Origin of the sequence: Flavobacterium sp. 2, assembly GCF_049949195.1 — a bacterium.
Lineage (GTDB): Bacteria > Bacteroidota > Bacteroidia > Flavobacteriales > Flavobacteriaceae > Flavobacterium.
Genome location: NZ_CP188206.1, coordinates 4,671,387 through 4,729,057 on the forward strand (window position 1 = coordinate 4,671,387; position 57,671 = coordinate 4,729,057).

A 57,671-nucleotide genomic window follows, 5' to 3' on the forward strand; every position below is an offset into this window, starting at 1 on the left:
GCCGAAAACACAAAAGCGTTCGCTTTACAATGTTCAGGAACAACTTGCCCTAATGCATTGCCGGCAATTACTTGGAATACACCATCGAATACTACTATATACCAAAATTCTTTCCAGGTTGTGCCAATTTCGGTTACAGCTGTTGATAGTGACGGATCAGTTTCAGGTGTTAGTATTACAATAAATGGAGGTACATTTAACATGACAGCAGGTACAAATAATACTTACACGTATAATTTTACGCCATCTGCTTATCAGGATTATCCAGTTGTAATCAAAGCAACCGATAATCAATCTGGTGTAACTACATTAAACAATACAATTAAAATTGCTCAAGTAGGCACTAATAGATTCCTTCCGCTTCCATCTAAAATTATTTTAGGATACGCACATTCTTGGGAAAATACTTCAGCGCCATTTTTATATTTTTCTCAAATGGTAGGAAAGAAGTTTAACGTAGTTGATTATTCTTTCGTAGAAACCGTTAATCGTGATGGTTATACACCAGTATTAACTACAAATGACACTAGATATTTGACCAATGGTGTTTTCGATAAGCAATTGTTGAAGAATGATATAAAATCCTTAAGAGATAGCGGCGTTCCTGTTATTGTTTCTATTGGAGGTCAAAATGGTCATGTTGTTTTAGACAATGTAACGCAAAAAAACATTTTTGTTAATGGTCTAAAAGCCATTATTGATGAGTATCAATTTGATGGAGTTGATTTGGATTTTGAAGGCGGATCAATGAATTTTAATGCAGGAGGTTTAAGAGATATTTCTTATGCGGGTATTTCTGCTTATCCAAGATTAAAAAACATAGTAGATGCCTGCAAAGAATTAAAAGCTTACTATGGCCCTGGATTTTTATTAACAGCCGCTCCGGAAACACAATATGTACAAGGAGGATATTCTACTTATACGGATACTTTTGGTTCTTTCTTGCCAATCATTCAAAACTTGCGTAATGAATTGGATTTGTTAGCAGTACAATTGTATAACACAGGAGGAGAAAACGGATTAGATGGTCAATATTATGGTACAGCTAAGAAAGCAAACATGGTAACAGCCTTAACGGATATGGTGATAAAAGGCTATAACATTGGTACAACAGGAATGCATTTTGATGGTTTACCGGCCTCAAAAGTTCTTATTGCATTACCAGCTTGTCCAAGTGCAGCAGGTAGCGGTTATTTAACACCGGCAGAAGGAATTAGTGCTATGAATTATTTAAGAACCGGAACTACTTTTTCAGGAAGAACATATACTATGCAGCCAGGTGGACCATATCCTTCTTTAAGAGGTTTAATGACTTGGTCTGTAAACTGGGATGCCTCTTCTTGTGGTAATTCATCTGAATTATCTAATGCTTACGCCGCTTATTTTGCCTCGCAATCGGCAGCAAAAACATTAGTGCTTGAAGATATTTCTCCAAAAAACGATGAAACAATAGCCTATTTTAGAAATGATGCCTTACTAGTTTCAAATGATAATGAAGATATTGCACAAGTTGATGTTTTCAATGTTTATGGACAAAATTTAGTAAGTAAGAGAAACGCTCTGAATAATAAGGAAGTACTGCTTCAGAATCATAATTTTTCATCTAAACAAGTATTTTTAGTGATAGTGACAGACAAAGCAGGAAACAAAAAAACACTCAAAGTAATGAATTTTTTAAACTAGAGTAAAGAATTGAAAATTTCGAAATAAAAAATTGGGACGGTTAAAATTGAGTTTGGTTATTTATTTTTTAATCTAATTTTTATTTCAAACAAATGCGATGAATTAAGGAGATTTGTTATTTGGTTTTCTCCTTGACAAGCGCATTATGAACCTGGCAAATCTCTATTGCCAGGTTTTTTTATGTCTAAATTTAAACACAATATTGTCATCTCGACGAAGGAGAGATCACAAATACCAGACGACACTTTTGTGTCCCCAGTGAAAACCTTTTGCTTTCATTGCAGTTAAAAAGAAATCAGTATTTTTGACCTTAGAATTATCGCATAAAACTTCATGAAAAAATCATTCACTATTATAATTATATTTTTATTTTTCACTTCAAGCTTCAGCCAAAACAAACTTGGAAATCCAGAAGTTGATCCCATTCAAATTCAAAAAACTTTTAGCGATTGGTCAGTTTATCAGAGTAAAAAAATAATGCTTTCAAGAGATTTTACAGCTTTGGATTTTTCTTCAAAAGAAATCTCAAAAGAAACTTTTCTGGACCAGTTGGCAAACGGAAATTTTATTCCAATCCGATTAAAATCAGAAGCTAATGAATATGTCTATAAACTATTCAAAATCCTGCCAAAAACCGATACAAGCATAAAAGCAACAATTAACCAAATTGGTTTTGATGCTTATAAAAACTTCAAAATGGAAGGTACTGCTTTTCCAAAATTTTCATTTAAAGATTTAAACGGAAATTTGGTTACGAATGAATCCATGAAAGGAAAAATCATCGTAATAAAATGTTGGTATATTCACTGCACACCTTGTATCAGAGAGTTTCCACAAGTCAACAAATTAGTAGAAGATTACAAAGACCGAAAAGACATTGTTTTTATAAGTTTAGCCGAAGATTCTCCAGAACAATTAAAAACATTTTTGGCAAGAAAACCACTTTCATATTCCGTAATTCCAGACATGAAGGAATATATGAATGAAGCTTTACACTTGAATTCATTTCCAACTCATTTTATTATAAACGAAGAAGGAATGATTTCGAAAGTTCTGCCGAATTTTGAAAGTCTGGAAGTTGCGTTGGCTAAGGAAAGTAAGCTTTAGATGAATTTAAGAAACAGTTTGTCATTTCGACTGAAGGGAGAAATCTCACAAGAAACTCTACAAAGTATATCTTCAATCTTTGTCGATCAACTAGTGTGATTTCTCCCTTCAGTCGAAATGACAAGATTGGGTATAATTATCAACCTAAAAACAAAACTTAGCGTCTTTGCTACCGATAGCTATCGGGACTGCGAGAAAAATACTCGTGTGCATAAAAAACCTTAGCGCCTTAGTATCTTTGCAACTTAGAACCTTTTTCACTACTTTTGCACCAAATTAATTAAAAAGACATTCATGTTAACAGTCAATAATTTATCAGTTCAATTTGGCAAACGAATTTTGTTTGACGAAGTAAATACCACATTCACTCACGGAAATATTTACGGCGTTATTGGAGCCAACGGTGCTGGAAAATCTACATTTCTTAAAATTATCTCAGGCGATATGGACCCAACTTCGGGACATATTCATTTAGAGCCAGGAAAACGTATGTCGGTTTTAAACCAAAATCACAACATGTTCGATGAGCATACAGTTTTGGAAACCGTTTTAATGGGAAATAAAGTTCTGTACGCTGTTAAAAAAGAAATGGATGAACTTTATTTAGATTATAATGATAAAAATGCAGACAGAATAGGGGAGCTTCAGGTTCAATTCGAAGAAATGAACGGATGGAACGCCGATTCAGATGCTGCTGCGATGTTGTCTAACTTAGGAATTTCAGAAGCAGATCATTATACTTTAATGGCAGATATGGAAGGGAAAATGAAAGTTCGTGTGCTTTTGGCGCAGGCGCTTTTCGGAAATCCTGATGTATTGATTATGGATGAGCCTACCAACGATTTGGATTTCGAGACAATCGCTTGGTTAGAAAACTTCTTAGCAAACTATGAAAATACTGTAATCGTTGTATCTCACGACCGTCACTTTTTAGATGCGGTTTGTACACATATTTCTGATATTGATTTCGGAAAAATCAATCACTATTCAGGAAATTATACGTTCTGGTACGAGTCTAGCCAATTAGCGGCAAAACAACGTGCACAACAAAACAAAAAAGCAGAAGAGAAGAAACAAGAGCTTGAAGAATTTATTCGTCGTTTTAGTGCAAACGTGGCGAAATCGAAACAAGCAACTTCTCGTAAAAAAATGATTTCGAAATTGAATATTTCTGAAATCAAACCTTCAAGCCGTCGTTATCCTGCAATTATTTTTGATCAGGATCGTGAAGCTGGAGATCAGATTTTGAATGTTGAAAATCTTTCTGCTTCTGTAGATGGTGAAGTTCTATTTAAAGACGTTGATTTGAATATGGCAAAAGGCGATAAAATCGTTCTTTTTTCTAAAGATTCACGTGCAACAACAGCTTTCTACGAAATCTTAAACGGTGAACAAAAAGCAGATTCAGGATCTTTTGATTGGGGAATTACAACAAACCAAGCGTATCTTCCTGCTGAAAACCACGATTTCTTCGAAAATGATTTGACTTTAGTTGATTGGTTACGTCAATATGCTAAAACAGAAGAAGAGCGTGATGAGGTATTTATTAGAGGTTTCTTAGGGAAAATGATTTTCTCTGGAGAAGAAGCTTTAAAAACATCTAGAGTTTTATCTGGAGGAGAAAAAGTACGTTGTATGTTGTCTAGAATGATGATGGAACGTGCTAACGTTTTAATGTTAGACGAACCAACAAACCACTTAGATTTGGAGTCTATTACAGCTTTCAATAACTCATTGAAAAACTTTAAAGGTTCTGTAATTTTCACAACGCATGACCACGAGTTCGCGCAAACTGTTGGTAACAGAATCGTAGAATTGACACCAAACGGAGTAATCGACCGTTACATGACATTTGATGAATATCTTGATGATGAAAAGATTCAGGAACAAAGAAAAAAGATGTACAATCTTTAATAAAAACAAAAATCCCGTTATGAGAATAACGGGATTTTTTTATGTCTTATTTACTGCCGAACATTTTTGCGAAAATCCAGATAATAATCGCAACAACAAAAATTACGATAAATATCCCGAATCCCATTCCGGCTTTAAAAATGTCTCCAATAACTTCACAGCTTGTAAATGAAAACAGTATTACAAATACCATTAACAATCTTAGTATTTTATTTTGCATGACTTCTGATGTTTTAAATTGATATTTAAAATTACTTCAGGAAGCTGGAAAATGTGTTATAGAATTTTTGGGAAATGTTTTAGGATTTGGAGATAATTTTTGAATTGACTATTCTTTTTTCTTCGCAATTATTATAGTATGAATTTCTATATTTTCAGCTTTTGGATAATTTACATTGAATAGTTTAATTACGTCAAAATGATGTTTTAAAAGTTGATTGCTGATATCTTCTAAAGAATGATAATAAAAATAAGTACGATCTCCAGTGCTTCCAGAAATAAAACCAGATTCGGAAGGTTTTCCCTGAACAAAACTTAAATATAAAATTCCATCGTTTAAAAGTATTCTTTCCGAGTCATTTATTAGTTTAGAACAATCTTTTTCGGATAAATAAGGCAAGCAAAAGCCACACATAATGGCATCAAATTTTTGATTTACCGTGCTAAGTTCTCTTGTATCCATTACTTCAAAGTTGGCAGAAGGATTATTTGCTTTTGCCAATTCAATCATTTTTGGAGCAATGTCAATACCTGTAATTTTTAGATTAGGATTTTTGGATAATAAATATTTTGTAATGTTTCCTGGCCCGCAACCAATTTCAAATATGTTTACTTGTTCTTTTTTTAGAATGTTACAAAAGAAATCGTACGTCTCATCGTACAAGCTTAAATTCATAAACTTATCTTCATAGAGATTGGCAATTTTATTCCACGTTTCAAAAGTTTCTTGGTATTTATCCATTAGATTTTAGTTGTATTCTACTGTTGTCGCTACGAAGTCGGGAGACTTCGCAGAGCGGGGAATGTTTTTTGTTTTTTTATAAACTGTTGGAGCATAGTTTTGGCTTTCGAAATCAATATGATATTTTGAAAATCACTCATAAATTATTTAGTTCAAATGTATATATTTGATATCAATTTTTCATTAATTTAATATTTATGGGAATATTAACGGTTTTATTTGGAACTACTGTTATTACTGCAATTGCGGCCATTTTTGCTATAACTTCAAATTTTCTTAATATTAGAGATAGGTTTAAAAAGTGGAAAACAGAAAGGAAAGATAAGAAAAAAAAGAAATTTTCTGGGAATAATCCTAATTTTGATTTCTCCCTAAATTATATTACAGATCCTCAACCTAGGAAATGTATTTTGCATATAAGACTTTTAAATGTTTCTAAAGAAATAAAATTTATAAATTCTTTAAACTATCATTTCGAGGATATTAATAATCCTGAAAAATTTGAGCCTGTTCATTTAATTATTAATGCAGAAAAATGGCCAAAGCGTTTAGAACATGGAGAATCTTTTTATGTTTCTTCAGATTTTTCTATGACTTTGCCAAACGTGGCTTTCCAATATTGGAAAAAAGGATTTGTTGTATACTGTACTTGTAATAGTTCTGTGGGAGAATCTCTACGTTCGAATTCTGTTGATTTTGATAAGCTTATGGAATTTATGGAGCCGATTAATGAAAATTATAAAAATCTTGCAGTATTGCTTTCCAATAAAACAGGTGGAGTATTAAGAGATATTGAAATTTCACTTTGGGAGCTTCAAATATTTAAAAGATTAACAGTGCATATTGCAAAGCAGTTACAAATTAATAATATTCCAATTGTTGAACATCTAGTTTTAGTTCATAATTTAACAACAGAAAAAAATCTGTGGTATAAAGATTTAGAACAAAGAAAAATTCAACCAGAAATTATTGAAAATTTCTTAAGATCTTTAATTTAAAATTATATATTAGTTGTGTTTATATAATTTGACTATTTTTCTTAATATTGTGTTTTTATATAAAAGTTTAAAGAAACTCAATTAATAAAATAAATTTAACGATAACGGAGTGGAGTCCAACGAACAAGTAGTTTCATTAGAAACGATGGTTCTGCGGGCTCCCGTTGTTATTTGTAATATCTTTTTTTATTTTTTATAAATTTTAAATAATATTTAAAAAGATGTTGTTCAAGAATTTTTTTGCTACGAGGATTTAGTTTGTGTAGATAAATACTTCTACGTCTAACAGTTTTATATCTTGGATCAAAATGATCAATTAAGGCAGAAATAATAACTCCAAATCTCAATACTGATTGTCTTTGTTCTTTGTCCCTTACATTTAATAATTTTTGTTCAAGTAATAAAATCCATTTAGATAAAGGGCTATTTTCTGTATCTAATGCTTCTAAAAAATCTTTAAGAGTCATAACTCTAAATTTTTGATCTTTATTTATTATTAGACATTCGCCAATCACTCGCTGTATTGATCTATCTAAAAGTCTATATTTTCGTGATTCTATTGTTTCAATGAATCTTAATAATTGATTTCCTTTTTTATTTTTGGATAAATCAATATATTGGCTTTCTAATCTTAAATATTCTAGTTGTGCCCAAAATTGTGCAAAGAGATAAAAAACATATTTTTGATTATGAATAGGATCACTGGAGTTTGAGTTTCGTAAATTTATGAAGGTTGAAAAATCTTCTTTCGATAAGGATTCTATTTTTCCATATAACTCACTTGCGGACTTTAGAATAGGATCTAAATTTTTGTAAAATAAATTTTTAGCATCAATTTTTGATTTAAAATATTGTTTTATATCGGGGTAAAAGAATTTAAATCCCTCCCATAAAAATGTTCCTGTAATTGCTCCAGTAATAACAGTAATTATTAAATCTAAATTTTCGTTCATATTTTCCTTGGTCTAAAGATAGAATGCTAAAGTATAAATTTTTACTATTATAAAAACTTAGAGTAATTCACAATTATGAGGAAATCAAATTGTTCTTTTATTTAAAAACAAAAGGTATCTAATTCTAATAAAAAATATTTCCAACCCCAACACCCCAACAAATAAAATCAGATTCCGTATATTTGCGCAACCAAACATTACAATCACTTATGAGTCAAAAAGTATTACTTAATTCGAAAGAAGTTACTATCATACTCCATCGTTTGGCTTGTCAGTTAATCGAAAAACATCTTGATTTCTCTGAAACTATTTTAGTTGGAATTCAGCCAAGAGGCGTTTTTTTAGCTGAACGTTTAAAACAAATATTAGAAAACGAATACAAGGTTCCTGAAATTTCTTTAGGATATCTGGACATCACTTTTTTTAGAGATGATTTCCGTCGTACTGATAAACCGCTTGAAGCCAATAAAACCCAAATTAATTTTATAGTCGAAGACAAAAAAGTTATTTTTATAGATGACGTTTTGTTTACAGGAAGAAGCATTCGTTCTGCCTTAACGGCAATTCAATCTTTCGGAAGACCTTCAGAAATTGAATTATTGGTTTTAATAGACAGACGTTTCAGCCGTCATTTACCAATTCAACCTGATTATAGAGGCCGTCAGGTAGATGCTATTAATGGTGAAAAAGTAATTGTAAGCTGGAAAGAAAATGATGGTGAAGATGTTGTTCACCTAGTGACAAATTAGTTTAATCGGTTAACCGGTTAATTGTTTAATCGGAAAAACCTAAAGATTAAACGATTAAAGAAATTAAAAAAAGTTAAACCGTTAAATCGGTTAACTGTTTAATCGCAAAGCAAACGATTAAACGATTAAACAAATAAACAATTAAACAGAAAGATGAAAGAATTAAGCGTAAATCATTTATTAGGAATTAAATATATCAACGAGAATGATATTAACCTGATTTTTGAAACGGCAGATCATTTTAAAGAAGTCATTAACCGACCAATTAAAAAAGTTCCTTCATTACGAGATATTACTATTGCCAATATTTTCTTCGAAAATAGTACCAGAACCAAACTCTCTTTTGAACTAGCGCAGAAACGTTTGTCTGCTGATGTAATCAGTTTTTCTGCAGCTCAGTCATCGGTTAAAAAAGGAGAGACCTTGATTGATACTGTAAACAATATCCTTTCGATGAAAGTGGATATGGTTGTAATGCGCCACTCTAATCCCGGAGCGGCTTATTTTTTATCTAAAAATGTCAAAGCCAGTATCGTAAACGCCGGAGACGGAGCCCACGAACATCCAACTCAAGCTTTATTGGACAGTTATTCTATCAGAGAAAAACTAGGCGATGTTGCCGGAAAAAAAGTAGTTATTGTAGGTGATATTCTGCATTCAAGAGTTGCCTTATCCAATATATATGCTTTGAAAATGCAAGGCGCTGAAGTTAAAGTTTGCGGGCCAAAAACATTGATTCCTAGATATATCGAATCACTTGGTGTTACGGTTGAACCAAATTTAAGAAAAGCATTAGAATGGTGCGATGTTGCTAATATGCTTCGCGTACAAAACGAACGTATGGATGTGAATTTCTTCCCGTCGACACGTGAGTACGCACAACAATACGGAGTGGATAAACCGCTTTTGGATTCTCTTGGAAAAGAAATCGTAATCATGCACCCGGGACCAATCAACAGAGGAGTAGAGATTACTTCTGAAGTTGCCGATTCTGATCATTCAGTGATTTTGAATCAGGTGGAAAATGGTGTTGCGATTAGAATGGCCGTTATTTATTTATTGGCTTCTAAGATTCAGCAATAATTTTATTTTTGTTTCAAGTTTAATGTTTCAAGTTGTTGAAATGTAAATATTGGATCGCTTAGCGTAACAAACTTGAAACCTGAAACTTGAAACTGAAAAAAACTTAGTAAATTAGCGTAATAAAATATAAGCCCCACTAATTATAAAATGAAAGTAGATCAAAAAGGACATACCGTTACAATTAAGGATACACAAGGAGATGTAAATTCTTTCTTGGAAAAAGTGACGCAACAAATTAAGACTTTTGAAAAACATAATATTATAATCGATCTTTCATCTGATACTGCTCTGACTGAAAATGATTTGAAGCTTTTTTTACCGCTTTCAAAACAACAGAAAAAAGCCAAAAAATCATTTGTAATTGTGGCTTCAGACCTTGATTTTAACGCTATTTCAGATAAATTGGTTGTGGTTCCGTCACTTTTGGAAGCACACGATATTATCGAAATGGAAGAAATCGAAAGAGATTTGGGATTTTAAAAATAAGGTTTAATTGTTTATTCGTTTAACTGTTTAATCGTTTTGATTTGATTTTAGCCGATTAAACGATTTACCAATTAAACAAATAAGCAAATTGAAACTAACAATACTTGGCTGTTATGCAGCTACTCCGAGAACAATAACCAACCCAACTGCGCAGGTTTTAGAAATTAAAAACCGCTTGTTTTTGATTGACTGCGGAGAAGGAACTCAGGTTCAGCTCAGGAAAAACAAGATTAAATTCTCAAAAATTAATCACATTTTTATTTCTCATCTTCATGGGGATCATTTGTTTGGATTGATCGGAACTATTTCGACTTTTTCTCTTTTAGGAAGAGCAACCGATTTGCATATTTACGGACCAAAAGGAATTAAAGAGCTTATCCTGCTTCAATTAAAACTGACGGAATCATGGACAACTTACAATTTGTTTTTCCACGAATTAGAATCGAAAGAAAGTGAAGTTATTTTTGAAGATAAGAAAGTTATAGTAAAGACAATTCCGCTGAAACATCGTGTTTATACTAATGGTTATCTTTTTCAGGAAAAACCGGATGAAAGAAAACTGAATGTTGAAGCTGTTCAGAACTATGATATCCACGTTGCTTATTATCAGAAAATAAAAAATGGTGGAGATATTACATTGGATAACGGAACTGTAATTGAAAATGAAAAACTGACTTTTGACCCGGCACCAACCAAAAGTTATGCTTTTTGTTCGGACACTGTTTATCACGAAGCCATAATCCCGATTATTGAAAATGTAGATGTTTTGTATCATGAGTCTACCTTTTTGGAGTCAGAAGCGGCTTTGGCACAAAAAACATTGCATTCAACAGCGAAAGAAGCAGCGCGAATTGCTTTAAAAGCGAATGTAAAACAATTGATTTTAGGTCATTATTCGACACGATATGATGGTTTGGAACGTTTTAAAGCAGAAGCGGAGGAAGTTTTCTCAAATGTGCTTTTGGCAGATGATGGCCAGAGTTTTGAGTTTTAAATAAGTCTTAAGGTCATAAGTCGAAAGTCCTAAAGTCAGCTTCAATAAGAATCTAAGAAGTCTAATGTCTAAGAAGTCTAAAAATCTAAAAAAAATGAACGATTTAAGTAATTATAGAAGATCTTACGAAAAGAGCGAATTACTGGAAACTAATATTCCGGAAGATCCGATTAATCTTTTTAATCGCTGGTTTCATGAAGTGGAAGATTTTGGTGGAAGCGGAGAAGTGAATGCGATGACGGTTTCAACAATTGGATTGGATGGTTTCCCGAAATCGCGTGTTGTTTTATTGAAAAAATTCTCTGAAGAAGGATTTATATTTTATACCAATTATAATTCTGAAAAAGGAAAAGCGATTGAAGCAAACCCAAATGTTTGCCTGTCTTTTTTTTGGCAGGAGATGGAGCGTCAGGTGATAATAAAAGGAATTGCGCAAAAGACTTCTGAAAATATTTCAGATGGTTATTTTGATTCTCGTCCGGATGGAAGTAAGCTGGGAGCAATAGTTTCAAATCAAAGCGAAGTTATTCCGTCGAGAACTTTTTTAGAAGAAAACCTGAAAAAACTGGAAGCAGAATTTGAAGGAAAAGAGATTCCGAGACCTGAAAATTGGGGTGGTTATTTAGTAACTCCCTTACAAGTAGAATTTTGGCAAGGAAGACCAAATAGACTTCACGACAGAATTCGTTATACAAGCCAATCTGATTTTTCATGGAAGATTGAGCGGTTATCGTCTTAATTGTAAGAAAATTATATGTTAAATTAAAATTTTAATGTATTTCATCGATTATTTTTGTAGTTTACCGACAATTTGAATACGTTTGACGTAAGAAAAGTGAAACAATTTATTCAAATATAAAAATTTAAAGGATTTGCCCCAACATTTACTTTAAGCATTAAACTACTGTATGATTATGAAGAAGATAATGCGCATCATGACGTTCATTGCAATACTTTTTGCAATGAACGCATGTTCTGCCGACACTGCCGAGGGAACCGAAAACAGTACTTCAACTGAAATTCTGATTACGAACTACACGTACAATGATTCAGAATTAGAAACCTTGAAATTGATTAACGATTACCGTGTGAGTATTGGTCTAAATGCTTTAGAACCAATCAATCATATTTCAGCTAAATGTGAAGAACACAACAAATATATGATCGAAAAAAATGTTGTTGATCATAATGATTTTGTGGCTCGTTCTGAAAATCTTGAAAAAGTGCTTGGTGCAAAAAAAGTAGGTGAGAATGTCGCGTACAATTACAAAACTTCGGAAGCTGTTGTGAAAGCTTGGCTAGAAAGTCCAGGACATAAGGAAAATATTGAAGGTAATTTTACTCATTTTGGTATAGCAATAACTGTCGATGCTAAAACTGGTAAAAAATATTATACTAACATTTTTGTTAGATTATAAGCTTGATTGAAAACTGGTTGGTTTTTAGTGATCGTTGCAGGTTTTTTTTAAGCTGTGACGATTTTTTTTTTGAAAAAAAAGCTGCCCATTTTAGGCAGCTTTTTTTCTTCCAATTATGATAATCTAATTAACTAAAGTGCTGTAATTATAAATTCGCTTCGTCTGTTCATTTGATGTTCTTCTTCTGTACAAGGAACGCCATCAGAACATTTGTTTACAAGCTGAGTTTCACCATATCCTTTTCCGGTTAAACGATCGGATTTTATACCATTTTTAATTAACCATTGAATAGTGGATTTTGCTCTTCGGTCAGATAAACCTTCATTGTATTGATGCGATGCACGGCTATCGGTGTGTGAACGAATATCCAATTTCATAGCTGGATAGTCGTTTAACACGGCCAGAATTTTTTCTAAATCCAATGCAGCTTCAGGTCGAATGTTTGATTTGTCTAAATCGAAGTAAATCATTTTGATACCAAAACATTTTCCTAAATCATCACCAACCGTTACACGACACATGCGTTTGGTTAAAGCAATTGGCAAGTCGGTTTTTCCACTTACTTTATCAATAGTTACACTAACTTCTTTGGTTTCATAATCTTGTTTTTCGGCACGTACATTATATGTTTTTTTACAATCGACTGGAAGTTTATACAATCCTGTATCGTCTGCCGTTGTAGTAGCTTTGATTACTTGATTTTCGTATAAAGTTACTTTTGCGCCTGGCAAAATTTCATTTGTAGCAATATCCGTTATAATACCGCTCAACTCTTGAATACATTTCAGCCTTCGGGTTTCCAAAAATTTGTAAATATCATCAGAACCTAATCCGCCGTCTTTATTGGAACTGAAATAACCCAATCTGCTGACTGGATCAATAAAATAGGCAAAATCATCTTTTGGAGAATTGATATCGGCACCTAAATTCTGAATATTGCTGATTGTTCCGTCGCTGTCAATATCACCCACAAAAACATCTAATCCGCCCAGTCCGGGATGACCATCTGAAGCAAAGTAAATTTCGTTGTCATCTGTTACATACGGAAATGTTTCTTTTCCTTCAGTATTAATAGTTTTTCCTAAATTTTCAGGAGTTCCATAACTTCCATCTGCGTTGACACTCACTTTATATATATCAGACTGTCCGACAGTACCTGGCATATCAGAAGCAAAATAAAGTGTTTTTCCATCTGCACTAAGTGCTGGATGCGCGGTACTGTAATTGTCACTTGTAAAAGAAAGTGGCGCTATATTGGTCCACTGTCCTTTGCTGTCAAGTGTGGCTTTATATAATTTTACTAAAGTAATTTTATTAGCATCTTTCCCTTTTTTTCCGTCAACAAAATTGTTTCTTGTGAAGTAAGCCGTTTTTCCATCTTTTGAAAACACTGGAGTTGCTTCGTTGAATTTACTGTTTAAAGCATTTTTGAACTTGTTTACTTTACTTGCAGTATAAGTAGCCGGATCAACATCAGCATCATAAATATTGGTAAAATATTCGCCAGTCCATTTGTGTTTTCGCTGAGAAAAATTTCCAGTATCTCGCGCAGAAGCAAAGTATAATTTATTGTTGTAAACAAAGGAACCGTAATCTGAATATTTGCTGTTTATTCCGGCGTTTTCAATATTATATCGTCCCGAATTTGCTTTAATCTGTTCTAGGTAATTTACATCTTCTTTATACAGTTTTGCTCTGTTGTCGTTTGAGTTTTTGGCATCAAATTCATCTAGAATTTTATTTGCTTTTGCTGTATCTCCTATTGATTTTAACGATTGAGCATATCTGTAATAATATTCAGGTTCTATGTTCGAACTCATTGCAAACAACTCACCATACCATTTAGCAGCTCCTTCAAAATCTGAATTGAAGTAATAAGAATTTCCAAGTTTCTTGAACATTTCTTCAGATTTATATCCTTTATTTGCTACTTTTTCATACGTCTTTATTGCATCAACGTAAGCGTAATTATTGTATTTTTTATCGCCAGAATTTACTTTTGACTGCTGTGAATAACTGTCCAATGAAAAAACGCTTACAAATGTTAGGCAAAGGAAAATATAATTTTTCATAGTACTTATTTTTAGAAGAAACGAGGAGTTGTTATTTTACCATTTTTAGTAAAGAATTCATAACGCAGGAATATCTCGTGTGATCCTGAATTATAATTATTCAGGTTTGTGGTTTCATGGTCGTAACCGTAACCTAAATAAAGACCGTCAGTGATTTGGAACCCAACCATAGCACTTAATGAAGCACTCCATCTATAAGCGACACCGGCAACAAACTTGTCAAAGAACATAAAGTTCGCTGAAAGATCTACTTGAAGCGGCGCACCTTCAACCATTTTAGTAAGTACAGCTGGTTTGAATCTGATGTATTGATATTTATCAAGATCAAATACATAACCTGCCATTAAATAATAATTGATTTTGTCTTTGAAAATGGCAATATCATTATCATCGTAGCGATTTGTTTCGATGAAATTTGGGATAGAAAAACCAACATAAGCTTTATCTGAATGCCAATAAACTCCGGCTCCAACGTTAGGGGTAAATTTATTATCCAAATCCTGAAACTGTGGATCTCCTGAAATATCAGGATTCAGTTTGCTTACATCCAAATTGAATATATTGGCTGTTCCTTTGATACCAAATGAAAGTTTGAAATTTGCTGAGGTTTGTACTGTGTATGAAACATCGACAGAAATATTGTTTTCATTTGTTGGACCAATTTTATCGTTAACAAGTGAAGCTCCAATTCCGAGATTACTGTTATTTATAGGTGTATTTACCGAGAAACTGCTTGTTTCAGGCGCACCATCCAAACCAACCCATTGCGTACGGTATAATCCGAAAAGGCTTAAGGCTCCACGAGAACCTGCATAGGCAGGATTTATGTTTATTGTGTTGTACATGTATTGCGTATATTGAGCATCTTGCTGCGCGTGACCTGCAATAGTTACAAACAGAATGACGAAGTAAAATAATTTTGTTCTCATAGTAGATATTTATTATTTCAATTTTACTATTGAATTATTAATGAAATCCTCTAAAAAATCCACGATATTATACTTTCAATTCCCGGATTTTTTGTTCTCTGCTGTATCAGGCTGATATAGTTAATTATATCAGCCTTTGCAGCCTGGGTTTATTTTGAAAGATAGAGGTATCCGTCTTTTTTGTTATACTGAATTACATTATTACCGTCTAAAGATTTGTAAGTCACAATGTAGAAGTAAGTTCCTGTTGGCAATCCTTCAGATTTGTTAACAGTAGTTCTTCCTCGTGATGTTCCATCAAACGCATTCGTTGTATTGTTATAGTCAGTTGTTTCAAAGACTAATATTCCCCAACGATTATAGATCTCGACTGTATTTCCTGGGTAGCAGGTCAAGTCGCCAATTCCATCAATTACAAATACATCATTTATACCATCTCCATTTGGAGAGAAAGCATTATGTACTAATATGTTTTCACATGGTAATACTTTACAGTCATCATTGATTTCCATATTAAGTACAATGCTTCGAGGGCAGTTTTGATCAGCAATTCTGTACTCAAATGCATAGTTGCCAATTGCTAATCCAAGTGCATTTAATATACCGTCTCTCAATGCATTAGTATTATTTGTGTCAACCCAGGTTCCATTTCTAGGAGTATCTGCCGGAAGAAGAGCAAGCAAGTCAACTAAAGTTGAGTCATCATTACAAGCTGAACTGCTTACCGTTGTTACACCATTTGGAATAACTGTTATAGTAATGGTACCAGTATCACAATTATTTGGATTCAGTTTTTCACAAATCTGATAAGTATAAGTGTAAGTACCAGAAGCTGTTGCACTTCCTACAGTTAAATTACCTGCAGTATCTACAGTTATATTTGGATCAGATTTTACATCTGTGTTCTGCGGTACTAAACTGAAGTTTACCAATTGCAATGTCACAGGAAGACCATTTAGTAAATCATTACTTAGTAAATTTCCAACTACTCCAAATCGGTTACAGCCAATATTGGTATAACTATCATCATTAGCAATTATTGGAGAAGAAGAAACTGTCACGGTTACAATTGCGGTATCGCAGTTTCCAAAATCAGCATTTTCACAAATCTGATAAGTCAGCGTGTAAGTTCCTGCTGGCGTGTTTGGCGCTACAGTAATTGATCCGTCAGGATTTAATGTCAGTACTCCTTTAGGGTCTGGCGTTACTGTTGTCAAAGTAACATCACTTGGATTTACTGGTGAACCATTTAATGTATCATTTGTATAAACGTTGATTACATTTGTTCCTCCTGTTGTTCCGTTTATTGGTCCTGCAGTATCATCATTGGCAACAATTGCAAATGTTGGTCTTGCGATACAGTAAGGATCAGCTGGCGGATAATTTACAACAATCGTTTCACTTGGGTTAACTGAGATAGTAACTGTAGCTGTTGGACGAAGATTTTCAAATCCGTCTGGAGCCTGAATCCATTTATTATCCTGGAATACCCATCCTGGCCAATCGATACCATTTCCATTCTGATCTACTACAGCACCTGGCCATAATACTCTTCCGCTAAGCGGTAAGTTGGTCATCGTAGTGACTACATTATTATTGCTGTCAGCCCATGTAATAGTTACGCCGTTTACAGGTGTAAAGTTTACAGGTGTTGCAGAATAGTCAAGATACGGAACATCGTTCACACAAATTGCAGTTGCTGTAACTGTCATAACCGGAGCTTCAATTGTAATTGTTACAGTTGCTGTGTCACAATTCGAAGTTTGGTCAGCTTCACAAATTTGATATACCATTGTTAATGTTCCAGCTGGAGCATTTGGCAGAATATCAACAGAACCATCAGGATTCAATTGCAAGAATTCGTTTGGAGTTACAGTTGTTATTATAACTTCTGAAGCCGTTATCGGTTGACCTTCAAGTGTATCATTTGTTAGTACATTCAACACATTTGGTGTTGTTGTATTAACTCCAGGGAAAGGTCCGCCATTATCGTCATTTGCAACAATATCTTGGTACTCTTTACAGTTAACTCCAAAGTCAATATCTAAATGAACTAAATCTTCTGGAGTTACATTTACAACGTAGCCATCCGCACTGGTTGTTGTACAAACTGTGTGCATTTGTATTTTGCCAGTTTTAGATACCGCTTTTTTATCAGTATTTGTTGATGGCAATACTTTTACTAATCCAGTTGCTCCTAAAGCAGCTGCAACAGCGTCGAAGTTTGCATCTCTGACAAGTTTAACTTTGTATTCTCCGTAAGGATTTTCACTTTCTGGTCTGTTTCTCCAGAAACCTTGAATTCCAACAATTACCTCATCGTGATATCCGTTTGGACCATCAACAATAACATTAGCACTCTTAGCGTTTCCGAATCCACCGGCATTTAATTCGCCAGCATTTTGTGGACCAGTATAGCTTCCGTCACCGTTTAAGTCAAGCCATTCCCATTGGCTATAGTCAATAGCGCCGTTGCTGTCAGGAATGTTTTTGGTTACAACTCCATCATTATTGGCATCATACCATTCATTTTGAATTCCGTCACTATTGACGTCATACCAAACATAATCTCCTAAAACTGGAAGTTTTGATTTTCCATATAAGAAGTCATGTACTTGGAATTTACATTCTTCAAGAGTTGTAAAGAATAAGCTTGAATTTACAGGATATAATTGATATGCACTATTCAAATTAGCATCTTGAACCTGAACTAAATAACTTCCTGCAACCATGCCAGAGAATGAATATTCTCCATTAGCATTAGTGATGCGAATTAAAATTGGACCAGGTGTAGTACCTTGAGGGATCAATGTTACAGGTACATTCGCAATCGGAGTGTTAGTGTCAACATTAATTACCTGTCCAGAAACTTTCACTTTATAATTTGGTTGCGTAATGGTAACAGTTGCTGTTGCTGTACAAACTTGGCCTTCACCATTAACAGGTGCAGTTGCAGTAAGTGTATAAGTTCCAGCTGGCAAATTAGTATTTCCAACAACTTCATTATTAGCATTTGTAATTACAACCGTTGCGCCTGGACTGCTAGTTACAGCAATAGAACCATCAGTTCCGTCAAGACAGCTTACGTTTGTTGGAACTCCAGAAACTGATACTTTATTGTCAACAGTAAATGTCTGAACTAATTCGGTTTTGTTTCCTGCACAATCTGTCAATGTATAAGTTCTAGTTAATACATAAGCATTTCCGTCGCAGCCATTAGCTCCATTGTTAGAATCGCTTACAGTAACGGTTACTTTTCCGCCACAATTATCAGCTTCATCTGTAATATCATCTGGGCTACCAGTTGGAATTTCAGCAGTGCTTTGTAAGCCCGCAACATTTGCTGGAGCAGTTCCTGTTGGAGGTGTTGTATCTCTAACTGTAATGATTTGAGTAAATGAAGCTGTGTTTCCAGAACAATCACTTGTTGTCCATTTGCGTGTCAGTGTATATTCGGTTCCACATTCATTTTTAATATCGCTTTTAGTTTCAGACAATACAATTGGTAAATCACCACCGCAATTATCAGAAGCTTGAACATTAGCTGGTTCCGGAACGGCATCACATGAAACTGTAATATCAGTTGGAAGTTCACCATTAAACACTGGATTTGTAGTGTCCTGAATTGTTATTACCTGAGTGAAAGTTCCAGAAGTATTTCCACAATCATCTTTAACAGTCCAAGTATTGGTATAAGTTCCAGCATTTGAACATCCTTCAGAAGCTACAAATTGGCCGCTTACTTTTATAACATTAGAAACATCAGTATCACATGCGTCAGTTGCTGTTGGGAATAAGGCTTGCGCCGATGCCAAAGCTTCCTGATCACTGCATTCTATAGTTTTGTTTAAAGAAGCAGTTTGTGTTGTCCAAGTTGGAGCCGTTTTGTCTTCAATTGTAATTACCTGAGTGAAAGTAGCCGAAGTATTTCCGCAATCGTCTTTCACAGTCCAAGTATTAGTATAAGTTCCAGAATTAGCACATCCTTCAGAAGCCATAAACTGACCGCTTACTTTTACAATATTAGAAACATCCGTGTCGCACGCATCAGTCGCAGTTGGGAATAAGGCTTGCGCCGATGCCAAAGCTTCCTGATCACTGCATTCTATAGTTTTGTTTAAAGAAGCGATTTCAGTTTTCCAAGTTGGAGCTGTAATATCCTGAACAATTATAGTCTGACTAACTGGAAGTGAAACATTTCCACAAGCATCTTTAGCTGTCCACGTTCTTGTTTTAGTGTATGACCCTGCGCAATCTCCTGGAGTAACAGTATCTTCATAAGTTAAAGAAGAAATTGTACCATTCAAATCTGTTGCAGTTGCCTGAGCAAATACAGGTTCTGCAGGACAGTTGATTGTTGAAGTTGCTGGAAGCGGATCAATTACTGGCAAGATAGAATCTCCGTCGATAATTTCGAATGATTCGCTGTGTGTACATCCTTTAGCATCAGTGATTATTACTGTATAGCTTCCTGAAGCAAGGTTGCTTGCTGTAGCTGTAGTCTGTACAGGAATTGTATTCCAAGAGTAAGTGTATGGAGCAGTTCCGCCAGAAGCAACAACAGTAGCCGATCCAGTAGCAGCACCGCCACAACCAGGATTTATTTGTGATTTAGTCGCTGTCAATGGCGCTTGTGGCTCAGATATAATTACTTGTTCAGTATCAGTACATCCTTTTTCGTCAGTCACAGTTACAATGTAAGTTCCTGCGGTAAGATTAGTTGCTGTAGCTGAAGTCTGTACCGGAACAGTATTCCAAGAATAAGAGTAAGTTCCAGTTCCGCCAGTTGCAGAAGCTGTTGCTGAACCAGTTGCATCTCCTTTACAGTTTACATCAGTTTTAGAAGTGATAGAAGCAGTCAATGGATTAGTTGGCTCAGATATGATTACTTGTTCAGTATCTGTACAACCTTTTTCATCAGTTACAGTCACAATGTAAGTTCCTGCAATAAGATTAGTTGCTGTAGCTGAAGTCTGAATAGGATTTGTATTCCAAGAATAAGAATAAGTTCCAGTTCCACCAGTTGCAGAAGCTGTTGCTGAGCCAGTTGCATCTCCTTTACAGTTTACATCAGTTTTAGAAGTAATAGAAGCTGTCAATGGATTTGCTGGTTCAGATATGATTACTTGTTCAGTATCCGTACATCCTTTTGCATCTGTCACAGTTACTATGTAAGTTCCTGCGATAAGACCGGTTGCTGTTGCAGTATTTTGAGCCGGAACAGTATTCCAGGAATAAGAGTAAGTTCCGTTTCCACCAGTTGCAGAAGCTGTTGCAGAACCAGTTGCGTCTCCTTTACAGTTCACATCAGTTTTAGAAGTGATAGAAGCTGTCAAAGGTGCTTGTGGCTGGCCGATCACAACTGAGCATTTAGTTTTGTAGCCTAATTTGTCAGTAACGGTTACTTCGTGAGTGCCGGCAGTCAATCCGATAGCCTGAGCAGTTGTTTCGCCATTATCCCATAAGTAGGTGTACTCGCCATTTCCACCTATTGCCACTACAGTTGCTTTACCGTTGCTGTCTCCGTAGCATTTGGCTGGATCGTCCTGAGTAATGCTGCATGATAAGACATTTGGTTCAGTGATGGTTACAGTACAAGTTGTTTTACAACCTTTAGAATCCGTTACGGTTACTGAATGAAGACCTGCACTAAGTGCAAGCGCTTTTTGAGTAGTTTCGTTGTTGTCCCACAAGTAAGTATAGCCTCCGTTTCCTCCAAGCGGAGTAACAGTTGCCTCTCCGTCACTTAATCCGTTAGCAGTAACAGCTTTGTTTTGTACAACTGAGCAGCTTAAAACTGCACTTGGCTCGCCGATTGTCACTGTTTCAGTATCAGTACATCCTTTTGAATCAGTCACTATCACGATATAAGTTCCGGTAACAAGATTTGTTGCAGTAGCTCCAGTTTGTACAGGAACAGTATTCCAAGAATAAGAGTATCCTGCTGTTCCGCCAGTAGCCGAAGCTGTTGCAGAACCAGTCGCATCGCCTTTACAGCTTACGTCAGTTTTAGAGTCTATTGCGGCAACCAAAATGTTAGAAGGCTCTCCGATTGTCACTGTCTCAGTATCAGTACAACCTTTTGAATCGGTCACTGTCACGATATAAGTTCCGGCAACAAGATTTGTTGCAGTAGCTCCAGTTTGAACAGGAACAGTATTCCAAGAGTAAGAGTAGCCTGTTGTTCCGCCAGTAGCCGAAGCTGTTGCAGAGCCAGTAGCATCGCCTTTGCAGCTTACATCTGTTTTAGAATCTATTGCAGCAAGTAAAGCATTAGAAGGCTCACCGATTGTTACTGTTTCAGTATCGGTACATCCTTTAGAGTCAGTCACAGTCACGATGTAAGTTCCCGCAACAAGATTTGATGCAGTAGCTGTATTTTGGGCTGGAACAGTGTTCCAAGTATAAGAGTAAGTTCCGTTTCCTCCTGTAGCCGAAGCTGTTGCAGAACCAGTTGCGTCTCCTTTGCAGTTCACATCTGTTTTAGAGTCTATTGCAGCCGCCAAAGGTGCTTGTGGTTGACCGATTACAACTGAACATTTTGTTTTGTAGCCTAATTTGTCAGTAACGGTTACTTCGTGAGTGCCGGCAGTCAATCCTATAGCCTGAGCTGTTGTTTCGCCGTTGTCCCATAAGTAGGTGTACTCACCATTTCCACCTATTGCCACTACAGTCGCTTTACCGTTGCTGTCTCCGTAGCATTTGGCAGGATCGTCCTGAGTAATGCTGCATGATAAAACATTTGGTTCAGTAATGGTTACAGTGCAAGTTGTTTTGCAACCTTTAGAATCCGTAACGGTTACTGAATGAAGACCTGCACTAAGTGCAAGCGCTTTTTGAGTAGTTTCGTTATTGTCCCACAAGTAAGTATAGCCTCCGTTTCCTCCAAGCGGAGTAACAGTTGCCTCTCCATCACTTAATCCATTAGAAGTAACAGCTTTGTTTTGTACAACTGAGCAGCTTAAAACTGCACTTGGTTCGCCGATTGTCACTGTTTCAGTATCACTACATCCTTTTGAATCGGTCACTGTCACAATATAAGTTCCGGCAACAAGATTTGTTGCAGTAGCTCCAGTTTGTACAGGAACAGTATTCCAAGAATAAGAGTATCCTGCTGTTCCGCCAGTAGCCGAAGCTGTTGCAGAACCAGTTGCGTCGCCTTTGCAGCTAACGTTAGTTTTAGAGTCTATTGCAGCAAGTAAAGCATTAGAAGGTTCTCCTATTGTCACAGTTTCAGTATCAGTACATCCTTTTGAATCGGTCACAGTCACGATGTAAGTTCCCGCGACAAGATTTGATGCAGTAGCTCCAGTCTGAACAGGAACAGTATTCCAAGTATAAGAGTATCCTGCAGTTCCGCCAGTAGCCGAAGCTGTTGCAGAACCAGTAGCATCGCCTTTACAGCTTACATCTGTTTTAGAATCTATTGAAGCAAGTAAAGTATTAGAAGGCTCTCCGATTGTCACTGTTTCAGTATCGGTACATCCTTTAGAGTCAGTCACTGTCACGATATAAGTTCCGGCAACAAGATTTGTTGCAGTAGCTCCAGTTTGTACAGGAACAGTATTCCAAGAGTAAGAGTAGCCTGCTGTTCCGCCAGTAGCCGAAGCTGTTGCAGAACCATTAGCATCGCCTTTACAGCTTACATCTGTTTTAGAATCTATTGCAGCAAGTAAAGCATTAGAAGGCTCTCCGATTGTCACAGTTTCAGTATCGGTACACCCTTTTGAATCGGTCACAGTTACGATATAAGTTCCGGCAACAAGATTTGTTGCAGTAGCTCCAGTCTGAACAGGAACAGTATTCCAAGAGTAAGAGTAGCCCGCTGTTCCTCCAGTAGCTGAAGCTGTTGTAGAACCAGTAGCATCGCCTTTGCAACTTACATCTGTTTTAGAATCTATTGAAGCAAGTAAAGTATTAGAAGGCTCTCCGATTGTCACTGTTTCAGTATCAGTACATCCTTTAGAGTCAGTCACAGTCACGATGTAAGTTCCGGCAACAAGATTTGTTGCAGTAGCTCCAGTTTGTACAGGAACAGTATTCCAAGAGTAAGAGTAGCCTGCTGTTCCGCCAGTAGCCGAAGCTGTTGCAGAACCATTAGCATCGCCTTTACAGCTTACATCTGTTTTAGAATCTATTGCAGCAAGTAAAGCATTAGAAGGCTCGCCGATTGTTATTGTTTCAGTATCGGTACAACCTTTAGAATCAGTCACAGTCACGATATAAGTTCCGGCAACAAGATTTGTTGCAGTAGCCCCAGTTTGAACAGGAACGGTATTCCAAGAGTAAGAGTATCCTGCTGTTCCGCCAGTAGCCGAAGCTGTTGCAGAACCAGTAGCATCGCCTTTGCAGCTTACATCTGTTTTAGAGTCTATTGCGGCAAGTAAAGCATTAGAAGGCTCTCCGATTGTCACTGTTTCAGTATCGGTACATCCTTTAGAGTCAGTCACAGTCACGATGTAAGTTCCCGCAACAAGATTTGATGCAGTAGCTCCAGTCTGAACAGGAACGGTATTCCAAGAATAAGAATATCCTGCTGTTCCGCCAGTAGCCGAAGCTGTTGCAGAACCAGTAGCATCGCCTTTACAGCTTACATCTGTTTTAGAATCTATTAAAGCAAGTAAAGCATTAGAAGGCTCACCGATTGTCACTGTTTCAGTATCGGTACATCCTTTAGAATCAGTCACAGTCACAATATAAGTTCCGGCAACTAGACTTGTTGCAGTAGCCCCAGTCTGAACAGGAACAGTATTCCAAGAATAAGAGTATCCTGCTGTTCCGCCAGTAGCCGAAGCTGTTGCAGAACCAGTCGCGTCACCTTTGCAGCTTACATCTATTTTAGAATCTATTGCAGCAAGTAAAGCATTAGAAGGCTCACCGATTGTTACTGTTTCAGTATCGGTACATCCTTTAGAGTCAGTCACTGTCACGATATAAGTTCCAGCAACAAGATTTGTTGCAGTAGCCCCAGTTTGAACAGGAACAGTATTCCAAGAATAAGAATATCCTGCTGTTCCGCCAGTAGCCGAAGCTGTTGCAGAACCAGTCGCATCTCCTTTACAGTTTGCATCTGTTTTAGAGTCTATTGCTGCAACCAAAGCATTTGAAGGCTCTCCGATTGTAACTGTTTCGGTATCGGTACATCCATTTTGGTCTGTTACTGTTACAATGTATGTTCCAACTTTAAGTCCGTTTGCAGTAGCTCCAGTTTGCACAGGAACCGTATTCCAAGAGTAAGAGTAGCTTGCTGTTCCACCAGTAGCCGAAGCTGTTGCAGAACCAGTAGAGTCACCTTTACAGCTTACATCAGTTTTGGAGTCGATTGCGGCAACCAAAGTATTTGATGGCTCGCCGATTGTAACTGTTTCGGTATCGGTACATCCATTTTGATCGGTTACTGTTACGATGTATGTTCCAGCTTTAAGTCCGCTTGCAGTAGCTTCAGTTTGAACAGGGACAGTATTCCAAGAATAGGAATAAGTTCCTGTTCCTCCGGTTGCAGATGCAGTAGCCGAACCGGTAGAATCTCCTTTACATTTTACATCTACTTTCGTATTTACAGCAGCAACTAAAACAGCGTTTGGCTGTCCAATTGTTACAGTATCAGTTTTACTCGAACAGGAATCCGTTACAGTTACGGTATAAGTTCCGGCCGGTAAATTAGATACTGATGGAGTTGTTCCAACTACATTGTTAGAGGCATTTTTCCAAGAATATGTAACAGTTCCAACGGAGTTTGTTACGGTTCCAGCCGTAACGCTTCCTGTACTTGCTCCATAACAAAGAACATCTGTTTTAGACGATGCGGCAATTGCTAAAGCTCCAGCAGGTTGCGTTATTTGAATAGTTAAAATGCCTGTAGCACAATTATTGCTATCTGTTGCGCTAACTTTATATGTTCCAGCACTTAAACCAGAAATATCTTTTGTGGTAGCAAAATCAACATCGTTTTTTGTCCATTTGTAAGTGTATGGACCTTGTCCTCCTGTTGGAGTATTAAGAGTGATAGCTCCATTGTTTCCTCCATAACATGTTACATTTGTTTGTGAAGCAATTGTAATAATTGGACAAGGAACATCTGTCATAGGTGATACTATGTCTTGCGTTGCATTAGCACAAAGGGCGTTTTGAAAGAAAAGTTTCGACGAACTCACTTGCTGGCTTCCACATGTATTTGGTTTTGGAGTCAATCGATATTTTAAAGTGATTGTCTCAACATTTAAGAAATCAATATTCCAGGCAATTTCTTGTCCGGTAATTGTTGTAGTTCCTTTGGTTACTGTAACTGATCCAATTGTAAAATTAGCACCTACAGTCTCTTTTTCAAAAGGAGTTCCTGTTATTCCTTTAGCAACCCAAGATAACTGAGTAAAAATTTGATTGTAAATTCCAGTTAAGTTGGCTGCGTTTTCTGTAAAAAATGAACCTCCAGACTGAACTGTATTCAGTACATTTTCAGCGTTTGTTTGGTCACTTCCACTAATGGCACCAAATAATCCAACAGAAAAGATTTGATTGTTATAAGTAGTGCTTGAAACAGTAACAGTTTTTATATTATTTGCAGCAGTTGTAATGGCTGGCAGACAAGATCCGTTACAGCCATTTCCGCTAGTTCCTGTTACGTTTGGAACTCCATCGGTCAATAAAACCACACTCCTTGCAGTAGCACAGTCATAAGTTGCACCATCTAACACTGTTTTGGCTTTTACAAGCCCGTCCTGAATATTGGTGTTTCCATTTGCGGTAAGCCCGTTTATTATAGTTATTAATCCGTTTTTACCGCTTGCGAGTGTTAATCCCTGTCTAATAGTGGCAGTAGTGCTATAAGTTACAATAGCAACTCTATTTTTGCCTAATGGGTCGTTAACCGGATCAAACATTTTATTGATGAAATCAATAGCAGCATCCTGAGCATATGCTAAAGGTTTTGGATTGTTTCCATCACCCATACTTCCGGATACGTCAATAACTAAAACAACTTCTAAAGGTCTTACAACCGGATTTGAACCCTGAATTTTTAATTCAACATCCAGCGCTCCACAAACTCCAGGCGCAACAGTAACAGTTTTCGTTGGTGTTATTGTTTGTGCAAAACCTATGGCAGATGATAATAAGAAAAACAGCATACAAAACGTTATGCGAGCTTTTTTTATTAAATGGATAAAGTGTAATGTTTTTTTCATTTTATAGGAATTTAAATTGAAAAACAACTAAATATTTTGCTGTGAATATTTAATTTTCAGAAGGATTATTTACGATCGTATGTACAACAGTGTTTACTGTGTAATTAGCGCAGTTTGTTGATGTAGCATTGATTTGCATGCAGTTCCATTTGTTGTAGGCCGTGCCCTGTGGCACTGTTAAATGAACTGAAAAAGTAGCTGTTTGATTGGCTGAAAGCGAGATAGAAGTGATTGGAATATTGCTATTATCCAAAAAACTTCCAGTCAAATTTACGTTTTGAGACGAACTGCTTCCATCATTATTCGAGCAGCTGGAGTTTATGTTTAAAACGCTTAAGTTATAAACATCATCTGAATTTCCTGTATTGGATAAAACCAGTGTAAAATAAGCACCGTCCTTGCCTGCATTACTGTAGATCCTGTCTTTTTCAACTCCCAGAGTTGCTCTACACGAACCAGATTGCGCAAATGAAACGGTTGTAATCAAACAAAGCAGTAATGAAAAAATACTTTTATCGAAGATGTTTTTTCTGAACGAAAAAATAGACTTACAATTTGCTACAAATTTCACTGCTTTTTCAAGAGTAGATTTACTTTTCATAACTTAAGATTTAGTTTTGTGGTATTTATGAAATTTTAACAGAATCAAAATTATATTAGAGTTTTTGTAATTAAATTTTTTTGTCTGTAACTAACCTAAAAACTCGTTTAACTACCTTTTTTTGCCAAAAAATCAATCAAAAAAAATCATTTTTTGACCGATTTTAACAAATTTAAATTGTTCTTTTTCTTTCTTTTTTGATCAAAAAATCAACTTTTGAATCTTTGTAAATGGCTAATAATCAATTATTTAGTTAAAATTTTACAAATTTGTAAAATATCGATGAAGTGATAGTTTTAATAGATGAAGTACACTTTTTTGTTAAAACGCATCCGTCGATTTTTTGGATTGTTAAAGTTTTAAATATTTCGCATTCTTGTTAAAATTTTCTTAGAATGTTAACAGAAATAAAAAATAGAGGAGGATTAAAAATTCTTTTGTAAATTAGAACTTAGAAAGTAGTTTTCTGAATCAATGCATTTATTATTAAATACTCTTTTTATGAAAAACTTAATTTTAATACGACATGCAAAATCTAGCTGGGAAGCACCTTTAAAAGATTTTGACAGACCTTTAATGAAAAGAGGGATTTTAGATGCTCACGAAGTATCTTCTAATATTTCAAAATATCTCCCGAAAACCTATATAATATGGAGTAGCACCGCTGCACGTGCTTCAGAAACAGCTCTTATTTTTGCTCAAAACATTTCTTACCCCATAGAAAGTATCGTTTTCAAAGATGATCTTTATACTTTTGATGATAAACAGCTCGAAAAAGTTATCAAATCGTGTGATAATAGTTTAGAAAGCGTTATTCTTTTTGGACATAACGAGGCTATTACAAATTTTGTTAATAAATTTGGGGATGTTTTTATCGAAAACGTTCCGACTTCAGGTTTTGTATCCCTGCAATTCGATTCTGATAGCTGGGATGCTCTCAATAAAGGCAAGACACATAAAACAATTTTCCCCAAAGATTTAAAATAAATAAAGTGTACGAACAGAAATATATCGATCGAGAAAAAAGTTGGTTAGCGTTTAATGCAAGAGTGCTTCAGGAAGCTGCAGACAATACAGTTCCACTTTTAGACAGACTGCGTTTTGTTGGAATTTTTTCAAACAATTTAGATGAATTTTTCAGAGTTCGCTATGCTGCAATTCGGAGATTGAGCCTTTCAGGTATTTCTGGCGAAAAATATTTAGGCGGAATTTCTGCCCATCAATTAATTAAGGATATTACCGAAATCGTAATTCAGCAACAGTCTGAAAGTTTGCGTATTCTTGGAAATATTGAAGCAGAGCTGGAAGCCGAAAATATCTTTATCATTAATGAAACTCAGATTACCCAAAAACAGGAATGTTTCTTAAAAGACTTTTTTACACAAAAATTAAGTCCGGAGTTGGTAACTATTATTTTGAATGATCTGGCAGTTTTTCCAGTTTTAAAAGATACTTTAGGATACTTGGCAGTTCGATTGGAATTGAAAAATGATGAAGTTCGATATGCTTTAATTGAAATTCCAAAAAATATAAACCGATTCGTTGTACTTCCTTCAGAAGATGATAAACAATATGTAATTTTAATTGATGATGTAATTCGTTACAAACTGAAAAGCATTTTCAATATTTTTGATTATAAAAGTGTTTCGGCACATATGATCAAAATCACGCGTGATGCACAGTTAGATATAGACAGCGACTTAAGTAAAAGTATGTTGGAAAAAATATCGACTTCCGTAAAAGACCGCCGAATTGGTGAGCCTGTTCGTTTTATTTATGACAATTTAATTGAAGAAGATACGCTGCAGTTTTTTTTAGAAAAAATGAAAATTGTAGAAACAGATAGTATAATTCCCGGTGGAAGATATCACAACCGTCGTGATTATATGGGATTTCCAAATCTAGGGCGTTACGATTTATTGTATAAACCAAATGAACCTTTGCCGGTTCCAGGCCTAAGCCTCGATGGAAGTATTCTTGAAAAAATCAATAAAAAAGATTATTTGGTACACGCTCCTTATCAATCTTTTTCTTATTTGACTAAATTTTTGCGTGAAGCAGCTTTAGATCCAAAAGTTACAAGTATTAAAATTACGTTATATCGTTTAGCAAAGAATTCACAGATTATCAGTTCTTTAATTAATGCGGCGAAAAATGGTAAAAAAGTAACCGTGCAAATTGAGCTTCAGGCCCGTTTTGACGAAGCAAGTAATATTTCGTACGCAGAACAAATGCAAACGGAAGGAATTGATCTTATTTTTGGAATTAAAGGCTTGAAAGTGCACAGTAAAATATGTGTAATTGAAAGAATCGAAGATGGGAAAACACGCCGTTACGGATTTATTTCAACTGGAAACTTTAATGAATCAACAGCTAAAATTTATACTGATGTTACACTTTTTACATGTCATCAGGGAATTTTAAAAGATACATCAAAAATATTTGAATTCTTCGATATCAATTATAGAGTTCACAGATACAAACATTTAATTGTATCTCCTCATTATACAAGAAGCAAGTTTATTAAATTAATTGACCGTGAAATTTTGCACGCTCTTGCAGGCAGAAAAACACACATTAAATTAAAAATGAACAGTTTATCTGATTTTAAAATGATCGATAAACTTTACGAAGCAAGTAATGCGGGCGTAAAAATTCAGCTTCAGGTAAGAGGAATTTGTTCTCTTATTCCCGGAATTCCCGGAATGAGCGAAAATATAGAAGCAATAAGTATTGTAGATAACTACTTAGAGCATTCGCGAGTTTATATTTTTGGAAACGCAGGTTTAACTGAAGTTTATATTTCATCTGCCGATTTTATGACTAGAAATCTTGATGGAAGAGTAGAAGTAACCTGTCCAATTTATGATCTTGAAATTAAAAAAGAACTGATTGATAATTTTAATATTGCATGGAAAGGAAATGTTAAAGTAAGATATCATTCATATAAATTAGATAACAAATACAAGCCTCGAAATCATCATGCCCCATTTAGAGCGCAATTTGAAACCTATAAATATTACCAAAACAAAATTGAGATAGCTGAAACAGTTCCTCAGAAAATAGATTAATTAAAACCAATTTTTCAAATCATAAGTGAGCATGATTAATATTAGAAAATTTGCAGCAATAGATATCGGTTCAAATGCCATGAGGCTTCTGATATCGAATGTTGTAGAACAAGAAGGCAAAGAACCACAATTTAATAAAAGTTCGCTTGTTCGTGTGCCAATTCGTTTGGGACAAGATGCCTTTACTGTTGGAGAAATATCACAAGAAAATACAGATCGAATGGTGGATGCCATGAAAGCATTCAATCTTTTGATGAAAGTTCATAAAGTAGAGCGCTATATGGCGTTTGCTACTTCGGCAATGCGTGAGGCATACAATGCCAAAGAAGTTGTGGCCTTGATTAAAAAGAAAGCCGATATTAAAATAGAAATTATTGACGGTAAAAAAGAAGCTGCCATAATTGCTTCGACAGATTTACATCATTTATTAAAAACAGATGAAACCTATTTATTTGTAGATGTTGGTGGTGGAAGTACCGAGTTTACATTGTTTTCTGACGGAAAAATGATCAATTCAAGATCATTTAAAGCCGGAACAGTACGTTTGTTAAATAATATGGTTTGCGATGTGGTTTGGGATGAAATTGAAAAATGGATTAAAACCAATACTGCTGATTATGATGAAGTTACTTTGATTGGATCTGGAGGAAACATCAATAAATTATTTAAAATGTCTGGAAAACAGCAGGAAAAACCGCTTTCATACATTTATATTAATTCGCAATATGCTTTCTTGAATTCATTAACGTATGAACAAAGAATTGCCGAATTAGGTTTGAATTCCGACCGTGCCGACGTTATCATACATGCAACGCGTATTTATTTGAACGCAATGAAATGGAGTGGAGCGCGTCAGATTTATGTTCCAAAAATTGGGCTTTCTGATGGTATCGTAAAAGCAATGTATTACGGCAAAATTTAATTTTATATTTTCAATAAATGAACAAAACAAGACTTGAAGCCTTTAGTGACGGCGTTTTAGCTATTATCATAACTATCATGATTTTAGAAATCAAAGTTCCGGCAGGACATGAATTTGCTGATTTGAAACCGCTTATTCCTAAGTTTTTAAGTTATGTTTTGAGTTTTATTTACGTTGGAATTTATTGGAACAATCACCATTATTTACTTCATGGTTTATCAAAAGTAAACGGAAAAGTGCTTTGGAGTAATCTGCATTTATTGTTTTGGCTTTCATTGATTCCGGTTTCAACGGGCTGGATGGGTGAACATAATTTTGCAAAAGCATCAATGGCTTTGTATGGTATTATTTTGTTGCTATGTGCAATTGCTTATGTCATTTTGCAATATGTAATTATGTGTAATGAAGGCGAAGATTCTCCTTTGCGAAAAGCGCTTGGTAAAGATTTAAAAGGAAAAGCTTCAGCAGTTTTATATATCGTCGGAATTATTTCTTCGTTTTACAACGTATGGATTTCCGGCGCTGCTTATTTTATTGTAGCTATGTCATGGCTTATTCCGGATAAAAGAATTGAAAGAGTTTTTGATTCTAATGATTGATATATGAAATCCGTTTTTCAGTCCATTCAGGATTTTTCTCCAGAAGAATTAAATCTTTTAGATGATTTAATTACTTTTCGTACTTTGAAGAAAGGTGAACTTTTATTGACTGAGAATCAGGTTTGCAATGAGGTTGTTTTTATCAAAAAAGGTATTCTGAGATCTTTTTTTGTAAATCATAAAGGTGACGAAATCACAAATTGCTTTGCTTTTGAAAATGAATTTATGGCCTCTTTTGCTAGTTTCATCACAGAAGAAAAAGCCGAAGAAAATATTCAGGCTCTTGCCGAAACTGAATTACAGATTTTAAGCAGAAGTGCTTTGGATAAACTTTATAAATCAGGTTTTAATTGGCAGGAAACAGGAAGAAAGTTAACCGAAATTGAATTTGTCAATCTTCATAAAAGAATGGTTTCTTTTCAGAAATTATCTGGAGCACAGCGTTATGAAGAACTATATCAGAATCATCAAAAATATTTGCAGCTAATTCCATTGCAATATTTAGCTTCTTATTTAGGAATTACTCCAAGACATTTAAGTCGAATCAGAAAAAGTTTTTTAGAGACATTTGTCTAGTAAAATAATGTGTCGTAATGGTATTTTTGAAAAAAAAATGATATGAAAAAAATACTAATTATAAACGGACATCCTAATCCAGCAAGTTTCAATTTCGGAATTGCTGAATCTTATAAAAACGGCGCAATTGCTTCTGGAACTCAAGTTGAAACAATTGCAATTGCCGATTTAAAATTCAATCCCAATTTGCAGTTTGGTTATCAAAAACGAACTGAATTAGAACCGGATTTAATTGAATCCTGGGAGAAAATCCAAAGAGCTGATCATTTAGTTTGGATTCATCCCGTTTGGTGGGGCGGACTTCCGGCAATCACAAAAGGTTTTATTGATCGTTTATTTCTGCCCGGAATGGCTTTTCAATACAGAGAGAATTTGGTTTGGTGGGATAAACTTCTTAAAGGAAAAACAGCTCATATCATAACAACTTTAGATCAGCCAGGCTGGTATTATCGATTGTTTTTTGGAAGACCAAGTGTAAATCAATTAAGAAAATCAACTTTGGAATTTTGCGGAATAGAACCAGTAAAAGTGAGTTACATCGGAATTATAAAAACAGCCGATGAAATTCAGAGAAAAAAATGGCTTGAGAAAGTTTATAATTTCGGATTTCAGAATAAATAAATTTCTGAAATCAAAAAAAGATTAATCTTTTAAATCCAGTCCAAATGTTGAACGCAAAAGTTCAAGATTTGGATTGATTTCTAAAAGGCGATTATAACGATCCTGATTATTATAAGTTCTTTTGGTTTCAGCTTGTTCATTTACAATTACCTCGATTGTAATGTCGTGGTTGTGCAAATGTCCTTTTAAATGTCCAAGTAATCCATTCATCTGACTTTCAAATTCCAGTTTAGAACCTTCATTTGGTAATTCATAAGTGATTCTTGTTCCGTTTAAAACAGGATCGCTGATCAATAAGATAGATTCCATGATTTTTAGACCTTTCTGACCTAAACGCTCCGCATATTTATTCCAATGCAAAAGCATGTCAGTTTCGTTAAATTCCTCGGTAGGTAATACAGAAGAAGGTTTAACGTAAGATTTGCTGCTTTGTTCCAATTCTTTTTTCTTACGGATACTGGCAAGAGAAAAAGCAGAAACTTTTGGAGTATTGCTAGATTCTGTTTCTGGAGTTTGTGAAGTCTGAACTTTCGGAGTTTCAGAAATAGTTGTGTTTTTTGGACTTTCAACTTCAGTTGGAGCAGTTATATTTTCTGATTTTGTATTTTCAGAAACAGCCTGACTTTCAACTTTCGATTTTGAGGTTTGGACTTCAACAATCGAAAAGCTTCCATTTTTATAATAAGTAGGCGGAATTATGAATTGCTCAGCTTTTTTTTTTCTCCATCAAAATTGATAGAGGCTAATTGCATTAAGCATAATTCAACTAAAAGTCGCTGATTCTGACTCAATTTATACTTTAAATCGCAGTCATTTGCAATGTCTATTCCTTTTAATAAAAAATCCTGAGAACATTTCTGCGATTGAACACCATACATTTGTTGTGCCTGTTCTCCAACTTCTAATAACGCAATAGTCGCAGGAGTTTTGCTTACTAATAAATCTCTAAAATGAGATGCTAAACCAGCAATAAAATGATGTCCGTCAAAACCTTTTGAAAGAATGTCGTTGTAGGCAATCAACAAATCTGGAATTTTGTTTTCCAGAATCAAGTCTGTGATTGAAATATAGGTTTCGTAATCTAAAACGTTTAGGTTTTCAGTTACAGCCTGACGCGTTAAATTAGTTCCGCAATACGAAACTACGCGGTCAAAAATAGACAAAGCATCACGCATTGCACCATCTGCTTTTTGAGCAATAATGTGCAGTGCATCATCTTCAAAATTAATTCCTTGACTCGCAGCAACATCAGCCAAATGTTCTTTAGCATCTTTTACTGTAATTCTTTTGAAATCAAATATCTGGCAACGAGATAAAATCGTCGGAATGATTTTGTGTTTTTCTGTTGTTGCTAAAATAAAAATAGCGTGTTTTGGCGGTTCTTCTAATGTTTTTAGAAAAGCATTAAAAGCAGCCGAAGACAACATATGAACCTCGTCAATAATATATACTTTGTATTGTCCGGTTTGTGGCGGGATTCGAACTTGATCAATCAGATTACGAATATCATCAACCGAGTTGTTTGAAGCAGCATCTAACTCAAAAACGTTAAATGCAAAATCTTCATTTGGATCATCATATCCAGGCTGATTTATCTTTCTGGCCAAAATACGTGCACAAGTAGTTTTTCCAACTCCACGCGGTCCCGTGAATAAAAGAGCAGAAGCAAGGTGATTGCTGTCAATAGCATTCAACAATGTGTTTGTAATGGCTTTTTGCCCCACAACATCCTTAAAGGTCTGCGGGCGATATTTACGTGCCGATACTACAAATTGTTCCATATTCTTTTTTATTCGATAGCAAATATAGTCTGAAAATTACCAAATCACAAATCTGAAATTAATAAATCTTTGAGTCATTTATAAGTGGTTTGAATTTGAGAAAGTAACGTGTTTTAATTTAATTTTATAAATAGGATTTTCATATTTTTACTACAAGTTTAACCTTAATAAGACCTAAAATGAAACTATTTTTATTGACTTTATTATTCGTTACAACATTTATTTCAAAAGCACAGAATGTAGCACAAGCAAACCCTGTTTATCAGTTGCGTATTTATGAAATTTTTGAAAACAACAAAAATCATTTTCATGAGCGTTTTCGCGATCACGCGATGCGAATCATGAAAAAATACAATTTTAAAATTACTTCTATTTATGAATCAAAATCAGACAAGAAAACCGAGTTTATTTATTTTCTGGAATGGCCAGACGAAAAAACAATGAAACAAGCATGGGAAGGTTTTAAAGCTGATAAAGAATGGATCGAAATTAAAAAAGATTTTACTAAAAAACACGGTGATGTTGTGGGGAATATTGAAGATCGGGTTTTGACTAAACTTGATTATTCTCCGAATTAAAACGAAGCTGACAATAATCAATATGATGAATTCTAAACTTATTTACATGAAAAAATATCTAACACTAATTACAATAATATTTTATTCTTTTAAAATTCACGCACAAACGAAACAAGATACTTTAGATATTAAACGCGTTGCTTTAGCTTATATCGAAGCGCAACATAATCCGAATCCTAAATTGATGGAAAGTGCACTGCATCCAAGAATGGTAAAAAGATCTGTTTTCAGAAATAAAGTCGCTCAAAAAGATTATATCTCAGAATTCTTCGCTGAAAATATGGTTATTCTGGCAGAAACTTATAATGTGAAAGGCGATAAGTTTCCAAAGAATCCTAGAAAAGAAATTAAGTTATTAGATGTTTCTGCTAAAACAGCATCGGTTAAATTATTTGCTGATGCATGGATTGATTATATGCACATTGTGAAGGAAAATGGCGAATGGAAAATTATTAATGTGCTTTGGCAATATAATGACGTGACACAGCATGAATAGATAATTTTCATCTTTATATAGAAGAAAAAGAAAAAATTAATAAAAAACGAAATGAAAAATCCAATAATAACCGTCGACGAAACCCAAGGACATAAATTAAAAATTGCCGGAGGAAATTACCGTATTGTCATTTCAGGAAAAGAAACGAATGGCGAATATGCTGTAATCGAAATGTCAGTTCCGCCTGGCGCCGGACCAAATCCGCACGCACATCCTGATTTTGCAGAAACTTTTTTTGTGTTGGAAGGCGAGGTTACTTTTAAATCGGAATTAGGGATTTATATTGCGAAGAAAAATGCTTTTGTCAATATTCCAAAAGGTGGAATAGTACATGGATTTAAAAACCTGAGTAACGAACCGGCTAAATTATTATGTACAGTTACTCCCGCTGGTTTAGATGATTTGTTTGAAGAAATTGCAAGTTATATGGAAACTAATTCTTCAGCTTCTGAAATTGAAAAGAAAGAAAAAATAAATTCCATTTTTGTAAAATACGGACAAGAAATGTTTCCGCCGGATTATTTGGATTAATCTTTTGTTTTTAACTTCAATTCCGGCTTTTAGCTTAAATCTTATTTTAAGCTTTGACTTCTTTTAAAAAAAAGTACTGGAAAAAATATAAAACCCATAATCATATCGTATAAAGTTTTAGAACTTAATCTATTTAATTTTAGATACTTAATTATTAAATAAAGCGTTATGAAAATTCAATCAATTATATTGGGAATGGGGCTTGCCATTTCTTTACTGTCTTGCAGCCCAAAGGATGCTGACTTAGAAAAACAAATAAGCGAAAAATTAAATACAGCAGGTATACATGTAACTGTGCATGATGGTGTTGCTACAATTGTTGGAAACTGTGATGATGAAGTTTTCAAGAAAAATATCGAACGTTCAGTGAAATCAGTTGAAGGAGTCAAATCGGTTATAAACAACTGCCAGATTCCAGAACCAAATGTAGAACCCGCAGCTGCAGCAGTTGTAATTAATCCGGATAATGATCTCGATAAATCGGTGGGTAAAGTTATAAAAGCTTATGATGGCGTGAGTGCTACCGTAGTAGGCGGTGTTGTAACGTTATCTGGAGAAATCAAAAAAGAGCAACTTCAGCCTTTAATTCAAAGTGTACAGGAATTGAAACCTAAAAAAGTTGATAATAAATTAACTATTAAATAAAAGGTTATGAGTTTACAAGATAAATATAAAACGTTGGTGGATTTAGCTTCTGAATTAGGAATTGAAAATTTGCAAATACGCGAACAAGATCATGTATTGTATATTGACGGTGTAGCAAAATCAGCAGCCGACAAAGACAAACTTTGGGATGCTTATGAAAAAGCAGATCCCGAATACAGATCGGCAGACGTGGTGATGAATATTGAAGTCCAAGAAAAAATTTTAAGAGAGTACACAGTTGAAATTGGTGATTCTCTTTCTAAAATCGGAAAGGCTTATGGTGTTTCCTGGCAGGATATTTTCGAAGCAAATAAAGATATTATTTCAAATCCTGATTTGATTCAGCCTGGCTGGAAATTGAAAATTCCGATAGTATAATATTGAAAAGATCCAATAAAAAAATCCAAATTCCAATTTTACACCTTGTAAGATTAGAATTTGGGTTTTTCTTTTTCCCAAACTTCAGATTGGGATTTAAAAAACTACCTTCCCCTAATACTTAAATTGAATAAAAACTGTGCTGTTTCCTGATCTGAATCGGCTGAAAAGCCAGCAACATACACTCCTTTTTTGCCTGTAGTCGATTTAATTCCGTATACAACTGCCTCATCGCCCGGGTCTGATTCACCCTCGTATCGATACACATGAACAATTTCAAATTTCTCAGGATTCTTTTTAATCATGTCAGCATTTCGATTAAAATCGCACGTAAATCCTTTCTCATTCAATTGATCTAAAGCCTTTGAAACAGTTGCGTAATGATACATTCTTTTCATGATAACTGAATTTAAAAATTATGGAATTTTAAAGATAACTATTTTAAAATTAAAAAGTTATGATATGATTCATAAAATGGAAAATTTAAAATCATTATTCTTCACTTATAAAGTGTTACTTTTGCACCGCAGACCGCCTTATCGTCGTTCCGATTCATCGGGAGGGAGGAAAGTCCGGACACCATAGAGAAGCATAGCGGGTAACACCCGTCGGTCCCGATAGCTATCGGGATTAGGACAAGTGCAGCAGAAAGTATGTACAGGTAATGCTGTAGTGAAACCAGGTAAACTCTATGCGGTGAAATACCAAGTATATCAGCATTTAAGGGCTTCTCGTCCGTTGTTGAAGGGTAGGTAGCTTGAGTCGCGCAGTAATGTTCGATCTAGATAAATGATAAGGTATTGTTTCGTTGCAAAACGAGACAAGAACAGAATCCGGCTTATAGGTCTGCTTTTTTTATATATTTGTGAAACTATCTAACTAATTTTCATGAATATTCCAGCTCCAAATACTTCTTCAAAAAATAAAAAAAGTCTTTTTAAGACAATAATTACCAACCTCACTTTTTGGGTTTTGATTGCGATTATTGCCGGAATTTTGCTCGGACATTTTTCGCCTGAAAATGGAATTAAAATGGAAAAAGTTGGAAAAGGATTTATTGATCTCATCAAACTTTTTATTGGTCCGATTATTTTCCTGACGATTGTTTTAGGAATTTCCGGAATGGGAAATTTAAAGAAAGTCGGCCGAATTGGTGTAAAAGCTTTAGGTTATTTTGAAGTTGTTTCAACTGTTGCTTTAGCAATTGGAGTTGCAGTGGCATATTTGTTTAAGCCGGGGAAAATCGACAAATCAGGATTGCAAATTGGAGATGCAAGCCAATATACAAATAGTTCAGCAGAACATTTTTCGTGGTTGCAGTTTTTCTTTTCCAATTTCACTTTACAGGTTTTAGTTGCTGCAATTGTCTGCGGAATTGCTTTAAATTTTTATCAAAAAAGAGAACAAACGATTTTAGTTTTAGAACGAATTTCGAATGTTGTTTTTACAGGCTTAAAATATGTGATGTATCTGGCTCCAATTGGCGCTTTTGGCGGAATGGCCTATACGATTGGGAAATTTGGTTTAGCAACTTTGATTCCGCTTGGAAAATTGATGCTTTGTGTTTATTTGACAATGGCGCTGTTTGTCTTTTTGGTTTTAGGAAGTATTCTGAGATATTATAAAATAAGTATTCTTTCCATTTTAAAATATATAAAAGAAGAACTTTTATTAGTTCTCGGAACTTCATCTTCTGAAGCAGCTTTGCCAAGCATTATGGTAAAACTTGAAAAAATGGGCTGTAGTAAATCGGTTGTAGGATTGGTGATTCCAACAGGTTATTCTTTTAATCTTGATGGAACTTCGATTTATCTTTCGATGTCAGTGATATTTTTGGCGCAGCTGTATGATGTACATTTGAGTTTTTTCGAAATTCTGACCGTAATAGGAATTTTGATGATTACGTCAAAAGGAGCGGCAGGCGTAACCGGAAGCGGTTTTATAGTTCTAGCGTCGACATTGACTGCACTTCATAAAATTCCAGTTGAAGGTTTGGCTTTTTTATTAGGCGTAGATAAATTTATGAGCGAAGCCAGAGCGATAACAAACTTAATAGGAAATACAGTCGCAACAATCATCATTTCAAAAACAGAAAGAGATTTTACAGAATTGAATTTGAGTACTGTTTCTGAACAATAATTTTTTGATAAAGTTACAAAGAGACAAAGTTGCAAAGTCGCAAAGGTTTAAATTCTTTGCCGCTAAGTAACCTTATCCCTTTGCACCTTAAACTTACGATTCGTCTTTTGTAGTTCGAACCAAGCTGATTCCTGACGTAAAAAATACGATTCCTAAAATTCCATAAATAATTAAAGATTTTACATCTCTGGTTTCTCCGCTAGTGCCGGCAAAAATTACGGCAGTATAAATAAGTCCTATAATTCCGAGAACAGTAAGTAGTCCGCCGAATAATCTTTTTAGGTTCATGATGATTAGTTTTAAAGTTATATAACAAATTTATCCTTGTATTAGTTAAATGCTGTTATACAATTACTTACGAAAATTATATGATTTCAAGGGCTAGTTTTGTAAGAAAATATTTTTTCTTTTAATGGTTTCGTATTGATTAAATACTATTTTTACGCCCACTAATCGATAAACCAAAATATGAAGAAAATTTACTTTTTGATGTTGCTTCTTGCCGCATCGTATGTTCATGCGCAAGATGATGCACCAGTTTCAGTTGAAAAAAATCAATTTAAAATCAATATGTTATTTCCGGGATTTGTTTATGAACACGGATTTTCTGAAAAAAACACACTTTATTCTGAAGTAGCTTTGGGTTTAGGCTATAGTTATAGTGACTATTATGGAGAATCAAATATTGTTATTGCGCCGCTAATTACAGAACAATTTCGACATTATTATAATTTGCAAAAAAGAGCAAATAAAGGCAAAAGGACAGAGCGTAATTCTGGAAATTATTTAGCATTAAATGCTTCTTATTATTTTACGCCTATTTCAGGAAAATCAGAGCACTTTTCATATGTTCCATCAAGTGCAGTGGCAGTACTTTGGGGATTGCAACGTACTTATAAAGGTAGATTCAATTTAGAATTTAGCGTTGGTCCGGGAGTTCAATTTGATAAGTACAGAACTGAATTTCTTCCTGCAGGAAACTTTACTTTAGGTTGGGTAATCGGAAAATAATTTTAAGTATAAAATAGAAAAACCTTGACGAATCAAGGTTTTTCTATTTTAAATTCCAATCCAATATTTCGAACACTTTCAATTTTGATTTTTGGATCAGAATTAAAATATTTTCTTAATCGGCTGATGAAAACATCCATGCTTCGTCCTGAGAAATAATCATCTTTTTTCCAAACCGACATTAAAATTTGATCTCTTTTTAATAACTGATTGTGATTTAGATATAGGTATTCTATAAGAGAAGCTTCTTTCTCTGTTAGCTGTTGAATATGATTTTGAGTAGTGAGTGTTAAACGTTCATTATCAAAAACATAAGAACCAATTTCGATAATATTATTTCCTTCGAGACTTCTTTTTTGCTCAATTCTCTTTAATATATTTTGCAAACGTAAAACTAGTTCGTCGACTTCAAAAGGTTTTGCGATATAATCATCTGCTCCAAGTTTTAATCCAATGATTTTGTCTTCTTTTAATTTTCTCGCAGTTAGAAAAATAAACGGAATTTCTGGATTGATGGCGACTATTTTTTCTGCTAATGAAAATCCGTCCAGTTTGGGCATCATTACATCAAGAACACAAATATCAAAAGTTTGGTTTTTAAAATAGTCTAAAGCTATTTCGCCATTTTCTGCCCAGATTACTTCAAATTGATGCAGTTCTAAATATTGTTTTAAAATCGCAGCAAAATCAAAATCGTCTTCGGCCAAAAGTAATTTTTTCAAAATAAGGTAATTAGACTTTTAATAAAATAGTAAACTGAGCTCCTTTTCCTAAATCGCTAATCACACTAACAGTTCCCTGATGCGCTTTTACGATTTGATCGACATAATAAAGTCCTAAACCTAAACCTTTTGTGTTGTGAAGGTTTCCTTGTTCTACACGATAAAATTTCTCAAACAGCAGTGATTGTTTGTTTTTGGAAATGCCAATTCCGTCATCTTCAAAAATAATGGATAATTGTTTTTCAACTATTCTCGTTTTGACGGTAATGGTTTTAGAGCCATATTTTACAGCATTTTCCAAGACATTTAGAAACGCAGTTGTTAGATGAAATTTATCTAAAATTAAAACGGTTTTCTGTGTTTGGAAATCTGTTTTAAGATTGATTTTCGGAAATGCAATTTTAAAATCGTTTACAATCGAAAGCAGAAAATCTTCGGTTTCAATTTTTTCTTTTTTTAGTTCAATTTCATTTTCTGCCAATGAATTTGCCATAACCTGATCAATCAAATTCTGAAGTCGATTGTTTTGACGCGAAATTGTATTGACAATCGAATTGAAATTTTCGTCGTTATCACGAATGCTTTTTTGTTCTAAAATCTTTGTAGAAATTCCTAAAGTTGCCAATGGCGTTTTAAGTTCATGCGTAATATTATTGATAAAATCAGTTTTAACATCGCTGACTTTTTTCTGCTTAATCAAAGCTTTAATCGCAATCACAAAAAGGGTGATAATGGTAGCAATTGAAAACAAAGACAAAACCAAAACAAAGGTCATTCGTCTTAAAATAATCATTTCCCAATCAATTACCGAAACATACATTGAATCTTCAGTGAGCAATTGATAGCTCTGATTTTCAAAGCTTCCGTTTGTAGTTCCAACATAACTTCGAACCAAAAAAGCATGATTCAGAGAAGCCAGATTTCCATATAATTTATTTTCAATAAAAGGTTTTTCAGAGAAAATTGTATCGGCTTTTTTGGCGTTTTTGTAGAGAATAAATTTGTTGAGAACAATCGCAAAATCAATTTTAAAATTAGGCAAATCCCGTTCAAACTTTCGCTGAATTTTTTGGGTTAAAGCATCTTTATATTCATTTTCTAAAATTCCGGTTTTAACAGTTGATTTGCTGTTTTTTCCAAGAATATAATTTTCAGATAAACTCCTGTAAAGTGCTTCTTTTTTAGAAACCAATGCCGAATCAATATCACTGTAATTATTAGTGATTTGAGCAATTTCATTCTTAATCTGAGTATGAAATTGCGCCACTTTGTAGTCGTAAGTGGTTTTTACCAAATAGCATTGAACAGCCGTTAAAACTAAAAGTGCAACGACTGAAAAAGCGATTAATAAATTGATTCTTTGTTTCATTTTTTGTTTGGAATTATTGGCCACAGATTTTACAGATTGAACCGGTTAGCACAGATTAAATTGTAGCGGACTCCTAAAAAATAAATCCGCGTAAAACAGTTCAATCCGTGTCATTTGTGTGCCATTTTTCTCCACCCAAAAATAATGCTTTTATAAAACAAAAAAGACATTAACCGCGCATTAACCTACAATTAACCTTCAGAACTTCTTTTTAGAACCACTTTTGCATTTTCTCAAAATCAAAATAATCTAAAATTTGTTTTATATGCCTCTAAAAATTCTAATCGTAATTATTCTTTTTCTTCTTTCATTATTTGCGAATGCTCAAAATGAAAAGCCAAAAGACTCAATTTCAAATCATTTGAAAGAAGTCGTCATCAGTAGAAACAAAAAAACGTTTACCAATTCAAACGGAAATATAAAAGTTGATGTTGCGAATTCAATTTACAATTCAATTCCGAATCCGGTTGATTTGCTCGCAAAATTGCCAGCGGTGCAAGTGAGTTCAGATCGCGAAAAAGTTACGGTTGTCGGCAAAGGAACTCCGCTGATTTATATCGACAATCAAAAAGTGACAATGAATGATTTGAATGCTTTGGCTGTCGCCGATATCAAAACAATTGAAATCATTCAAAATCCATCTTCAAAATATGAAGCCGAAGGCCGTGCCGTGATTTTAATTACCAGAAAATTTAGCAAAAAAGACAGTTTTAGAACTGAAGTTTCTGAAACGGCTTCTTTTAAAAAGAACTTCAATAACTACTTAGGATTTAACTCTAGCTTCAAAAAAAACAAAATAGAATGGAAAGTAAATTTTAATTACAATCGCTTGAATCCGTGGGAGAATCATAGTATTGATTATCAGATTCCAGCAGCCGAAATTGCTTCTATATATGATGTAACTGCTAGTACAAAAAGGAAACAATATATTTTTGGTGGCGGATTATTTTATAGAATAAACGAAGACGATTATTTTTCGTTTAATGTAAATAGCAAACTTCAATCGGATATGTTTCCAATAAATACAATCACAGATAATAAAAACAAAGATGAAGTAAATAATGTTGTAACGTATAGTGATAATAACGGGCAAAAGAATTTTGTAAACTCATTTTTAAATTATTCGAAGAAAATAAAAGCTATTAATACGCAGTTTTTTAGCGGATTTCAATATTCTGATTTTAATCAGACATCGTGGAGTCAGGTACAAAATAATTTCAATGAAACAGAATTTGAATTGGCGCAAAACAGAAACCAAAAATTTAAAGTAAATGTTTTTTCAGGAAGAATTGATTTGGAGAAAAAATTCAAAAATGAAATGAAATTAGAAGTTGGCGGACTCTACTCATCGGCAAAGTCAAAATCAGATATTGATATTTATGACTACAAAACAAACGAAGATGAAATAAGTCATTACGATTTTAAAGAACAGAATTTGGCAGCTTATACACAGCTTTCCGGAAAAATAAAAAAAGTCAATTTCTCAGTTGGATTAAGAGTTGAAAACACAAATGTAAACGGAAAATTTAAAACCGATTTGTTGCCTTTAATTGATAAAAACTATACCAACTTTTTCCCGAAAGCGCAGTTTACTTATGCAATTGATAGTACAAAAAGTATTAACGTAAATTACGCAAAAAGCATTTCGAGACCTAATTACTCTTCGTTAAGTCAAGGCGCAACATACATTAATCCGTATTTTTTGTATTCAAGGAATGTTTTTCTGGATCCAACAATTATTAATGAAATTTCGTCGTCTTTTCAATATCATGATAAATCGGTAAAACTGAGTTATTATCAAAATAAAAATCCGGTTTACAATAGTTTCTTTTTTGATAATGAACAAAATATCATGACTTTTAAAGATGTAAATTTTGATAAAGAATGGGGATTAAACCTTGATTTTGAAGTGCCTTTTACATATAAATTTTGGACAATGAATAATTCGGTTATTTTTATTCTGGAAAAAATTGAAGATGCATCGGCGGTATTTTTATCTTCAAAACCTTATTTGTATTTCTATTCTAATAATGAATTCAAGCTTCCAAAAGATTATAATATAATGATTGGTTGGTGGGGCGCTACAACGCAATACAAAGGTGTTTTTGAACGAAACCCTCGATTTGTTTTTGACATGGCGCTTTCAAAAAAGTTTTTTAAAAACTGGAATTGTACTTTAAGCTGGAATAATGTTTTTAAAAATGTAATTGAAAAAGAAGAATTTACGATTAATAATATTAGTTCAAAAGCAAGATATGTAGTTGATGCTCATGAAGTTTCGATTGCTATTAAATATTCCTTCGGAAAAATAAAAGAAAGCCAATTCAAAGAAAAAAATATTGATGAAAACGAAAATAGAGTCCGATAAAAACTAAAAATATTTTTAAGCTTATTCTTACTGATTTTGAAAAAAAGTGACGTTCTTTAGATTGTAATTAAAAGAATAGAAATCTAATAAAGAATATGAAAAAAAGAATATTGCCTGTTTTATTTTTATTGAGTTTTGTTTTGGCTAATGCTCAGATTGTTAAGCCTTTTGTTGGTGCTGGAATTTATTTACATTCTGATTTTGAAAATTCAGGCTTTTTAAGTTTAAGATCTGGAGCTGAATTCAATGTGAGTAAATACATAAAACCTGAAATTGAAATTAGCGGTTTGCTAGGAAGTCTGGAATCTAGCAGTAAGCTTGATGCTAATAATGTCATGATTGCTGAAATTACAAGATCGGTATCGGCAGTTAATTTTAGTTTTTGTCCAAAAATTATTTTAGGAAATGAATTGGTTTCTTATTTTGAAATTCTTCCTAAATATTCCATTTCGACTATTGAAGCACATAAAAATTCATATAATTATACGAACGGCAATTTTACTTCCAGTAAAATGGAAATTGCAAAAGAATGGAGTCAGTCTTTTGGTATTGGAATTGGCTATACTTTTAGTTTTTCTGATGAATATTCAGATTCAATGAGTCTCATTTTAGATCTGCAGAATGTCGATCTCGGAAAGCCATTAAATAAATTAAGTCCGAATGCCAGTCGGGTAGATACAAAATGGACGATTGGTTTTGGTATTAACTATTATATTAATTTGAAAAAGAAGAAAGTTTAAAAGCTGAAATAAAACAAAAATCCCTTGAAATTTCAAGGGATTTTTTATGATAAAAAGGAAAATTATCCTTCGTCTTCTTCTGTAATTTTTATTGGAGAATCTCCCGGAAGTTCTTCATCATCGTCAGTTGAATTTAGTTCGAAGAAACTGAAAAAAGAACCTCCATAACTTTTCTGAAAAGAAAAATTACTCAAATGATCAAGCTTCGTATATTTTGAATGCTCAATAATCATCATTCCATCTTCATGAAGCAAATCTCTTTCAAAAACAGTTAGTACAATTTTTTCAAAAGTCGCCTGATCGAGTCCGTAAGGAGGATCGGCAAAAACAATATCATAAGAAGTTTTACAGCTTTCCAAAAATTTGAAAACATCGCTTTTTGTTGCAGCAATATCAAAATCATATTCTGACGAAACCTGTTTGATGAATTTTACACATCCAAAATCACCATCTACAGAGGTAATTGGTGCGCTTCCGCGTGAAGCGAATTCATAACTGATATTTCCAGTTCCTGAAAATAGATCTAAAACCTTTAAGCTGTCAAAACTAAAATGATTGTTCAAAACATTGAATAATGCTTCTTTGCTCATATCAGTTGTTGGTCTTACAGGAAGGTTTTTTGGTGGAGAAATTCGACGCCCTTTGTGTTTTCCTGAAATAATTCTCATGATTGGAATAAAATATAATGTTTTTGATTTTCTTTTAAAGAGAAGCTGTTTTTTTGCTGTAACGTGCTTACATCCAGAAAGGATATATTACGAATGTATTTATACGCGATGGCATAAAACGGATCGTTTTGGTCTATCGTGCCCAATAATTCGAGAGGGAAAATCTCGGGATTTAAATTCGATTGTTCGGCAGTAAATAGTAGGTAATATAGAAAATCTTCAGGGGTTTGATATTCAAATGAATTGAAAAAAAGAAGTTTCTGGTTTTGAACCACTATAACTTCAAAATGGCCAGGATTAAAATTGACCACCATTTTCTTTTCGTCGTTGTTTCTTGAATTGTCCAGAATTTTTTCGACCAAAATACTATTGGCATGTTTGTAATCAAATGATCCAACATTATCAATCAAAAAATTATTGATATTCACATACGGAATATACACCGAATTCATGTGATAATTTGAGATTTGATCAAACGTAAAAAAGTCGGTTTCAAAAACTTTTGTAGTGTATTGCAAATAACTTCCAAGATATTCCTCATCAAATAAAGGTTCTGGAACAAAAGTCGAAAGATTATTGTTGTGAATCACCATTACTTCGTCGTAAATGTCTTTTAATTCAGAATTATTTTTGAAAGCCTCGCTAAACAGATCTTCAATTTTGCCGGTTTTACCTGACGTATCAAACTTTATTTCTTTATAGGTTGTAATGACATTATTTAAAGTGTCAAAACAACAAAATGAAAATCCAGTCAGAGAAACCTGAATAGAAAGTTTTTTGTAATTTTTGGAAGTAATGTTAATATTTTGTAATGACATATCTGATTTACAAATCGTTACCTGTTTTTGAATCAAGAAAGAATTTAAGCGACCACAAACTTACAAATTAAAAAGCAACAATAATAATTGCAATTTCAAAAAACAATTTTAAAAAAAAGTTAGGAAGACGTTATGGTACTATTATTTTTTTTGAATATAAGTGATAATTTAGGTTTGCGATTAAATTATACGCGGATGAAACGGATTCGCTATCGCGAAGACACAGATTTGCACAGATTTTTAATTGCCAAAAGTAAATCCGTTTTTTTCAGCGTTTTCGCGATAGCGAATCCGTTTCATCCGCGTTAATATTTTCTACGTTTTTTTTAAATGAGCTTGTATCACTTAAATGGATTAAACTATTTAAAGTTGAAATTGCGGTTAAAAAAGACGAACTTTGTATTCCAATTTTACCCTATGAATTCAACATTGTTTTACAGCGTTTTACAAAAAAGATTCCCTTTTGCACCCACATACAAACAAGATGTTTTTTTTCAGAAAATCGCAATTTTTTTAACTGAACCTAAAAACGATACGATTTTTGTACTGAAAGGATATGCCGGAACCGGAAAAACAACAGTGATTTCAACGATTGTAAACAATCTTGGAGAAATCAATAAAAAATTTGTTTTGCTTGCGCCAACAGGACGTGCAGCAAAAGTGATTTCGAATTACTCCAATACAGCAGCATTTACGATTCATAAAAAAATATATTTTCCTAAAAAATCATCGGGCGGAGGAGTGGCTTTTACAAAACAAGTCAATAAACATAAAAATACCATTTTTATAGTTGACGAAGCTTCGATGATTTCAGACAGTACGCTTGACAGTGGGTCACTTCTGGATGATTTAATCAATTATGTATATTCCGGAAGCAATTGCAAAATGATTCTTTTGGGAGATACAGCGCAGTTGCCTCCGGTGAATTTAGATATTAGTCCGGCGCTTGATATTCAGACTCTTGGTGTTCATTACGATAAAGAAATTGAGCATATCGAGTTAGATGAAGTTATGCGTCAGGAAGAAAATTCGGGAATTTTGTTTAACGCGACAGAACTGCGTGAGTTGCTGAAAGAAAGCTTTATTACAGAGTTTAAATTCAATGTAAAAAAGTTCAAAGATATTGTTCGTTTGACAGATGGATATGACATTCAGGATGCTATAAATTCGGCTTATAGCAATTATAGTATTGAAGACACGGCTTTTATTGTTCGGTCAAATAAAAGAGCAAATCAGTATAATGAACAAATCAGAAGCCGAATTTTATTTAAGGAAAGTGAACTTTCGGTTGGCGATTTTTTGATGGTTGTCAAAAACAATTATTTCTGGCTAAAAGAAACTGATGAAGCCGGATTTATTGCTAATGGTGACATTATCGAAGTTCTGGAAATGTTCGGAATCAGAGAATTATATGGATTTACTTTTGCGAAAGTAAAAATCAGAATGGTTGATTACCCAGATCAAAAACCTTTTGAAACGGTTTTAATTTTAGATACTATAAAAAGCGAATCTCCGTCGTTAACATATGAAGAATCAAATCGTTTGTACGAAGAAGTAATGAAAGATTACGAAGACGAACCAACAAAATATAAGAGATTCCAAAAGGTAAAAGAGAACGAATATTTCAATGGTCTTCAGGTAAAATTCTCTTACGCAATCACATGTCACAAATCGCAAGGAGGACAGTGGAATACTGTTTTTATTGAACAGCCATACTTGCCGGACGGAATTGATCGTGATTACATCAGATGGCTTTATACAGCTATGACACGTGCTAAAAATAAGTTATATTTGATAGGATTTAAAGACGAGAGTTTTGAGGAATGATTTTTTAGCCACAGATTAAAATGATTTCCACAGATTTTAAATTTTTGAAAAGCTTTAGGAAATCTTTTTAATCCTTTTAATCTGTGGCAAGAAAAGCACTTTTACAATGACAACACTAAACGACTTACATTCGATTTCATCAACGTTTTCGAATACAGATAAAATGCCGGTTCTTTTTTTAGGACATGGAAGCCCAATGAATGCTATTGAAGAAAATCAGTTTGTAGCCGGTTTCCGTAATTTGGCGAAAACTTTGCCGCAGCCAAATGCTATTTTGTGTGTTTCGGCGCACTGGTTTACAAAAGGAACAAAAGTAACTTCTATGGAAATGCCGAGGACTATTCATGATTTTGGAGGTTTTCCGCAAGCGCTTTTTGATGTTCAATATCCAGCAAAAGGAAGTCCGGAATTGGCTTTGGAAACTAAAAAAATATTAGATCCAGTTCAGATCGAATTAGACGAACATTGGGGTCTGGATCATGGCGCGTGGAGTGTAATTAAACATTTATATCCAAATGCAGATGTTCCCGTAATTCAGTTGAGTATTGATTATACAAAATCGGGGCAATATCATTTTGAATTGGCGCAGAAATTACAAGCTCTACGTTACAAAGGCGTTTTGATAATCGGAAGCGGGAATATTGTGCATAATCTTCGTTTGGTCGATTTCAGAAATTTCGACAAAGATAATTACGGTTATGACTGGGCAATTGAAGCCAGGGAAACGGTCAATAATTATTTATTAGATGGGAATTTTCAACCGCTGATTGATTTTGAAAAAATGAATAAAGCAGTTCAAGTTGCAATTCCAACTCCGGATCATTATTTGCCGCTTTTGTATACTTTAGGTTTAAAAGATAAAACTGATGAATTGGAACTTTTTAATGACAAATTATTAGCGGGTTCTTTGAGTATGACTTCGGTAAAAATAATGTAAGCTTTATTGTCTTTTTAAGTTATAGGCGTATAAATAGCCATCAGCGCTTCCAAAATAAATTGTATTGTTGCTTATGAAAGGCGAAGAAACTATTGGACCTAATTTGTAAAATTCATCCATTACTTTTTGGTTTTCGGCATAAATAGATAAATCGGCTTGTTTGGAAGCGTATGTAAAATCAAGATGATTGTTGTTTAAAATTTCAACAGCATATTTTTTTCTATTTTCAGTACTTATAAAAGCTGATTCTTTTCCGTTTGAAAGCAAGTTTAAAGCAAAAAAATTACCGCTAAAATCACCAAAATAAATTGTGTTTCCTGATATTGCAGGAGAAGAATAAATATAGCCGTTTCCTTTAAATCGGTATTTTTCCTGGCCTGTTTTTGAATCAAGTGCTAATAAAGCATAAGTGTCAGAAGTTCCAATGTAAAGCGTATTGTCTTGTGCAACAGCCGAACTCAAAATCCAGGAATTTTCGGCATTGTATTTCCATACTAATTTTCCGGTTTCTGCGTCAAGCGCAAACAAAAAAGGATCTCTGGCACCAAAATAAACCAATCCATCTGAAATTACTGCAGCAGCCTGAATGCCTTTAAATCCAGTTTTGACTTCAGTTGAAAAATGCCATTTCTCTTTTCCGGTTTTACAATCTAAAGCGTAGAAAATTCCGTCCCAACCTCCAAAATATAATTTATCTTTTGCAATAATTGGTGTACTGTGAATTGGTTCATTGGTTTTGAAATTCCATTTTAAAGTGCCGTTTTTTGAGTCGACAGCGTACATATTTCCATCACTGCTTCCAAAAATGACTAAAGCTGTATTTTTATCATTGTAAATAACAGGCGATGACAAATAAAAATCCCATAAATCGTTCATCAACATGTCGCTTGGTTTCATTCCCCACATTCCGATTTCTTGGTACCAATGTTCGCCTTTGGTTTTAAACTTCCAGATTTCTTTTCCGGTTGTTGCATTTACGGCATAATAATACCCGTCAAAACTTCCAAAATAAACAGTATCATTATCGATGCTAGCCGAACTGTGAACTGCGCCATTGGTTTTGAATTTCCATTTGATGTTTCCTGATTTTTCATTGATGCAGTATAAAAAACCGTCTTCACTTCCTATATAAACTGCTCCGTTTTTAACAATTGGCGAGGAAAAGATTTTTCCTTCTGTTTTAAATTTCCATTTTAAATCACCCAATGGCCGATAACCTTTTCCATCAAAAATTCGATTTGTAAATGTATTGATGGTTTTATTTTGAGAAAAAGCATTGGAAGTAAAAATTAAAAAGAAATAGAGCAGGATAGAAGTAAAGGTTCTTTTCATGTTTTTTACATAAAAATAAAAATATTCTAATAAATTAAATAGCAATGCTTTAATGAAAATGTTATAAAAATATTTTAGAAAGCGCTGTGAATAGCATATTTGTTTTTATATGGAAATAGCGAAAGAACACCTCAAAGTTTTCCAATCATTTCCCATTGATGTAATAATGGTATAAAAGTTATAATCTACACAATTTGTTTAAAAAATAAATTTGGTGAGATAGTAAAATGTTTTATCTAAATTTGTTTATTTTTACATAAGTAATTGTTTGTCAGTTGATTATTTAGTTTATGTCTTCTTTTTAAGTAGTTTTTTAAATGCCTTTTGTGATTAACTGGTGATAATTTAAAAAAGGATAGAAGATGTTTACAAATTAAGTAAAAGTGCGGCATCAGCACTATAATCACTGATATAACTAAGATGAATCCAAACAAAGCATTATGGGAAAAAGGCGATTTTACGCGTGTTGCAGAATCTATGAGAGAGAGCGGCGAGGAATTGGTTGCCAAAATTGGAATTAAAGAAAATACTAACGTTTTAGATCTTGGCTGTGGAGATGGTACTACCGCAATACCTTCGGCAAAATTAGGAGCCAATGTTTTAGGTGTTGATATAGCAAGAAATTTAGTTGAAGCTGGCAATCTTCGTGCAAAAAAGGAAGGATTGGATAATATTGTATTTCAAGAAGGTGACGCAACCGATTTGAATGAATTGAAAAATCAATCTTACGATGTTACGATGAGCATTTTTGGAGCAATGTTTGCTCCAAAACCTTTTGATGTTGCTAAAGAAATGGTTCGTGTTACACGACCTGGAGGTAAAATTATTATGGGTAATTGGATACCAGGAGATCCAACGCTGGTTGCACAAATCTTGAAAATTAGTTCTGAATTTACACCACCGCCTCCTGAGGGTTTTGTAAGCCCAATGCTTTGGGGAATTGAGGATAACGTAGTTGAAAGATTTACGAATGCGGGTGTTCCTAAAGAAAATATTTCTTTTGAGAGAGATACCTTTACATTTAAAGCAGCATTTCCACCTTCGGAGTGGCTAAATCGATTAAAAAATTACTATGGTCCAACTATGAATGCTTTTGAAGCTGCAGAACAAAATGGAAAAACTTCGGATTTGTATGCTAAACTCGAAGGGTTAGTTAATAGTCAAAACAAAAGTAATGACGAAAATTCTACATTAATTCCCGCAACTTATCTTCATGTTACAGTTTTGGTTTAATATTCTTGAGCATGATTTTCATCCTTCGCAGAAATAGAAAAACAGAAAATTTAAAAGTAATTTTTGCATATTTGCAAACACTTAAAACCAGTGAAAATTAAATTACTAAATTTTGAGTTTTTTAAACTCAGTAAAATATAAGAATGAAAATAATAGCGGTAATTCCAGCCAGATATGCTTCAACACGTTTTCCTGCAAAACTAATGCAGGATTTAGGTGGAAAAACAGTAATTTTAAGAACCTACGAAGCAGCAATTTCTACAAATTTATTTGATGATGTTTTTGTTGTAACCGATTCGGATTTGATTTTTGATGAAATAGTTTCCAATGGCGGAAAAGCAATTATGAGCATCAAAGAACACGAATCTGGAAGTGATCGAATTGCTGAAGCCGTTGCAAATTTAGATGTTGATATTGTGGTAAATGTTCAGGGCGACGAACCTTTTACAGAAGCAGAACCTTTAGCGCAAGTTTTATCAGTTTTTAAAAATGATCCTGATAAAAAGGTTGATTTAGCTTCGCTAATGCGTGAAATTACAAATGAAGACGAAATCAATAACCCGAATAATGTAAAAGTTGTAGTTGATCAATCACAATTTGCTTTGTATTTTTCAAGATCGGTAATTCCTTATCCGAGAGAGAAAAATGTTGGGGTAAGATATTTTCAGCACATTGGAATTTATGCTTTTAGAAAACAGGCTTTATTGGATTTTTACAGCCTTCCGATGAAATCTTTAGAAGCTTCTGAGAAGTTAGAACAACTTCGTTATTTAGAGTTCGGAAAACGTATTAAAATGGTCGAAACTACTCATGTTGGAATTGGAATCGATACTGCTGAGGATTTAGAGAAGGCGAGAATGATGTTGAAGGATATTTAATTAATTTGAATAAAATTATCCATAATCTTGTCATTCCGAGGAACGAGGAATCTCCACGAGTAGCTCGACAAAGATTGGTGATTAACTGTACGGAGTTTCTTATGGAGATTCCTCGTTCCTCGGAATGACAAACGTTAGGGTTACTTGGTCTATAAAACAAAAAAAGCTCCAAAATTATTGGAGCTTTTTCTTTTATCTAAAACATTCTAAAATCTTAGTATAAACTAGGAAATTTAGAAGGATTAACTTCATTCATCATGCTGTATACTTTCTCGAAAATATCTTCTGCAGAAGGTTTAGAGAAATAATCACCATCAGTTCCGTATGCTGGTCTGTGGGCTTTTGCAGCAAGAGTTTGTGGTTTGCTGTCAAGATATTTGTAAGCGTCTTGTTCTTCTAAAATTTGCTGTAAAATGAATGCTGAAGCTCCTCCAGGAACATCTTCATCAATTACTAAAAGACGATTTGTTTTTGCAATACTTTTTACAATATCCTTATTGACATCAAAAGGAAGTAAAGATTGAATATCAATAACTTCACAATCAATTCCTAAATCTAATAATTCGTTTGCAGCTTGCTGAACCAGTCTCAAAGTTGATCCGTAAGAAACTAAAGTAATATCTGAACCTTCTTTCATCGTTTCAATAACACCAATTGGAGTTTTGAATTCACCAAAGTTCAAAGGCGCTTTTTCTTTTAAACGGTATCCGTTTAGACATTCAATTACTAAAGCCGGTTCGTCGCACTCCAAAAGTGTGTTGTAAAAACCTGCAGCTTGTGTCATGTCTCTTGGAACCAAAACGTGAATACCTCGAATCGCATTGATAATCATTCCCATTGGAGAACCAGAGTGCCAGATACCTTCTAAACGGTGTCCGCGCGTTCTAATGATTAATGGTGCTTTTTGTTTTCCAACAGTTCTATATTGTAATGTTGCCAAATCATCACTCATGATTTGGATGGCATATAATAAATAATCTAAATATTGAATTTCAGCAATTGGACGCAAACCTCTTAAAGCCATTCCGATTCCCTGACCGATAATCGTTGCTTCACGAATTCCAACATCGGCAACACGAAGTTCGCCGTATTTTTCCTGCATGCCTTCTAAACCTTGGTTTACGTCACCAATGTTTCCGACATCTTCACCAAAAATTAAAGTTTCCGGATATTTAGCAAACAAAGCGTCAAAGTTGTCACGCAAAAGCATTCTTCCGTCAATATCAGCTTTAGCATTTTCTCCATATTCAGGAAGTACTTTCTGAACTGAAAAAACATTTTTGTCTGATTCAGAATGTAAATTACTGCTGAATTTTTCCTGAGTTTCATTCAAGAATGTAGTAATCCATTCTCTTAGAATTACTTTACTGTTTGGAACTTCGATAAAACGAAGAATCTTTCTTGCATAAACAAGCAATTCCTTTTTAAGTGGCGCTTTAATCGCACTTAATTCCGAAATATATTTTCTGATTCTGTCTTTGTGGTTGATACTTGCTTCAGCAATTTGTTCTAACAAAGCCAAAAGATTTTTTTGTTCCTCAATAATTGGATTAATGAAGGAATTCCAAGCTTCTTTTTTAGCTTCAAGAACTTCTTTTTTCAATTGAAAATCAATTACTTCAAGTTCTTCAGGTGACGCAATATTAATTGCAATCATCCATAAACGCATTTGACGAATACAGTCAAAATCTCTTTCCCAAGCCAGTCTTTCTCCGTTTTTATAACGTTCGTGTGAACCAGAAGTAGAGTGACCTTGAGGTTGTGTCAATTCATTTACGTGAATTAAAACAGGAATATGTTCTTCGCGCGCAATTTGTCCAGCTCTTTCATATGTTGAAACCAGTTCAGCATAATCCCAACCTTTCACTCTAAAAATATCATAACCTTTAGAATCTTCATCACGTTGATATCCTTTAAGGATTTCAGAAATATTCTCTTTTGTAGTTTGATGTCTGGCGTGAACCGAAATTCCGTATTCATCATCCCAAACACTCATTACCATCGGAACTTGTAAAACTCCGGCAGCATTTATAGTTTCAAAAAATAATCCTTCAGATGTACTTGCGTTACCAATAGTTCCCCATGCCACTTCATTTCCGTTTACAGTAAATTTATCTTTGATGGTAATTCCGTCAACATTTCTGTAAATTTTTGAAGCCTGAGCCAATCCCAATAATCTTGGCATCTGTCCGGCTGTAGGTGATATATCTGAACTTGAATTTTTTTGTTTTGTTAAGTCTTTCCACGAACCGTCTTCGTTTAAACTGTGCGTTACAAAGTGTCCGCCCATTTGTCTTCCGGCAGACATTGGATCAAAATCCAAATCGGTGTGACCGTATAAACCAGCGAAAAATTGTTTTGGAGTCAATTCGCCAATCGCCATCATAAAAGTCTGATCGCGGTAGTATCCTGAACGAAAATCACCGTTTTTGAAAGCTTTTGCCATTGCAAGCTGCGGTACTTCTTTTCCGTCTCCAAATATTCCAAATTTGGCTTTTCCTGTTAATACTTCTTTACGACCTAAAAGACTACATTCACGGCTAGTTACGGCAATTCTGTAGTCGTTCAATACCTCAGTTTTGAAATCTTCAAATGTCAAAGTAGTATTGCTTTTTTCTTTTATCATAATCTTTAATGGTCATGTTTAGACTGCGAAATTACTTAAAAACAATCAATAATCATAATTCTTTAAAATAAATATAATTTAATTATTTGTATTTAAAATAAAAAAACTACGTATTTTATTTATGTAATTTTCAGTAAAAAATCAATTTATGTAATAATAATATAACTTTTTGTTTAAAATTTATTCGATTAGAACCATTTTCTAGTGAAAAGATTGAGTAATGTTTTTGGGGAAAAAGTGATGACAAATCGTATTTTTTCGTTGTAATTACTTTGTGCAATTTCCCATCCATTATTTGAATAAACCGGAAAATAGAGTTCAAAATAATCTGGAACCAAATTTAAACGAATACCACTGTCGTAGGCAAAGAATTCTCTTTGATGTTTATTTTTCAGGAAACCAACATCTCCATAAACTTCGACCCAATTCCAAATAGCATAACTGGCATTCATCGTAGTCATCCATTGATTTGCATATGCTGGCTCTAACTGCGACTTAAATCCACCTTCGGCAATTACATATTGCTGACTGAAAAATCCCGTAGATTCTGATCTTCCAAAAAGATTATAATCAAATAAATAATCAGTCGGTCTGTCTAAACCAAAACTGAAATAATCTGAATTTGTTGTATTATAAAGGAACATTCCCGCGTATAGTCGCAAATTTAATTTATGATTGTTTTCAAATAAGCGTCGGTATTCAACTTCGCCTGAAAGTTTACCAAAATCTCCAGAAAACTGAATATCATTCATATAACTAAAATGATTAACCAATTCTGTTTTTATGTTCGAATATCTCGCATTAAAAATAGAATAGTTTGGTTTTGAATTATCAGTAATATATTGACTTGCTTCGCGATTCACAATTACCTGACGAAACATGATAAGCTGTTTTCTATTGTCTCTAAAGTTTTCTTCACGAATGCGCAATTGCACCATTGGGTTTAGTCTAAAATAAGCTGCATCTGGCGCATAATGAAAGTAATTCTGGCTGATAGAATATCTAACATTATAAAGTGTGCTGTTTCTATAATATTGATTCCACGAAAATGCAGAAGAGCCTGATATTGTTCCCGCTTTAATAGAATAAGCAGGATTTATGTCAAAATTAAACGGTTTGTCTAATATTGTTTTGTTATGAAAACGAATTCCCGGCGTAATTCCATCATAATAATTATAGGTTAAAGTCGGGATGTATAAAATTTGATTGTAATACGGATCTTCTAAATCTTTAGCAAAATTAAATTTGATTGGACGATTGGTAATCGCAATGCTTTTTAAGGATTTCCAGTTATTACGCTGATTGTACTCCGGAACCTCGTTGTCGTAATTTATTACTAATTTGTCGGCATTTTTCCGATCAAAATGATAAACAGAATCATTGTTTGTTGGTTCAATCCATTCCTTGAAAGCTACTTCGTTTTTCTTCATTCCATACACTGGAATTGGCGCATAAACTCCTGTAACGCTTTTTATTGAAAACTGAACGCTGTCTTTTGTTCTCGAAACATCCGTAAATTTATAGTCAATTATATCACGTGATTCGATAATAGTTCTAAAAAACCACTCAATATTTTTATTACTTTTTTTGTTTAGTATTGCTTCTAAATCATATCGATTCGTTTGTTGTGACTTATTAAGCGTATAAAATTCCTGAACACTTTCAGGGACAATA

47 protein-coding genes and 1 other RNA gene (2 of these 48 cut by a window edge) are annotated in these 57,671 nt (G+C 34.1%); 30 read left to right on the forward strand and 18 right to left on the reverse strand.

The window, feature by feature from the left end; all coding sequences use genetic code 11:
• The 3 genes from ACNFIH_RS20345 to ACNFIH_RS20355 form a co-directional block, all read left to right on the forward strand.
• A protein-coding gene (locus ACNFIH_RS20345; RefSeq protein WP_426484535.1) for a glycosyl hydrolase family 18 protein crosses the window boundary here: on the forward strand, window positions 1-1,683 show its 3' portion. It extends 3,801 nt beyond the left edge of the window; 1,683 of the gene's 5,484 nt are visible here — the last part of the coding sequence; its start codon lies off the left edge, out of view; its stop codon occupies window positions 1,681-1,683.
• Window positions 1,684-2,016: 333 nt separating this feature from the next.
• The gene (locus ACNFIH_RS20350) at window positions 2,017-2,790 is read left to right on the forward strand and encodes a TlpA family protein disulfide reductase (RefSeq protein ID WP_426484536.1); all 774 of its coding nucleotides are present in this window, start codon (window positions 2,017-2,019) and stop codon (window positions 2,788-2,790) included.
• Between the two features lie 294 nt (window positions 2,791-3,084).
• Window positions 3,085-4,704 (forward strand): ABC-F family ATP-binding cassette domain-containing protein, encoded by a 1,620-nt coding sequence (locus ACNFIH_RS20355; RefSeq protein ID WP_035646928.1) that lies wholly within the window; start codon window positions 3,085-3,087, stop codon window positions 4,702-4,704.
• Window positions 4,705-4,750: 46 nt separating this feature from the next.
• Here ACNFIH_RS20355 and ACNFIH_RS20360 read toward each other — a convergent pair whose 3' ends face one another.
• Window positions 4,751-4,924 (reverse strand): hypothetical protein, encoded by a 174-nt coding sequence (locus tag ACNFIH_RS20360; RefSeq protein WP_167498076.1) that lies wholly within the window; start codon window positions 4,922-4,924, stop codon window positions 4,751-4,753.
• A gap of 108 nt (window positions 4,925-5,032) precedes the next feature.
• On the reverse strand, window positions 5,033-5,665 hold the full coding sequence (locus tag ACNFIH_RS20365) for a class I SAM-dependent DNA methyltransferase (protein WP_426484537.1): 633 nt from the start codon (window positions 5,663-5,665) through the stop codon (window positions 5,033-5,035).
• Between the two features lie 197 nt (window positions 5,666-5,862).
• Between ACNFIH_RS20365 and ACNFIH_RS20370 the strand changes: the two genes are divergently transcribed.
• A complete protein-coding gene (locus tag ACNFIH_RS20370; RefSeq protein WP_426484538.1) occupies window positions 5,863-6,663 on the forward strand; it encodes a hypothetical protein in 801 nt (266 codons plus the stop codon).
• Between the two features lie 167 nt (window positions 6,664-6,830).
• On the opposite strand, the gene ACNFIH_RS20375 is transcribed toward ACNFIH_RS20370, so the two are convergent.
• Window positions 6,831-7,616: a hypothetical protein gene (locus ACNFIH_RS20375; RefSeq protein ID WP_426484539.1), complete on the reverse strand. Its 786-nt coding sequence runs from the start codon at window positions 7,614-7,616 to the stop codon at window positions 6,831-6,833.
• 209 nt (window positions 7,617-7,825) lie between these two features.
• Here ACNFIH_RS20375 and pyrR point away from each other — a divergent pair, with 209 nt between their 5' ends.
• The 6 genes from pyrR to ACNFIH_RS20405 all read left to right on the forward strand — a co-directional run bounded on the left by pyrR (window position 7,826) and on the right by ACNFIH_RS20405 (window position 12,346).
• The gene (pyrR, locus tag ACNFIH_RS20380) at window positions 7,826-8,365 is read left to right on the forward strand and encodes a bifunctional pyr operon transcriptional regulator/uracil phosphoribosyltransferase PyrR (RefSeq protein WP_008468864.1); all 540 of its coding nucleotides are present in this window, start codon (window positions 7,826-7,828) and stop codon (window positions 8,363-8,365) included.
• 153 nt (window positions 8,366-8,518) lie between these two features.
• Complete coding sequence (locus tag ACNFIH_RS20385) at window positions 8,519-9,448, forward strand: aspartate carbamoyltransferase catalytic subunit (RefSeq protein ID WP_035646922.1); 930 nt, start codon at window positions 8,519-8,521, stop codon at window positions 9,446-9,448.
• Between the two features lie 147 nt (window positions 9,449-9,595).
• Window positions 9,596-9,928, forward strand: a complete 333-nt coding sequence (locus ACNFIH_RS20390) for a ribonuclease Z (RefSeq protein ID WP_308098629.1) — start codon at window positions 9,596-9,598, stop codon at window positions 9,926-9,928.
• Between the two features lie 94 nt (window positions 9,929-10,022).
• Window positions 10,023-10,928 carry a ribonuclease Z gene (locus tag ACNFIH_RS20395; RefSeq protein WP_426484540.1) on the forward strand — a complete coding sequence of 302 codons (906 nt, stop codon included), beginning with the start codon at window positions 10,023-10,025 and terminating at the stop codon, window positions 10,926-10,928.
• Between the two features lie 94 nt (window positions 10,929-11,022).
• Window positions 11,023-11,667 (forward strand): pyridoxamine 5'-phosphate oxidase, encoded by a 645-nt coding sequence (pdxH, locus tag ACNFIH_RS20400; protein WP_426484541.1) that lies wholly within the window; start codon window positions 11,023-11,025, stop codon window positions 11,665-11,667.
• A 175-nt stretch (window positions 11,668-11,842) separates the two neighbouring features.
• A complete protein-coding gene (locus tag ACNFIH_RS20405) occupies window positions 11,843-12,346 on the forward strand; it encodes a CAP domain-containing protein (protein ID WP_167498075.1) in 504 nt (167 codons plus the stop codon).
• A gap of 131 nt (window positions 12,347-12,477) precedes the next feature.
• Here ACNFIH_RS20405 and ACNFIH_RS20410 read toward each other — a convergent pair whose 3' ends face one another.
• The 4 genes from ACNFIH_RS20410 to ACNFIH_RS20425 form a co-directional block, all read right to left on the reverse strand.
• Entirely contained in the window at window positions 12,478-14,418 is a 1,941-nt protein-coding gene (locus ACNFIH_RS20410) for an OmpA family protein (protein WP_426484542.1), read from the reverse strand.
• 11 nt (window positions 14,419-14,429) lie between these two features.
• A complete protein-coding gene (locus ACNFIH_RS20415) occupies window positions 14,430-15,347 on the reverse strand; it encodes a PorP/SprF family type IX secretion system membrane protein (protein ID WP_035646915.1) in 918 nt (305 codons plus the stop codon).
• Window positions 15,348-15,496: 149 nt separating this feature from the next.
• Window positions 15,497-26,530: a gliding motility-associated C-terminal domain-containing protein gene (locus tag ACNFIH_RS20420; protein ID WP_426484543.1), complete on the reverse strand. Its 11,034-nt coding sequence runs from the start codon at window positions 26,528-26,530 to the stop codon at window positions 15,497-15,499.
• Between the two features lie 49 nt (window positions 26,531-26,579).
• Window positions 26,580-27,131: an Fn3-like domain-containing protein gene (locus ACNFIH_RS20425; RefSeq protein ID WP_035650757.1), complete on the reverse strand. Its 552-nt coding sequence runs from the start codon at window positions 27,129-27,131 to the stop codon at window positions 26,580-26,582.
• Window positions 27,132-27,632: 501 nt separating this feature from the next.
• On the opposite strand from ACNFIH_RS20425, the gene ACNFIH_RS20430 reads away from it, so the two are divergent.
• From ACNFIH_RS20430 to ACNFIH_RS20455, 6 genes are read left to right on the forward strand one after another with little or no spacing between them, the layout of a single operon-like run.
• Window positions 27,633-28,118, forward strand: coding sequence for a SixA phosphatase family protein (locus ACNFIH_RS20430; protein ID WP_142450803.1), 486 nt, complete (start codon window positions 27,633-27,635; stop codon window positions 28,116-28,118).
• A 5-nt stretch (window positions 28,119-28,123) separates the two neighbouring features.
• Complete coding sequence (gene ppk1 / locus ACNFIH_RS20435) at window positions 28,124-30,202, forward strand: polyphosphate kinase 1 (protein ID WP_035650759.1); 2,079 nt, start codon at window positions 28,124-28,126, stop codon at window positions 30,200-30,202.
• Window positions 30,203-30,233: 31 nt separating this feature from the next.
• The gene (locus ACNFIH_RS20440) at window positions 30,234-31,124 is read left to right on the forward strand and encodes a Ppx/GppA phosphatase family protein (protein ID WP_035650761.1); all 891 of its coding nucleotides are present in this window, start codon (window positions 30,234-30,236) and stop codon (window positions 31,122-31,124) included.
• A gap of 17 nt (window positions 31,125-31,141) precedes the next feature.
• On the forward strand, window positions 31,142-31,723 hold the full coding sequence (locus ACNFIH_RS20445; protein WP_035650763.1) for a TMEM175 family protein: 582 nt from the start codon (window positions 31,142-31,144) through the stop codon (window positions 31,721-31,723).
• Between the two features lie 3 nt (window positions 31,724-31,726).
• Window positions 31,727-32,299 carry a Crp/Fnr family transcriptional regulator gene (locus tag ACNFIH_RS20450; protein ID WP_426484544.1) on the forward strand — a complete coding sequence of 191 codons (573 nt, stop codon included), beginning with the start codon at window positions 31,727-31,729 and terminating at the stop codon, window positions 32,297-32,299.
• A 42-nt stretch (window positions 32,300-32,341) separates the two neighbouring features.
• Window positions 32,342-32,920 carry an NAD(P)H-dependent oxidoreductase gene (locus tag ACNFIH_RS20455; protein WP_426484545.1) on the forward strand — a complete coding sequence of 193 codons (579 nt, stop codon included), beginning with the start codon at window positions 32,342-32,344 and terminating at the stop codon, window positions 32,918-32,920.
• A 21-nt stretch (window positions 32,921-32,941) separates the two neighbouring features.
• Here the strand turns inward: ACNFIH_RS20455 and ACNFIH_RS20460 are convergent, their stop codons facing one another.
• Complete coding sequence (locus ACNFIH_RS20460) at window positions 32,942-33,358, reverse strand: hypothetical protein (RefSeq protein WP_035650772.1); 417 nt, start codon at window positions 33,356-33,358, stop codon at window positions 32,942-32,944.
• A 257-nt stretch (window positions 33,359-33,615) separates the two neighbouring features.
• Window positions 33,616-34,701 carry a DNA polymerase III subunit gamma/tau gene (dnaX, locus tag ACNFIH_RS20465; protein ID WP_426484546.1) on the reverse strand — a complete coding sequence of 362 codons (1,086 nt, stop codon included), beginning with the start codon at window positions 34,699-34,701 and terminating at the stop codon, window positions 33,616-33,618.
• A 179-nt stretch (window positions 34,702-34,880) separates the two neighbouring features.
• Here dnaX and ACNFIH_RS20470 point away from each other — a divergent pair, with 179 nt between their 5' ends.
• The 5 genes from ACNFIH_RS20470 to ACNFIH_RS20490 all read left to right on the forward strand — a co-directional run bounded on the left by ACNFIH_RS20470 (window position 34,881) and on the right by ACNFIH_RS20490 (window position 37,329).
• Window positions 34,881-35,279, forward strand: a complete 399-nt coding sequence (locus ACNFIH_RS20470) for an NIPSNAP family protein (RefSeq protein WP_426484547.1) — start codon at window positions 34,881-34,883, stop codon at window positions 35,277-35,279.
• Window positions 35,280-35,325: 46 nt separating this feature from the next.
• Complete coding sequence (locus ACNFIH_RS20475; RefSeq protein ID WP_426484548.1) at window positions 35,326-35,775, forward strand: nuclear transport factor 2 family protein; 450 nt, start codon at window positions 35,326-35,328, stop codon at window positions 35,773-35,775.
• Between the two features lie 51 nt (window positions 35,776-35,826).
• On the forward strand, window positions 35,827-36,306 hold the full coding sequence (locus ACNFIH_RS20480; RefSeq protein ID WP_426484549.1) for a cupin domain-containing protein: 480 nt from the start codon (window positions 35,827-35,829) through the stop codon (window positions 36,304-36,306).
• Between the two features lie 168 nt (window positions 36,307-36,474).
• Window positions 36,475-36,951, forward strand: a complete 477-nt coding sequence (locus ACNFIH_RS20485; protein ID WP_426484550.1) for a BON domain-containing protein — start codon at window positions 36,475-36,477, stop codon at window positions 36,949-36,951.
• Between the two features lie 6 nt (window positions 36,952-36,957).
• Window positions 36,958-37,329, forward strand: a complete 372-nt coding sequence (locus tag ACNFIH_RS20490; protein WP_426484551.1) for a LysM peptidoglycan-binding domain-containing protein — start codon at window positions 36,958-36,960, stop codon at window positions 37,327-37,329.
• A gap of 104 nt (window positions 37,330-37,433) precedes the next feature.
• On the opposite strand, the gene ACNFIH_RS20495 is transcribed toward ACNFIH_RS20490, so the two are convergent.
• Window positions 37,434-37,727 carry a hypothetical protein gene (locus tag ACNFIH_RS20495; protein ID WP_142450793.1) on the reverse strand — a complete coding sequence of 98 codons (294 nt, stop codon included), beginning with the start codon at window positions 37,725-37,727 and terminating at the stop codon, window positions 37,434-37,436.
• Between the two features lie 125 nt (window positions 37,728-37,852).
• On the opposite strand from ACNFIH_RS20495, the gene rnpB reads away from it, so the two are divergent.
• Both rnpB and ACNFIH_RS20505 read left to right on the forward strand, forming a co-directional pair.
• An RNA gene (rnpB, locus tag ACNFIH_RS20500) (RNase P RNA component class A) lies at window positions 37,853-38,186 on the forward strand.
• Window positions 38,187-38,217: 31 nt separating this feature from the next.
• The gene (locus tag ACNFIH_RS20505; protein ID WP_426484552.1) at window positions 38,218-39,468 is read left to right on the forward strand and encodes a cation:dicarboxylate symporter family transporter; all 1,251 of its coding nucleotides are present in this window, start codon (window positions 38,218-38,220) and stop codon (window positions 39,466-39,468) included.
• A gap of 93 nt (window positions 39,469-39,561) precedes the next feature.
• Here the strand turns inward: ACNFIH_RS20505 and ACNFIH_RS20510 are convergent, their stop codons facing one another.
• On the reverse strand, window positions 39,562-39,756 hold the full coding sequence (locus ACNFIH_RS20510) for a hypothetical protein (RefSeq protein WP_426484553.1): 195 nt from the start codon (window positions 39,754-39,756) through the stop codon (window positions 39,562-39,564).
• 180 nt (window positions 39,757-39,936) lie between these two features.
• On the opposite strand from ACNFIH_RS20510, the gene ACNFIH_RS20515 reads away from it, so the two are divergent.
• Window positions 39,937-40,479 (forward strand): hypothetical protein, encoded by a 543-nt coding sequence (locus tag ACNFIH_RS20515; RefSeq protein WP_426484554.1) that lies wholly within the window; start codon window positions 39,937-39,939, stop codon window positions 40,477-40,479.
• A 32-nt stretch (window positions 40,480-40,511) separates the two neighbouring features.
• Here ACNFIH_RS20515 and ACNFIH_RS20520 read toward each other — a convergent pair whose 3' ends face one another.
• Both ACNFIH_RS20520 and ACNFIH_RS20525 read right to left on the reverse strand, forming a co-directional pair.
• Window positions 40,512-41,201 carry a response regulator transcription factor gene (locus ACNFIH_RS20520; RefSeq protein WP_426484555.1) on the reverse strand — a complete coding sequence of 230 codons (690 nt, stop codon included), beginning with the start codon at window positions 41,199-41,201 and terminating at the stop codon, window positions 40,512-40,514.
• 10 nt (window positions 41,202-41,211) lie between these two features.
• Window positions 41,212-42,570 carry a sensor histidine kinase gene (locus ACNFIH_RS20525; RefSeq protein WP_426484556.1) on the reverse strand — a complete coding sequence of 453 codons (1,359 nt, stop codon included), beginning with the start codon at window positions 42,568-42,570 and terminating at the stop codon, window positions 41,212-41,214.
• 265 nt (window positions 42,571-42,835) lie between these two features.
• Between ACNFIH_RS20525 and ACNFIH_RS20530 the strand changes: the two genes are divergently transcribed.
• Both ACNFIH_RS20530 and ACNFIH_RS20535 read left to right on the forward strand, forming a co-directional pair.
• A complete protein-coding gene (locus ACNFIH_RS20530; protein WP_426484557.1) occupies window positions 42,836-44,938 on the forward strand; it encodes a TonB-dependent receptor domain-containing protein in 2,103 nt (700 codons plus the stop codon).
• 95 nt (window positions 44,939-45,033) lie between these two features.
• Window positions 45,034-45,678 (forward strand): hypothetical protein, encoded by a 645-nt coding sequence (locus ACNFIH_RS20535; RefSeq protein ID WP_426484558.1) that lies wholly within the window; start codon window positions 45,034-45,036, stop codon window positions 45,676-45,678.
• 62 nt (window positions 45,679-45,740) lie between these two features.
• Here ACNFIH_RS20535 and ACNFIH_RS20540 read toward each other — a convergent pair whose 3' ends face one another.
• Window positions 45,741-46,346, reverse strand: coding sequence for an RsmD family RNA methyltransferase (locus ACNFIH_RS20540; RefSeq protein ID WP_035650813.1), 606 nt, complete (start codon window positions 46,344-46,346; stop codon window positions 45,741-45,743).
• Window positions 46,343-47,164 carry a DUF3822 family protein gene (locus tag ACNFIH_RS20545; RefSeq protein ID WP_035650816.1) on the reverse strand — a complete coding sequence of 274 codons (822 nt, stop codon included), beginning with the start codon at window positions 47,162-47,164 and terminating at the stop codon, window positions 46,343-46,345. Before ACNFIH_RS20545 ends, ACNFIH_RS20540 begins: the two co-directional genes overlap by 4 nt.
• Before the next feature lie 417 nt (window positions 47,165-47,581).
• On the opposite strand from ACNFIH_RS20545, the gene ACNFIH_RS20550 reads away from it, so the two are divergent.
• The gene (locus tag ACNFIH_RS20550; protein ID WP_035650819.1) at window positions 47,582-48,991 is read left to right on the forward strand and encodes an ATP-dependent DNA helicase; all 1,410 of its coding nucleotides are present in this window, start codon (window positions 47,582-47,584) and stop codon (window positions 48,989-48,991) included.
• Window positions 48,992-49,097: 106 nt separating this feature from the next.
• Window positions 49,098-49,928 (forward strand): 4,5-DOPA dioxygenase extradiol, encoded by an 831-nt coding sequence (ygiD, locus tag ACNFIH_RS20555; RefSeq protein WP_426484559.1) that lies wholly within the window; start codon window positions 49,098-49,100, stop codon window positions 49,926-49,928.
• 3 nt (window positions 49,929-49,931) lie between these two features.
• Here ygiD and ACNFIH_RS20560 read toward each other — a convergent pair whose 3' ends face one another.
• On the reverse strand, window positions 49,932-51,260 hold the full coding sequence (locus ACNFIH_RS20560) for a PQQ-binding-like beta-propeller repeat protein (protein ID WP_426484560.1): 1,329 nt from the start codon (window positions 51,258-51,260) through the stop codon (window positions 49,932-49,934).
• Window positions 51,261-51,680: 420 nt separating this feature from the next.
• Here ACNFIH_RS20560 and ACNFIH_RS20565 point away from each other — a divergent pair, with 420 nt between their 5' ends.
• The gene (locus ACNFIH_RS20565; RefSeq protein ID WP_426484561.1) at window positions 51,681-52,493 is read left to right on the forward strand and encodes a class I SAM-dependent methyltransferase; all 813 of its coding nucleotides are present in this window, start codon (window positions 51,681-51,683) and stop codon (window positions 52,491-52,493) included.
• 143 nt (window positions 52,494-52,636) lie between these two features.
• Complete coding sequence (gene kdsB, locus ACNFIH_RS20570) at window positions 52,637-53,371, forward strand: 3-deoxy-manno-octulosonate cytidylyltransferase (protein WP_426484562.1); 735 nt, start codon at window positions 52,637-52,639, stop codon at window positions 53,369-53,371.
• 214 nt (window positions 53,372-53,585) lie between these two features.
• On the opposite strand, the gene ACNFIH_RS20575 is transcribed toward kdsB, so the two are convergent.
• Window positions 53,586-55,997 (reverse strand): alpha-ketoacid dehydrogenase subunit alpha/beta, encoded by a 2,412-nt coding sequence (locus ACNFIH_RS20575; protein ID WP_426484563.1) that lies wholly within the window; start codon window positions 55,995-55,997, stop codon window positions 53,586-53,588.
• Between the two features lie 188 nt (window positions 55,998-56,185).
• Window positions 56,186-57,671, reverse strand: partial view of an aminopeptidase gene (locus ACNFIH_RS20580; protein ID WP_426486737.1) — the 3' portion only. Its footprint extends 1,265 nt past the window's final position; only the last 1,486 of its 2,751 coding nucleotides appear in the window; its start codon lies off the right edge, out of view; the stop codon is at window positions 56,186-56,188.

Coding starts and splice junctions, on each gene's coding strand:
- ACNFIH_RS20485 (WP_426484550.1), top strand. CDS start 36,475: ATGAAAATTCAATCAATTATATTGGGAATGGGGCTTGCCATTTCTTTA.
- ACNFIH_RS20545 (WP_035650816.1), bottom strand. CDS start 47,164: ATGTCATTACAAAATATTAACATTACTTCCAAAAATTACAAAAAACTT.
- ACNFIH_RS20490 (WP_426484551.1), top strand. CDS start 36,958: ATGAGTTTACAAGATAAATATAAAACGTTGGTGGATTTAGCTTCTGAA.
- ACNFIH_RS20560 (WP_426484560.1), bottom strand. CDS start 51,260: ATGAAAAGAACCTTTACTTCTATCCTGCTCTATTTCTTTTTAATTTTT.
- ACNFIH_RS20475 (WP_426484548.1), top strand. CDS start 35,326: ATGAAAAAATATCTAACACTAATTACAATAATATTTTATTCTTTTAAA.
- ACNFIH_RS20450 (WP_426484544.1), top strand. CDS start 31,727: ATGAAATCCGTTTTTCAGTCCATTCAGGATTTTTCTCCAGAAGAATTA.
- pdxH (WP_426484541.1), top strand. CDS start 11,023: ATGAACGATTTAAGTAATTATAGAAGATCTTACGAAAAGAGCGAATTA.
- ACNFIH_RS20420 (WP_426484543.1), bottom strand. CDS start 26,530: ATGAAAAAAACATTACACTTTATCCATTTAATAAAAAAAGCTCGCATA.
- dnaX (WP_426484546.1), bottom strand. CDS start 34,701: ATGGAACAATTTGTAGTATCGGCACGTAAATATCGCCCGCAGACCTTT.
- ACNFIH_RS20455 (WP_426484545.1), top strand. CDS start 32,342: ATGAAAAAAATACTAATTATAAACGGACATCCTAATCCAGCAAGTTTC.
- ACNFIH_RS20385 (WP_035646922.1), top strand. CDS start 8,519: ATGAAAGAATTAAGCGTAAATCATTTATTAGGAATTAAATATATCAAC.
- ACNFIH_RS20550 (WP_035650819.1), top strand. CDS start 47,582: ATGAATTCAACATTGTTTTACAGCGTTTTACAAAAAAGATTCCCTTTT.
- ACNFIH_RS20445 (WP_035650763.1), top strand. CDS start 31,142: ATGAACAAAACAAGACTTGAAGCCTTTAGTGACGGCGTTTTAGCTATT.
- ACNFIH_RS20360 (WP_167498076.1), bottom strand. CDS start 4,924: ATGCAAAATAAAATACTAAGATTGTTAATGGTATTTGTAATACTGTTT.
- ACNFIH_RS20350 (WP_426484536.1), top strand. CDS start 2,017: ATGAAAAAATCATTCACTATTATAATTATATTTTTATTTTTCACTTCA.
- ACNFIH_RS20540 (WP_035650813.1), bottom strand. CDS start 46,346: ATGAGAATTATTTCAGGAAAACACAAAGGGCGTCGAATTTCTCCACCA.
- ACNFIH_RS20530 (WP_426484557.1), top strand. CDS start 42,836: ATGCCTCTAAAAATTCTAATCGTAATTATTCTTTTTCTTCTTTCATTA.
- ACNFIH_RS20510 (WP_426484553.1), bottom strand. CDS start 39,756: ATGAACCTAAAAAGATTATTCGGCGGACTACTTACTGTTCTCGGAATT.
- ACNFIH_RS20405 (WP_167498075.1), top strand. CDS start 11,843: ATGAAGAAGATAATGCGCATCATGACGTTCATTGCAATACTTTTTGCA.
- ACNFIH_RS20410 (WP_426484542.1), bottom strand. CDS start 14,418: ATGAAAAATTATATTTTCCTTTGCCTAACATTTGTAAGCGTTTTTTCA.
- ACNFIH_RS20425 (WP_035650757.1), bottom strand. CDS start 27,131: ATGAAAAGTAAATCTACTCTTGAAAAAGCAGTGAAATTTGTAGCAAAT.
- ACNFIH_RS20440 (WP_035650761.1), top strand. CDS start 30,234: ATGATTAATATTAGAAAATTTGCAGCAATAGATATCGGTTCAAATGCC.
- ACNFIH_RS20470 (WP_426484547.1), top strand. CDS start 34,881: ATGAAACTATTTTTATTGACTTTATTATTCGTTACAACATTTATTTCA.
- ygiD (WP_426484559.1), top strand. CDS start 49,098: ATGACAACACTAAACGACTTACATTCGATTTCATCAACGTTTTCGAAT.
- kdsB (WP_426484562.1), top strand. CDS start 52,637: ATGAAAATAATAGCGGTAATTCCAGCCAGATATGCTTCAACACGTTTT.
- ACNFIH_RS20505 (WP_426484552.1), top strand. CDS start 38,218: ATGAATATTCCAGCTCCAAATACTTCTTCAAAAAATAAAAAAAGTCTT.
- ACNFIH_RS20355 (WP_035646928.1), top strand. CDS start 3,085: ATGTTAACAGTCAATAATTTATCAGTTCAATTTGGCAAACGAATTTTG.
- ACNFIH_RS20535 (WP_426484558.1), top strand. CDS start 45,034: ATGAAAAAAAGAATATTGCCTGTTTTATTTTTATTGAGTTTTGTTTTG.
- ACNFIH_RS20370 (WP_426484538.1), top strand. CDS start 5,863: ATGGGAATATTAACGGTTTTATTTGGAACTACTGTTATTACTGCAATT.
- ACNFIH_RS20375 (WP_426484539.1), bottom strand. CDS start 7,616: ATGAACGAAAATTTAGATTTAATAATTACTGTTATTACTGGAGCAATT.
- ACNFIH_RS20525 (WP_426484556.1), bottom strand. CDS start 42,570: ATGAAACAAAGAATCAATTTATTAATCGCTTTTTCAGTCGTTGCACTT.
- pyrR (WP_008468864.1), top strand. CDS start 7,826: ATGAGTCAAAAAGTATTACTTAATTCGAAAGAAGTTACTATCATACTC.
- ACNFIH_RS20415 (WP_035646915.1), bottom strand. CDS start 15,347: ATGAGAACAAAATTATTTTACTTCGTCATTCTGTTTGTAACTATTGCA.
- ACNFIH_RS20390 (WP_308098629.1), top strand. CDS start 9,596: ATGAAAGTAGATCAAAAAGGACATACCGTTACAATTAAGGATACACAA.
- ACNFIH_RS20495 (WP_142450793.1), bottom strand. CDS start 37,727: ATGAAAAGAATGTATCATTACGCAACTGTTTCAAAGGCTTTAGATCAA.
- ACNFIH_RS20430 (WP_142450803.1), top strand. CDS start 27,633: ATGAAAAACTTAATTTTAATACGACATGCAAAATCTAGCTGGGAAGCA.
- ACNFIH_RS20515 (WP_426484554.1), top strand. CDS start 39,937: ATGAAGAAAATTTACTTTTTGATGTTGCTTCTTGCCGCATCGTATGTT.
- ACNFIH_RS20480 (WP_426484549.1), top strand. CDS start 35,827: ATGAAAAATCCAATAATAACCGTCGACGAAACCCAAGGACATAAATTA.
- ACNFIH_RS20565 (WP_426484561.1), top strand. CDS start 51,681: ATGAATCCAAACAAAGCATTATGGGAAAAAGGCGATTTTACGCGTGTT.
- ACNFIH_RS20365 (WP_426484537.1), bottom strand. CDS start 5,665: ATGGATAAATACCAAGAAACTTTTGAAACGTGGAATAAAATTGCCAAT.
- ACNFIH_RS20575 (WP_426484563.1), bottom strand. CDS start 55,997: ATGATAAAAGAAAAAAGCAATACTACTTTGACATTTGAAGATTTCAAA.